The organism is Roseomonas sp. WA12 (genome assembly GCF_054165765.1).
In genome coordinates this window covers 2922376-2975918 of record NZ_CM135108.1, presented here as the reverse complement: position 1 = coordinate 2975918, position 53543 = coordinate 2922376, and the positions used below count along the sequence as shown (strand labels likewise).

The following is a 53543-nucleotide window of genomic DNA, read 5'->3' as shown; positions in this document are numbered from 1 at the left end:
TGCCGGTCTGCCTGGCCGGGGCGGGCATATTCGGGATGAGTGGCCGGGATCAGGTCGTGGATGAGGGGCACGAAGGCGCAACCGGCCTCGCGCATCGTCTGGATAGGCCGCTCCCGGTCGAGGGCGCGGTGGGAGACGAGAAGGAAGACCTTCGGTCCCGCTTCCTTCAGCCGCTTCGCGAGTTCGCGTTGGCCAATGCCAGCCATCACTCGCCAGCGGAGGGCGACGGAGAGGCGGCGGGCGCGGCGGGCGGCCTGGTTACCGGAATCCGCGCTGCCCCAGGCTTCGGTCAGGGAGGCGATGAGGCCGACGACGGCGCGCCAGGGCAGGGCGACGTAGTCGCCGGCCAGGGCTTGGCCGACGAAGGTGCAGGTTCCCTCGGGCATGGCGGCCCAGCGGCGCGCATAGGCCATTTCCACGCGGTCGATCCCCGATGGGGCGAGCTTCGCCCCGCTGGCGATGAGGCGGGAGACGTCGAGGACCACATGGGGCGGCTGCGTGGCCAGGCGGATGTCCGTAATCGGAAGCTCCTCGCCGCGCGGCACCGATGTTCTCCATGATGGAAGACGAACCCATGTCTACCGCAACTGCGAACAAGGACGCCACCTCGTTTGCTAGTGGCCTCGCAGGCAGTGCGGCGCGAGTCGGTTCCGGCTTCTATGCTGAGGTTATGGTTGCAGACCTTCTCCTTGTGGGTACTTCTGGTTGAGGCAGTCAGAGTATAAACTATTCGTGAGTTGGCTGGATGACGTTCGTCAGAGCGCCCTCGATCAAGACATCCCGCATCGTTTCCGCGCTTTTCCGCCGGATATCCTCCACCGCTTCGGGAGAGTGATAGGCGCTGTGCGGCGTGATGATCAGGCGCCCCGCCAGCCAAGGCTCCCGAGCCCTGTAGGCGGCGAGGAGAGTGGGGATGGAGGGGCCCGGCGGTTCCTCCGGCAGTACGTCCAGCCCGGCGCCGGCCAGATGCCCATCCCGCAGGCAACGCTCCAGCGCGTCGATGTCGAGCACGGGGCCGCGCGAGGTGTTCACCACTACGGCGCCCGGCGGCAGGAGGCGGAGAAGGCGCTCGTCCACCAGTCCCCGGGTGGTCCGGGTGAGGGGGGCGTGGAGGGAGAGGGTGTCGGCCTGGGCGAAGAGATCCTCGATCCGGCGGGCGCGGGAGATGCCGAGCGCGAGTTCGGTGCCGTTCGGCAGGTGCGGGTCGTGGAACACCACGCGCCAGCCGAAGGCCTTGGCCCGTAGCGCGACGGCGGTGCCGATGCGGCCCAGACCGAGGATGCCGAAGGTGCGGGTGGAGGGGCGCTGGATCAGGGGCGACTCGATGGGCACCCAGGCCGCGGGCGGGCTGGCGCGCTGGGCCTCGTGATGTAGGAGCAAGCCGCGGCGAAGGGTCAGGGCCAGAGCGATCGCGTGGTCGGCGACCTCCGTAGTGCCGTAATCCGGCAGGTTGCAGACGGTCACGCCACGCTCGGCCAGCGTCACCCGGTCCAGCCGGTCATAGCCGACGCCCATGCGGACGACGCAGCGCAGCTTCGGGAAGCGGGCGATGTCCTCGGTGCGGAGCCAATGGCGGAAGACGAAGAGGCCCTCGACCTCGGCGCAGAGGGCGTCCGGCACCTCGGCGAGGCTCTCGGCATGCGGCTGCAGGACGCGGATATCGGGGCCCAGCACCTCCCGCTCGACCGCGTCGTCGGGGTAGAGGCCCTCTGCCTGCATCACCGTGGTCGCCATGCGCCTCTCCCTTGCCGCCTGTTTGCGCGGCATCCTGGGCACCGGGGATTGGGCCGTCCATCCCGGGTGTAGCGAAGAGGGGAATGGCGATGGCGGAACGGCGGATCCTGATCACGGGGGCTTCCAGCGGGATCGGCGCGGCGGTCGCACGGGCCATGGCGGTGCCGGGGGCCGCCATCGCGGTGCATTGCCGGGGTAACCGGGCCGGGGCGGAGGCGGTGGCGGCGGAGCTCCGGGCCGCGGGTGCCGAGGCGCTGGTGCTGGTGGGCGACCTGACCGACCCCGCGGTGCCGGCGCGGCTGGTGGAGGAGACGGCCATGGCGTTCGGCGGGCTGGACGTGCTGGTGGCCAATGCGGGTTTCGCTGACCGGACCTCGGTCTCCGCCATGACGGATGAGGGGTTCGCGCGCACCGCTGACACGGTGCTTTGGGGCTTTCTGCGGCTGGCGCGGGCGGCGGGGCCGCATCTGGCACGGGCGGGGGAGGAGCGAGGGGACGCGCGGCTGGTCGCCGTCTCGTCCTTCGTGGCGCATCTGTTCCGGACGGACACCGCGCTGTTCCCGGCCAGCGCCGCGGCGAAGGCCGGGGTGGAGGCGCTAGTGCGGTCGCTCGCGGTGGAGCTGGCCCCGCATGTCACGGTGAACGCGGTCGTGCCGGGCTTCACGCAGAAGGATGCGGGGACGCATGTGGCGCTTGAGGCGCCGGCCTGGGAGGCGATCGTCTCGCGCATCCCGCTGCGGCGGCTGGGCAAGCCCGCGGATGTGGCGGCCGCGGTGGCCTTCCTTGCCTCTCCCGGCGGTGCCTACATCACCGGGCAGTCACTGCATGTGAGCGGGGGCGTGGTGATCTAGGCCGTCGCTTGTCCGCGCCCTGTCGACGCGGCAAGACGGCGGAACAAGATTGGAGGAACGCCGGATGAGCGACGAGACCCCGCTTCTGGTCACGCGGCAGGGTGGCGTGGTGCGCGCCGTGCTGAACCGGCCCGCGCGCCGCAACGCGCTGAACGGGGCGCTGTCGGAGGCGCTGGATTCGCTGCTTGCGGAGATGAAGGTTGACCGGGCGGCGCGCGTGCTCGTGCTGTCGGGTGCGGGCGGGCATTTCTGCGCGGGGCTGGATCTCGGCGAGGTCGGCGGCGAGACGGGGACGCCCGAGCAGCGCATGGCGGCCCAGCTGGAGCGCAACCGGCAGATCGGTGCGCGCTTCGCGGCGCTGGCGGCATTGCCGCAGGTGGTGATCTGCGCGGTGCAGGGTTCGGCCTTCGCGGGCGGGCTGGGTTTTGTCTGCGCGTCAGATATCGCCTTTGCCAGTGCCGATGCGCGCTTCGCGGCGCCGGAGGCAAGGCGGGGGCTGGTGGCGGCGCAGATCCTGCCCTGGATCGTCCGCCGCGCGGGTCGCAGCCAGGCGGCGCGCATGGTGCTGCAGGGGCATGTGATGGACGCGGTGGAGGCCGGGCGGATCGGGCTGGTGCATCAGGTGGCGCCGGATGCGGCAGCGCTGGAAGCGCTGGTGGAAGGCGCGGTGGCAGATGTGCTGCAGGGCGCGCCCGGTGCCCTGGCCGAGACGAAGGCAATGCTGGCAGCGCTCGGGGGCGCGGTGCCGGATGGCTATGCGGAGGCGGGAGCGGCGGCCTTCGCGCGCTGCGCCGCGAGTGGCGAGGCGGATGAAGGGATCGCGGCCTTCAAGGCGCGGCGGGCGCCGGCCTGGCTGGCGACGCAATCCAGCTAGCTCACTCCTCGTAGATCATCTTCCGCGTCATCCCGCCGTCGGAGATGAATTCGGCGCCGGTGACGAAGCCGCTCTCGGCGGAAAGAAGCCAGGCGGCGAGGGCGGCAATGTCCGCGGGCTGGCCGACGCGACCGGTGGGGTGCTGGGCGTGGTCCTTTTCCCTCAGCTTCTCGTTGCGCACGTCGATCCAGCCGGGGGAGATGACATTCGCCCGCACATCCGGGCTGAGGCTGATTGCCAGCGCATGGGTGAGGGCGAGGAGGCCGCCCTTGGAGGCGGCGTAGCTCTCCGTATCCGGCTCGGACTGGTGGGCGCGGGTGGAGGCGATGGTGACGATCGCGCCCCTGGCCGCGCGCAGCAGGAATTCGGCCGCGCGGGCGAGAAGATAGGTGCTGGTGAGATTGGTGGTGATGACGCGGGACCATTCGTTCAGCGACAGGTCGCGCAGGGGCTTCCGGATCATGATGCCGGCGTTGCAGACGAGGCCGTCGAGGCGGGCCTCGGTGGCGGTGATGCCGTCGATGAGGGTGCGGACGGCGGCTTCGTCGGAGATGTCGGCCTGCACATGGCGGGCGGCTTCTTCCGGGCCCGTCTCCTCCATATCGGCGGTGACCACGTGCCAGCCATCGGCCGCCAGACGTTGCGCGATGCCGCGGCCGATCCCCTTCGCACCGCCGGTGACCAGTGCGACCCGCTTCGCCTCAACCATCAATCCAAACCCCCCTCGGCTTGCAGGGAACGCGAGCGGATGCCCGGGGGTTTGCCCGGCTACACGGTAAGGAGGCGGCGAACCGCGTCCTCCTCCAGGGCCTGGGTCTCGCCCTCCAGCGCCACCTCGCCGCGCACCATCACCGTGATCCGGTCGGCGAGGTCGCGGGCGAATTCGAAATACTGTTCCACCAGCACCACAGCCATGCCGCGGTCGCGCGCGAGATGGCGGATGACGCGGGCGATGTCCTTGATGACGCTGGGCTGGATGCCCTCGGTGGGCTCGTCCAGGATCAGCAGCCGGGGGCGGGCGGTCAGCGCCCGCGCGATGGCGAGCTGCTGCTGCTGGCCGCCGGAAAGGTCGCCGCCGCGGCGGCGGAGGAACTGCTTGAGGATGGGGAAGAGGTCAAAGACCTCCGATGACACCTTGCTGCCACGCGGCGCGGCGGCGAGGGCGGTTTCCAGGTTCTCCTGCACGGTCAGGAAGGGAAAGATCTCGCGCCCCTGGGGGACATAGCCGATGCCGGCGCGGGCTCGGTCGGCGGGGGAGAGGCCGGCGATGTTGCGGCCCTCCCATTCGATGCGCCCTTCGGCGATGCGCTCCACCCCCATGATGGAGCGTATGAGGGACGACTTGCCGACGCCGTTGCGGCCGAGGACGCAGGTAATGCGCCCCGGATCGGCGGCGAGGTCCACGCCGCGAAGGCAGAGGCTGGCGCCGTAGGAGAGCTTGATGTCGGTGGCGCGGAGCATGATTTAGCGGCCCAGATAGACTTCGATGACGCGCGGGTCGTTCTGCACCGTATCAATCGAGCCTTCGGAGAGCAGGGTGCCTTCGTGCAGCACCGTCACCTTGCTGCCGAGGGCGCGGACGAATTCGAGGTCGTGCTCTACCACCACCACGCTGCGGGTGCCGGCGATGCGACGGAGAAGGGCGGCGGTGTGCTCGGTTTCCTGGTCGGTCATGCCGGCGACGGGTTCGTCCACCAGCAGCAGGTCGGGGTCCTGCATGAGGAGCATGCCGATCTCCAACCATTGGCGCTGGCCGTGGGAGAGGATGGCGGCGTGATCGGCACTGCGGGTGGCGAGGCCGATCTCCTCCATCACGACCTCGATGCGCTTGCGGGCGATGGCGGTGAGGTTCCAGCGGAGGCAGGACCAGGGGTCGCGCGGGGCCTTGAGGGCGAGCTCGAGATTTTCGAAGACGGTGAGGGCATCGAACACCGTCGGCTTCTGGAACTTGCGGCCGATGCCGAGATTCGCGATGCGGGCCTCGTCCAATCTCGTCAGGTCGTGGTCGCCAAACCTCACCGTGCCAGATGTTGGGCGGGACTTGCCGGTGATCACGTCCATCATCGTGGTCTTACCGGCGCCGTTGGGGCCGATGACGGCGCGCAGCTCGCCGGGATCGACGATGAGGGAGAGGCTGTTGAGGGCGCGGAAGCCGTCGAAGACGACCGAGACGCCGTCGAGATAGAGGACGGGGCCGGTCACTTCCTGCGCCCCCGGAAAAGGCCGACCAGGCCCTGCGGCAGGAGCAGCGTGACGGCGACGAAGAGGCCGCCGAGGACGAAGAGCCACAGATCGGGCGCGAAGGAGGTGAGCCAGGTCTTCAGTGCGTTCACCGAGAAGGCGCCGAGGACGGCGCCGATGAGCGTGCCGCGCCCGCCGACCGCGACCCAGATCACGGCCTCGATGGAGTTGCCCGGCGCGAATTCACCGGGGTTGATGATGCCGACGAGGGGGACGTAGAGCGCGCCTGCCAGCCCGGCGAGCACGGCGGACAGGATAAAGACCGCCAGCTTGAAGGCGGTGACGGAGTAGCCGAGGAAGCGGACGCGGCTCTCCGCATCGCGGATAGCCACCAGCACGAAGCCGAGCTTGGTGCCGACGATGTAGCGGCAGAGCAGCATGGAGCCCGCCAGCAGGACGAGGGCGGCGTAGAAGAGGGTGGCGCGGGCGCCTTGCGTGTTCAGCGGCATGCCCAGCAGCTCCTTGAAATCGGTGAAGCCGTTGTTGCCGCCGAAGCCCATGTCGTTGCGGAAGAAGGCGAGCATCAGCGCGTAGGTCATCGCCTGGGTGATGATGCTGAGATAGACGCCGGTAATGCGGCTGCGGAAGGAGAGGTATCCGACCACCAGGGCGAGGATGCCGGGGACGAGCATTGCCATGAGGATGGCGTAGGGGAAGTGGTCAAAACCCAGCCAGTACCAGGGCAGTTCGCGGTATCCGAGGAAGACCATGAAGTCCGGCAGCACGGGGTGGCCATAGACGCCGCGTGGGCCAATGAGGCGCATCAGGTGCATGCCCATGGCGTAGCCGCCAAGGGCGAAGAAGGCGCCATGGCCGAGGGAGAGGATGCCTGCATAGCCCCAGGCCAGGCCGATGCCCAAGGCCAGCACGGCGTAGCAGATCCACTTGCCCGTGACGGCGACGGTGAAGTCGGAGATGTGCAGCGCGCTGCCGGCGGGCAGCAGGTTGAGAAGGGGCAGCAGGGCGAGGATGGCGAGGGCCGTGGCGCCCGCGCCCAGCTTGATCAGGCGCGTGGGGATGCTGCGCGGGGCGGGTGTGGCGGTGGCGCTCATGCGTCGGCGGCCCGGCCCTTGAGGGCGAAGAGGCCGCGCGGGCGGCGCTGGATGAACAGCATGATGATGACGAGCACCGCGACCTTGGCGAGGACCGCACCGGCCCAGGGCTCGATCATTTTGTTCAGCACGCCCAGCCCCATGGCGCCGACGAGCGTGCCGAGGAGGGAGCCGACGCCGCCGAAGACGACGACCATGAAGCTGTCGATGATGTAGCCGGTGCCAAGATTGGGGGAGACGTTGTCGATTTGGCTCAGTGCCACCCCCGCCATGCCGGCGATGCCGGAGCCGAAGGCGAAGGTCAGCGCGTCCACCCGCCCCGTGCGAATGCCCATGGTGGCGGCGGTGCGGCGGTTCTGCACCACGGCGCGCATCTCCAGCCCGAAGCGGGTGAGGCGGATGGCCGCGACGGCCAGGCCGAGCACGAGGAGGGAGAAGGCGATCACCCAGAGCCGGTTCTGGGTGATGTTGATGCCGCCGGGCAGGGACAGCGTGCCCTGCATCCAGGGCGGCGAGATCACCTCGCGGTTCTGGGCGCCGAAGGCCAGGCGCACGGCCTGCTGCAGGATCATGCCGACGCCAAAGGTCATCAGCAGGGTTTCCAGCGGGCGTCCGTAGAGATGGCGGATGAGGCCGCGTTCCAGCAGCGCGCCCGCAAGGCCGGCGACGAGGAAGGCGGCAGGAACGGAGAGGGGGAGGGACCAGGGCTGCAGCCAGGGGACGCCGCGGAAGGCTTCCTGCACCACGAAGGTGGTGTAGGCGCCGAGCATGACGAACTCGCCATGGGCCATGTTGATCACGCCCATGACGCCGAAGGTGATGGCGAGGCCGAGCGCCGCCAGCAGCAGCACGGAACCGAGGGAGAGGCCCTGGAACAGGGTTTCGCCGGCGCGCTTGAAGGTCAGGCGGGTGTCGATGGCGGCGACGGCGGCATCGATCTCGGCCAACAGCTCGGGGTTGGCGTTGCGGGCCTCGAGAAGGAGGGCGCGGGCTTCCTCCGAGGATGCGCCACCGAGCGTGGCGATGCCCTGCCGCTTCACGGCGGCGTCGGGTGCGACGAGACGCGAGGCGGCGAGGGCCAGTTCCTGGCGCTCCCGCACGCGGGGGACGGACTCCCGGGCAATCGCTGCCTCGAGGCCGGGGATGTTCTCGACGCTGCGGCTGCGGAACACCGATTCTGCGGCAGCGTACCGCTCGTCGGGGTTGGTGGAGACGAGCTGCAGGCGGCCGAGAGCGCCGCGCAGGGCGGAGCGGACGCGGTTGTTGATGCGCACCGTCTCGGCGCCGGCAGCATCGGCGGCCTGGCCGGTGGCGGCGTCGATGCCGTTCAGGATGAGGGTGGTGTCGCGCTTCTGCAGTCGGCTGTCGGACAGGGCGCGGAGCACGGGCAGGGCGCGCGGGTCACCGGAAGCGCCGAGGCGTTCCACGGCCTCCGCCTGGGCGCCGAAGCCGCCGGCCAAGCCGGGAAGGGCATCGAGGAAGGGGTCCTGCGCCGCGGCGGGTTGCGCCGCGGCGAGGACGAGGATCAGGAAAGCGAGGATGCGTGCCATGTCAGGTGTGGGCGGCGGGCGAGGGGGCCCGCCGCCCGGTTCCCCTCGATCAGCCGCGACGGCTGGCGTTCTCGGGGATGAAGGGGGACCAGTTCTCGGCCGCGATGGCGGTCGGCGTCTTGTAAACGACGTTGAACTGGCCGTTCTCCTGGATCTCGCCGATCACCACGGGCTTGGTGAGGTGATGGTTGGGGCGCATCTCCTCCTCATAACCGCAAGGGGCCATGATCTTCTGGCCGTACATGGCGGCGCGCACGGGATCGACCGCTGTGGTGCCGGCCTTGGCCACGGCCTGCATCCACATGCGGAAGCCGGTGTAGGTTGCCTCCATCGGGTCGTTGGTCACGCGGCGGTCGTTCTTGATGTAGGCCTTCCACATGGCCTTGAAGTCGTCATTCGGCTTGCCGGGCATGGACATGAAGTAGTTCCAGGCCGCCAGATGGCCGACGAGCGGCTTGGTGTCGATGCCGGCCAGCTCTTCCTCGCCGACGGAGAAGGCGACGCAGGGAATGTCCTCGGCCTTGATGCCCTGGTTGCCCAATTCGCGGTAGAAGGGGACGTTCGCGTCGCCGTTGATGGTGGAGACGATGGCGGTGCGCTTGCCCTCGCCGGCGAAGCGCTTCACGCGGGAGACGATGCCCTGCCAGTCGGAATGACCGAAGGGCGTGTACTCCTCCATGATGTCGGCATCGGTGATGCCCTTGCTGTTCAGATAGGCGCGCAGGATGCGGTTGGTCGTGCGGGGATAGACGTAGTCGGTGCCCAGCAGGACGATGCGCTTCGCCTCGCCACCATCCTTGCCCATCAGGTATTCGGTGGCCGGGATCGCCTGCTGGTTCGGCGCGGCGCCGGTGTAGAAGACGTTCCTGCTCTGCTCCTCGCCCTCATACTGCACGGGGTAGAAGAGCAGGCCGTTCAGCTCCTCGAAGACCGGCAGGACGGATTTGCGGGAGACCGAGGTCCAGCAGCCGAAGGTGACGTCCACCTTCGAAACGGCGAGCAGCTCGCGCGCCTTCTCGGCAAACAGCGGCCAGTTGGAGGCGGGGTCCACCACCACCGCCTCGAGCTTCCGGCCGAGCACGCCGCCCTGGGCATTGGCCCATTCGATCATCATCAGCACGGTGTCGCGCAGCGCGGTCTCGCTGATCGCCATGGTGCCGGAGAGCGAGTGGAGGACGCCCACCTTGATGGGCGCGGCCTGGGCGAAGGAGGGGCGGATCGCCGGCATGGCGAGCGCGCCACCGAGGCCGGCCAGCGTGGCGCGGCGGGTGAGGAGCGTCATTTCTGTTTCGTCCCACAAAGGCCGGTGCGCCCGCGGATTCCCCCGCGTCTGGCCGGGCCGTGCAGGAGGTTGCGAGAAGCGTGCCAGCGGCATGGGATGCGTGCGGAGGGCGCGCCCTGGCCGGGCTGGCGCCAGCTTGGGCAACCCCGCCTGCCGATGCGCCTTTCCTCGGCAGGCGGAACGGATCGCCTAGAGGTCGCCCATCCAGCGCGGCAGGGCGAGGGCGATCTCGGGGACGAAGGTGACGGCGAGCATCACGGCCGTCATCGCCAGCAGGAACCACCAGACCCAGATCATCGTGCTCTCCATGCTGCATCCGGCGATGCGGCAGGTGACCATGAGGTTCACCGCGGTGGGCGGGGTGAAGGCGCCGATGGCGACGTTCATGGTGATGATCACGCCGAACCAGGTGAGGTCCCATTGGAACAGGGCGGCGATGGGCAGGAGGATGGGGAGGAAAATGAGGTAGGTGGAGATCGCGTCCAGCGCCGTGCCGGCGATCATCAGCAGCACGGTGATGGCCAGCAGCATCACCACCTCGTTGCTGGTGAAGCCGATGAGCATCTGGGCCAGGGCATCGAAGATGCCGGCGGCACTGCCGGCATGGGCGTAGATAGCGGCCAGCGCGATGATGAGGAGGACGACGGCGGAGATTTCGGCGCTGTCGCGCAACACCTCGTAGAGATCGCGCCAGGTCAGGCTGCGGTAGATCACGAAGCCGACGAACAGGCCGTAGAAGACCGCGACCACCGCGGCTTCGGTGGGCGTGAAGGCGCCGGAGCGGAGGCCGCCGAGGATGACCACGGGGGCGGCGAGGCCCCAGATCGCATCGAGGAAGGAGCGCCAGAGGCGGCCGGCGGTCAGCGGCGGGCGGGCGGCGCGGGCTTCCGGCAGGCCGAAGCCGCCGCGGCGCGCGAGCCAGACGGCGGGAACGATGAGGGCGAGGCCGGAGAGGATGCCGGGGACGACGCCGGCGAGGAACAGCGCGGGGACGGAGACACCGGGCACCAGCACGGCATAGACGATGAAGGGGATGGAGGGCGGGATGAGCACATCCGTCGAGCCGCCTGCCGCGGTGAGCGACGCGACATAGGGCGCGGGGTAACCCTGCTTCAGCATGGGCGGAACCATCACCGCCGCCACCGCGGCCGCATCGGCCGCGCCGGATCCGCTGACGCCGCCCAGGATCATGCAGAGCAGCACCGCGACGATGGCGAGCGCGCCCGTGCGGTTGCCGACGAGGAGCTGCGCGAAGCCGACGAGGCGGGCCGCGACGCCCGCGCGTTCGAACACCATGCCGGCGAGGACGAACATGGGGAGTGCGAGCAGCGGGTACTTGGCGATGCCCGTCCAGATGTTGGTGGGCAGGGCCATTACGCCCATGCCCTCCATCGCGATGACCAGGAACCCTGTCAGCCCCATGGCGACGCCGATTGGCACGCCCGCGAGCATCAGCAGGATGAAGAGGCCGACGAGGAGGAGGATGGCCAGCGTCATGCGCGGATCACCCGGATCATGCGGCCGAGGAGGCGGGCGCAGATGACGAGGGACATCAGCGGCATCCAACCCGTGTAGAGCCATTGCGGCACGCCGAGGCCGGGGGAGAGGACCTCGAACCGGTACTCGTCCCAGGTGTAGAAGGTGCCAAACCAGGCGAGCGAGCCGAAGACGGCGAGGCCGCAGAGGAGGACGAAGACCTCCACGCGCCGGGCGGCCTGCACGGACAGCTTCTCGGTGAAGTAGGTGACGCGGATGTGCCGGTCCGCGCCGAAGGCGGCGGCGCTGCCGAGGAAGGTCATCACCACCATGATCGCCACCGAGTACTCCTCGGTGAAGGCGAGGGAGACATCGGTGAAGTAGCGCGTCAGCACATTCGCCATGGTGATCACGGCCAGCACGGCCATGGTGCCGGCGGCCAGCGCGCCCTCGACGGTGACGGGGATGCGCGGCGGGGCTTCCCCGAGCTGGAGGCCGGGGGCCTGGATGTCGGCGTGTTCGGTCATGGCGCTTTCAGCGAAGGCGGGGCGGCGTTGCGGGGCCGCCCCGTGCAGGTCAGCTCACGCGGGCGATGGCGGCCTCGGCCTGGCGGACGAGATCGGTGCCGACGGTGGCCGCCCATTTGTCGAAGACGGGGCGGGTGGCACGGGCGAAGGCCTGCTTCTCGGCGGCGGAGAGCTCCACCACCTCGACGCCGCGGCGGGCGCATTCCTCGAGCGAGGAGCGGTCGCCATTGCCGCCCAGGCCCTTGCGGGCAGCGTTGTTGCCGGCCTGCCCGGCCTCCCTCGCGGATTCCACCACGATCTCGCGGTCCCGCGGCTCAAGGCTGGCGAGGACGGGCTTGGAGAGGGAGACGATCCCCGCATCGGCGCAGTAGTTCCAGAGCGTGAGGTGCTTCTGGGCCAGCGTGTCCATGCGGAAGCCGAGGAAGAGGTTCACCGGGTTCTCCTGGCCATCCACGGCCCCGGTTGAGAGCGCCGGCTGCAAGTCGGCGAAGGACATCTGCACGGGGTTGGCGCCCAGCGCCGTGTAGATCTCGGAGAAGATGGCGCCGGCGGCAAAGCGGATCTTCAGCCCGCGCAGGTCGGCGGGGGCGCGGATGGTGCGTTTGGAGTTGCTGATCTCGCGCACGCCGTTCTCGCCCCAGGCCAGCGGCTCGATGTCGCGGCTGGAAAGGGTGCGGAACAGGGCTTGGCCGACCTCGCCAGCCACCAGCGCGTCGAAGGCGGCGGTGTTCGGCATAAGGAAGGGGAGGGAGAAGAGGTTCATCTCCCGGACCTGGGGGGAGATGTTGATCGTGGAGAAGACAGCCCCGTCGATCACGCCCTGGCGGATGGCCACCAACTCCCGCGTCTGATCGCCGCCGACGAGGGAGGAGCCGGGATAGACCTTGAAGTTCAGCCGGCCCTGCGAGCGCTGGTTGACCAAATCGGCCCAGACAAAAGCGGACTCCGAGAGGGCGATCGGGCGGTTGCCGACGACGGTGATCTTGTACTCAGGCTTGTAGCGGGGCTGGGCCCGGGCGATGACCGGCATGGCAAAAGCCGGAAGGGCGGCGCCTGCGGCCAGCAGGCCGCGGCGGTTCAAGCGCAGCGTCATCGTTTCCATCCCCGGTTCGTTGCGGGCAGTTTGCGAGAGCGGGGCGGGGGCGGCAAGGGGTGGCGACCGGCCGTGCGATGGGCGATGTTCCGCCCATGAACGAGCGCGAGAAGATGCTGGCGGGCCTGCCCTATGACGGCATGGACCCCGACCTTCTGGCCGAGCGCTATCGCGCCCGCGCCCTGATCCTGCGGATGGACGCGCTGCCGCCTGAGGACGAGGCCGCCCGCCGCGCGGCGCTGGAGGGGCTGCTGGGCGGGATCGGCGCGAAGACGATGGTGATGCCGGGCTTTCGCTGCGACTACGGCAGCAACATTCGCATCGGCGCGTCGGCTTACGTGAACTTCAACTGCGTGTTCCTGGACTGCGCACCCATCACGCTGGGCGACCACTGCCAGGTGGCGCCCGCCGTGCAGATCTACACGGCGACCCATCCGCTGGAGCCCGGGCCGCGCGCGGCGGGGGTGGAGAGCGCGCATCCCGTGACCATCGGGCGGAACGTGTGGCTGGGCGGCGGCTGTATCGTGCTGCCCGGGGTGACGATCGGGGACGACACAGTGGTGGGCGCCGGGGCGGTTGTGAACCGGGATCTTCCCGCCGGCGTGCTGGCAGTGGGAAACCCGGCGCGGGTGGTGCGGAAGCTCGCCTAGGCCGTTTCCAGCGCGTGTGACAGGCGGATCAGATCCTGGGTGTGGGGGTGGACGGCACGGCCCGTGCGCAGGGCGGCCTCATCCAGCAACTCCACGATCCGGCCACCCTGCATCACCGCCAGCCGGCCGCAGAGATGCGCGACGACGGCCAGGTTGTGCGAGACGAGAATACAGGTAAGGCCGCGCGCTGCGCGGAGATCAGCAAGCAGGTTCAGCACTTCCGCCTGCACCGAGACGTCGAGCGCGCTGGTGGGCTCGTCGAGCAGCAGCACGCGCGGATCGGCGATCAGGGCACGGGCGATGGCCACGCGTTGGCGCTGGCCGCCTGAGAGCTGGTGCGGGTAGCGGAAACGGGCGGTGCGGGGCAGCGCCACCTCCTCCAGCGCGCGCAGGATACGAGCATCGGCATCCGGCACGTTGTGGACGGCGAGCGGCTCGGAAAGGATGCGGTCGATCGTCTGGCGGGGGTGGAGGGAGCCGTAGGGATCCTGGAAGACCATCTGCACGGTGCGGAAGAAGGCGCGATCGCGGCGGCGGCCCAGCTCCTTGCCGTCCACGGCGATGCGGCCGGTCCATTCGGTGATGAGGCCGGCGACGGCGCGCAGCACGGTGGACTTGCCGCTGCCGCTCTCGCCCACCAGGCCGAAAGTCTCACCCTGGGCGACGTTGAAGGATACGTTCTGCACCGCGTGGTTGGTGCCGAAGCGGACGTCGAGGCCGGCGATATCGATCATGCCCGCGGCTCCAGCCAAGCGGGGTCTCGCTTCAGGGTCGGCAGGCGGTCCCGCTTCTCGGCGAGGCCGGGGATGCATTCCAGCAGGCCGCGCGTGTAGCCGTGGGTGGCCTTGTGGAGGTCCGAGGCGGGCATCTGCTCCATCACCTGGCCGGCATACATCACGGCCACCCGGTCGCAGAAGCGGGAGACGAGCGGCAGGTCGTGGCTGATGAGCATGAGCGCCATGCCGCGGCTATCCACCTGTTCCTCGATGAGGGACAGGATCTCGGACTGCACGCTGGCATCGAGGGCGGAGGTGGGCTCGTCGGCAATCAGCAGCTCGGGGTTCGGGGCAAGCATCATGGCGATCATCACACGCTGACCCATGCCGCCGGAAAGCTCGTGCGGATAGGCCTCGGCGACGCGGCGGGGGTCGCGGATCTTCACGCTTTCCAGCAGGGCAAGGGCGGCATCGCGGGCCTCGCGCCTGCCGATCTTCGTATGGGCCCGCAGGGCTTCGGCAATCTGGGCGCCCGCGGTCATCACGGGGTTCAGGCTGTATTTCGGGTCCTGCAGGATGAGGCCGATGCGGCCGCCGCGCAGCCTGCGCATCTCGGATTCCGGGGCTTGGAGGATGTCGGTGGTGCCGAAGCGCAGCACATCGGCCCGCACCTTCGCGGAGCCGGGCAACAGGCGCATCAGGGCGCGGCCGGTGACGGACTTGCCCGAGCCGCTCTCGCCGACGATGCCGAGCTTCTCCCGCCCGATGGCGAAGGAGACGCCGCGGACGGCCTGGGTGATGCCCGTGGCCGAGGGGAAGTCGACATGGAGGTTGCGGACGGCAACCAGGGGTTCGCCGGGCAGGATCATCGCTGCTTGGGGTCCAGCACGTCGCGCAGCCCGTCGCCGAGCAGGTTGAAGGCGAGGGAGGCGGAGAAGATGGCGATGCCGGGCATCACGGCGACCCACCACTGCTCCAGGATGAAGCGGCGGGCGGTGGCGATCATCGTGCCCCATTCCGGCAGCGGCGGCTGCGCGCCGAGGCCGAGGAAGCCGAGGCCGGCGGCGGTGAGGATAATGGAGGACATATCGAGCGTGACGCGCACCACCAGCGAGGGCATGCACATCGGCAGGACATGGCGCAGCACCACGCGGGACGGCGAGGCACCGGTCATGCGGGCGGCGGCCACATAGTCCGTGCGGCGGATGGTCAGCGTTTCGGCGCGGGCCAGGCGGGCATAGGGCGGCCAGGCAGTGAGGGCGATGGCGATGACGGCGCTCTCCACCCCCGGGCGCATGGCGGCGACGAAGGCGAGCGCCAGGATGAGGCGGGGAAAGGCGAGGAACACGTCGGTCACGCGCATCAGCAGCCGGTCCCACAGCCCGCCGGCATAGCCGGCGACGCAGCCCACCAGCAGGCCGATGGGGGCGACCAGCAGCACCACGGCGACAACCATGCCCAGGGTGATGCGGCCGCCATAGAGAAGGCGGGACCAGACATCCCGGCCCAGCTCATCCGTGCCCAGCCAGTGGGCGGCGGAGGGGCGGGCGAGGCGGTTGCCGAGTTCCTGGATGCCGGGGTCATGCGTGGCCAGGACGGGAGCCAGCAGGATCAGCAGCAGCATCACCAGCAGGACCGCCAAGCCGGCGACCGCCAGCGGGTTGCGGCGAAACAGGAGCCAGGCCTGGTAGCGGCGGCCCCAGGCGGCCTGGGAACGGGAGGCGGGGGCGTCGGTCAGGAGCCAGTCGCGGCGGCTCTGGCGATGCGGGACGGCGCCGGCCTCGCGGGGCGGGGGCGCGCCGGCAGCCTCGGGCGTGGCATCGGCCGGGATGGGCTCCAGTGCGGCCGTGGCGGTGGCCGCGTCGACGATTGGGCTGCCCCTTGGCGACAGATCGGGGGTGGGGCCGGTCATCGGGTGCGCGGGTCCATCAGGCGGTAGAGGAGGTCGGCGAGGAGGTTCAGGGCCACGTAGATCAGGCCGACCACGAGGGTGGCGCCGAGCACCGCATTCATGTCGGCGTTGAGGAGCGATACGGTGAGGTACTGGCCGAGGCCTGGCCAGGCGAAAATCGTTTCCGTCAGCACCGCGCCTTCGAGCAGCCCGGCATAGGTGAGGAAGATCACTGTCACGAGCGGCACGGCGGTGTTGCGGAAGGCATGGCGCCAGACGATGCGGGCGTTGGAGAGTCCCTTGGCGCGGGCGGTGGTGACGTACTCGCTGCGCAGCTCGGCGAGCATGAAGGCGCGCGTCATGCGGGCGATATAGGCGAGCGAGAAGAAGGCAAGCACGCCGGCGGGCTGGATCAGGTGAGCGACGGCGTCCCAGAAGGCGGGCCAGTCTCCCGCCAGTGCGGCGTCGAGCGTCAGCAGGCCGGTGATCGGCTCCACCATGTCCTGGTACACGATGCCCTGGCGTCCCGGGCCGGGCAGCCAGCCCAGCCAGGCGTAGAAGACGAGCAGCGAGATCAGCCCCAGCACAAAGACCGGCAGCGAGTGTCCGGCGAGGCAGAAGACGCGCACGGCCTGATCCACCCAGGAGCCCTGGCGCGTGGCGGCGAGCACGCCGAGGCCGATGCCGAGGATGGCGGCGACAAGGATGGCGAGCGTCGCCAGCTCGAAGGTGGCCGGGAAGTAGCGGGCGATGTCCTCCCAGACCGGGTTGGAGGTCATCACCGAGCGACCAAGGTTGCCGGTGACGATGTCGGTCAGGTAGCGCCAGAACTGAGCGTAGAGCGGTTGATCAAGGCCCAGCTCGAGACGGGCCCGCGCGACCACATCCGCGGGCGCGCGGTCTCCCACCACGGCCAGCACCGGGTCGATCGGCACCACGCGGCCGATGAAGAAGGTGACGACGGCGAGGCCGAGGAGGGTGATGGGGATGCTGGCGGCGGTGGCCGCCAGCGCCCCCAATGCTCTCAAGGAGGGCCGGGCTTTGAGCAAGTTCAGGCCTTGGCGATGGTGGCGTAGCTGGTGCGGTCGCTCAGCACGCCTATCTGCATGCCGCGCACGGACTTCCGCGTGACCGCCACCTCAAGCTCCTGCAGCATCACCGCGAAGGGGCTAGTCTGCTGGTGCTCGCGCTGGATCGCCTCGTACATCGCCACGCGCTTGGCGGTGTCGGTCTCCTTCACGGCGGCCAGCGTGCGCGCGGTCAGCTCAGGGATCGCCCAGCTGGAGCGCCAGGCGAGGGTCTTGTTGCGCGCATCGTCCCCGTTATCGGGGTTCATGCTGAAGGCCTCAGCGTTGCTGTGCGGGTCGAAGTAGTCGGACCCCCAGCGGAGCAGCGCGAGGTCGTGCTGGCGCGCGCGGGTCTTGGTGATGACCGAGCGCATCTCGCCGGGCAGCATGCGCGGGCGGATACCAATGGCCGCGAGGTTGGCCTGCAGCGCCTGGGCGATGTCGCCGACCGGGGCGCCGGAGAAGAAGTCGAAAGCGCATTCGAAGCCGTCCGGATGCCCGGCCTCGGCCAGCAGCCGCTTGGCGCCGGCAACATCCAGCTTGAACGGCTTCTCCGTCACCGCGCCGGGCAGGCCCTCGGGCAAGAAGGCCTGGTGCACGGCGTAGTTGCTCGGGACGATGTTGCGCTGGATGCCCTCGTAGTCGATGGCCATCTTGATCGCCTGGCGAACCTGCGGCTTGGCCAGGATCGGGTTCTTCTGGTTCATCGCGACATAGAGCAGGCTGGCTTTGCGCGTCGAGAGGACGGTGAAGTTGCTGTCCGTGCTCAACCCCTTGATCTGGTCGGACGCCAGATTGCGCGCCATGTCGTAGTCGCCCCGCTGCAGGCCGAGGAGCTGGGCCGAGGGATCGGCGACGTGGCGCATGATGATGCGGCGGGTCGCGGGCGGATGGGCGGCGTTCGGGTTGGCCTCCAGCGTCACCGCCTCGCTCGCGCGCCAGGAGACGATGCGGTAGCTGCCGGAGCCTGCGGAGTTGCCCTTCATCCAGGCATTGCCCCAATCGTCATTGGCCGCGCGGGCGGAGACAACCGCCTTCTCGACGATGCTGCCGACGGCGGCGGAGAGGCAGTAGAGCAGGAAGGAAGTGGCGGTCGGCTCGGCAGTGGTGAGGACCACGGTGCGGGGATCGGTGGCGCGGATGCTCTGCGCCATGTTGTCCTTGTTGAAGCCGAACTGGTTGATGATGAAGGCCGGGCTCTTGTTCAGCGCCACCACGCGCTGGAGGGAGTAGACCACGTCCTCCGCCGTTACCTCCTTGCCCGAAGCGAACTTCTGGCCGGGCTTCAGGCGGAAGGTGAAGGTCCTCGCGTCATCGCTCGCGGTCCAGCTCTCGGCGAGGTCGCCCGTGAGGCGGGAGGGCTCCTCGTTCGGGGTGGTGACGAGCTTCTGGTAGACGTTCCCGCAGATCTCGCCGCCCGTGTATTCGAAGCTCTCCGCCGGATCGAGCGTGATGATGTCGTCGATCTGCTTGGCCATGACGATGACGCCGGGGGGCGTCTGGGCATGGGCGGAGCGGATCGCGGCATCCCAGGAGAGGAAGGCGGCGCCGGAGGCGGCCCCGAGGCCGGTGAGGAGGGTGCGGCGGGTTGTCATGCTCTGTCTCCGGTAAGGGGCGGCGGATGCCCGAGGCTGGGCGGTTTCGCAAGGCTGGACCAGCATTTCCTGCCATGCAAAGCGCCGGCCATGGAATTCTGGCAGAGATTCGAGCCCGCCCCCGAGGCGCCGCCCCATGCGGACAGCATGGCGGTCCCCATGCCCGACGGTACGGCCCTGCGCCTGCCGTTGCGCGACTACGGCGAGGTGGCGGTCACCGGGCTAATCGTGAACCAGGCCTCCTTTCCCGTCCTGCGGGCGCTTGCAGGCTGGATGGCCGAGGCCGCGCGGCCGTTGGGGGCGGAGGTGGTCTGCGGCCTTCCAACCCTTGGCCACGCGCTCGCGCCCCTGGTGGCCGAGGCGCTGGGTCACCCCAAATGGGTCGCCGCCGGCTATTCCCGCAAGCGCTGGTACGAGGAGGCGCTATCCGTGCCCATCTCCTCCTCCACGACCCCCGGCGAGCGGCGGATGTGGCTGGATCCGCGCATCCTGGGCCGTCTGGCAGGGCGCCGGGTGCTGCTGGTGGATGACGTGATCAGCACGGGCAGTTCGGCGCTGGCTGGGCTGGCGCTGCTTGAGCGCACCGGGGTGCGCCCGGTGGGGCTGTGCGTGGCGATGGCCCAGGGGGACCGCTGGGTGGCGTCCTGGCCGGTGGATGTGCCGGTCATTGCGGGCTTTGCCACGTCGCTGCTGCGCCGCGGGGAGGGGGGCTGGGTGCCGGATGCGGCGACCTTGCCACCGGTGCGCCTGCCGGGCTGACAAGCGCGTGCGCTGCCACAAAAGCGTTGCGCGGGGGTCATCCTGCCTGTTCTGATCCGTGGACCACTCGCGCGAGGGTTGCTCCATGCGGCGTCGGTCCCTTCTCGCGGCCACCGGCGCCGCGGCGCTTCCGGCTGCCGCCCCTCCCCACGCGGCCAGGGCCGAGGCGGTGGCCGTGGATCTGGTGCTGGTCCTCGCCGTGGATGTCTCCCGATCCATCGACGACGACGAGGCCCGGCTGCAGCGCGAGGGCTATCGCAGCGCCATGACCGATCCGCGCGTGGTGGAGGCGATACGCTCGGGGATGATGGGAGCGATTGCGGTCGCCTACGTCGAATGGGCCGGGTCCGATTACCAGCGGCTGGTGATTCCCTGGACACGCATCGGCAGTCAGGGCGATGCAGAGGCCTGGGCCGGGGTGCTCGCGCAGGCGCCACGCGTGGCGCTGTCCTGGACATCGATCTCGGGCGGGCTCGACTTCTCGATGCGCACGCTGTCGGAGACGCCCTTTGAGGGCACGCGGCGCGTGATCGACGTCTCGGGCGACGGGGTGAACAACAGCGGCATGCCGGTCGAGGCCATGCGCGACCGTGTGGTGGGGGAGGGCGTGACCATCAACGGCCTTCCCATCATGAACGACCGCCCCACCTTCGGCCGGCCGTCACCGATACCGCTCGACCAGTATTACCGGGATTCCGTGATCGGCGGCGACGGCGCCTTCCTCATCGCGGCCGAGGACTTCGAGTCCTTCGGCAATGCCGTGCGCCGCAAGCTGGTGCGCGAGATCGCGGGGCTGCCAGGGCCGGTCTTCGGCTGAGCCGCCGGCCCTGGCCGGTCCTCAGCGCTCGATTTCCTCAGCGACGATGCCGAAGGCGGCCAGCCCTTCGGCCAGCAGGTCTCCCAGCAGGTCCTGGGCCGTGAGATAGCCCGCAGGATCGCCCTCGTGCTTCTCGCGGGCGAGGGTCACGGCCTCCTCCCACTCGTCGGGCTCGTAGTCGCCGCGACCAACCCAGGCGAGGGCGATGAGGGCGGCCTGCTCCTCCTCGTTCAGCTCGCCGATCAGGGTTTCCAGGCTTTCGCCGGACAGCTCGGCCTTGCCCGCCGCGCTGTCCTCCTCCTCCTCCTCGTCGCCATCCTCGGATGTCTCGTCCGCGGCGCGGGCGGCGTCGATGATGGCGGCCACGGCGGGCAGGCTGATGCCCAGCTCCGCCTCGTCCTCCTCGTCCCGGGGGGGATTGCTGGCGCGTTCGTCACTCATGGAAGGGGCCCGATCGGTTCATTGGGGTTGCTGTCGCCCGCCCAACGCTTGACCCGCATTTCGGCTTCGCGAAACCCCGCACTCGACTCGGCGTTCATTCCGCAGAGAGCGAAGCAAGAAGCATCGCTAAGTCCCTGATAAGTCAGGGAAGAGGGGGTCGGGTTATGGTGAAGGTCAGCGCGATCGTTCTCTTCGGTGTCCTGGCGCTGGCCCCCGCGGCCCGTGCGTCCGACACCACGCCGGCCTTCGTTCACGCCACCATGTGCGATGCCGCGGCGCCCATCACCTCCGGTGCCACGATCTTCTCCCGCCAGATCCGTGCCACGGTGCGCCCCGAGGTTGCTACACGCCGCCCGGGCAAGCCGTCCGAGGCCCGCGCCCAGCGCCGTGCACCCGCGGCCCGCCCGGCCCCAGAGATCGCCGCCGCGCAGGATCAGAGCCCGGCCGAGGAGGCCGAGGCGGTTCTGCGCCCGGCCGTGCATTTCTGCGTGACACCGGGCGGCGGCGCCAACCCGGTCCGCTACACCTGATCCTGGGCGTGCCGGGGCGGTTGTACCGCCGCCAGCAAGCCGGCCGTGTCAGGCCGCCCAGTCCGGGGCGAAATCCGGCTGGACGAAGCGCTGGTCCTTCGGCAGCGCATCCATTTCCGCCACATCCTGCTCGGTAAGCTTTCCCGCGAGGTCCAGCGCGGCGAAGTTCGCCCGCTGGCTTTCCGGCCTCTGCGCCTTCGGGATTACCGCAACACCGTCCTGCCGCAGCAGCCAGGCGAGCGCGACCTGCGCGGGAGAGACGCCGTGCCTGTTGGCAATGGCCTCCATACGCGGATCGCTGGCCAGGCGACCCTGGGCGAGCGGAGCGTAGGCGGTCAGCACGATGTCGTTGGGCCGCATCACCTCAAGCAGGCGGTCCTGCGAGAGCAGCGCGTGATACTCGACCTGATTGGTGGCGATCGGCACGCCCGTCTCGATCGCGCGCTTCATCAGGCCGGGCGTGAAGTTGGCAACGCCGATGGCACGGGCGAGGCCGTCCTCGCGCAGGCGGGCCATGTCGTGCATCACGCGATGCATGTCCATCCCGGCCGCCGGCCAATGAATGAGGTAGAGGTCGAGATAATCCGTGCCGAGACGCTGCAGGGATTCCTCGCAGTGGCGGCGGATCTCGTCGAGATGCGTCACCCACACCTTGCTGGTGAGGAAGACCTCCTCGCGAGGCAGGCCTGAGCCCTTGATGCCGGCGCCGACCTCGACCTCGTTGCCGTACATCTCCGCCGTGTCCACGGCGCGGTAGCCGAGGGACAGGGCGGATTCCACCGCGGCCTGGCACTCGGGGCCGGAGAGGCGCCAGGTGCCGTAGCCCAGGCGCGGGATGGAGAGGAGGGGTGTGGTGATTCGATCGCTCATGCGCCCAAGGGTGGGGGCGGCCTAGCGCTTCGCCAAGTCAAGAAGCGCGGCAAAGCCGGTTTCCGTGCCAAAGGCGAGATGCGAGCCGGCGGCATTCCAGGCCAGGGCCGAGATGGCGCCGCGCCCCGGGGCCGCAACGGGCACGACCTTGCCGGAGGCGATTTCGGCCATCAGCACCAGCCCGTCCGCGAAGCCCGCGACCACGACCTCGTGCTGCGGATGGCAGGCGACGCGGGTGCAGATCACCTGGTCGCCGCCCGCGATCTCGGTCGGCGCCTTGCCCATCGGGCCGCCCCCGAAGAAGGGCCAGAGCACGACGGAATCGGCGCCGGAGGAGGCGAGCCAGCGGCCCTTGGCGGTGAAGGCGAGGGACTGCGTCTTCGCGGGGTAGCCGGACATGCGCATGTGTTGGCTGTCGGTGAGGCGCCAGCCATGCAGGGCGTTCTCCTGCATGGCCGTCACCACGTTCTGCCCGTCCGGCGAGATGGCGACGGCGTGATGGCTGCCCTTCCATTCGAGCACGCGCGGCTTGTCCTCCTTCGCCGCGACGAACCAGGAGGAAACGCCGTTGTAGTGGGAGGCGAAGACGCGCTTGCCCTTGGCGTCGATCGCGACGCCGCCGACGGTGGAAGGGTGCGGGCCCAGCACCTTCAGCTTGGCGCCCTTGCCGTCCAGCAGATGCACGTTCTTGCCCACCGCCACCGCGCGCAGGCCGGAAGGGTGGGAGGCGAAGTGCTCCACCCACTTCATCATGCCGAACTCGGCGACGGTCTCCGTCTCGCCATCAGGGGTGATGCGCTGCAGCCGGCCGTCGTCGCCGCCGGAAAGCAGGCCGTTCGTCGCATCGGGGTTGAGCGACTGGCCGGCGCCGTCATGCGCCTCGACCTTCTTCCACTCGCCAGCATGATCGGCGGTGGCGGCGAGATGCACCGTGCCGTCCGACAGCGCAAAGCCGACACTGCGGCCCTCGCGCCCGAAGGCGGTGCCGACGACCCAGGCGCCGAGCTCGCGCCCGGTGCCGCGCTGGTCGAGAAGGAAGTCCGCTTCAGCCACGCCCGACATGCTAGGCGGCCACCGTGGATTCGAAGCCGCGGCGCAGCTTCGGGCGGTTCAGGTCGCGGCCAATGAAAACGATGCGCGACTTGCGAGGGTCGCCCTCCTTCCACTCGCCGATGTAGTCGCCATCGGCGATCATGTGCACGGCTTGGAAGGCGAAGCGGCGGTCCTCGCCCTGGTAGTGCAGGATGCCCTTGGTGCGGAGCAGGTCCTGGCCCTTGGTCTGGAGTAGCTCGCCGATCCAGGTGTTGAACTTCTCGGCGTCCACCGGCTTCTCGAGCTCGAAGGAGACCGACTGCACGGCGCTGTCATGCGTGTGGTTGTCGTCGCCTGATAGGAACTCGGGCTCGCGCGCCAGGATGCGGTCGAGGCTGAAGGCGTCGCGGCCGATCACGGCATCCAGCGGCACGTCGGACTTGGTGGCGCGGCGGATCTCGACGGTGGGGTTGATGGCGCGGATGCGGCGCTCGACCTCGTCGGCCTCCTCGTTGGTGACGAGGTCCATCTTGTTCAGCACGATGACGTCGGCGAAGGCGACCTGCTCCTCGGCCTCCGGGCTGTCGCCCAGGCGGGTCAGCAGGTGCTTGGCGTCCACCACCGTCACGATCGCGTCGAGGCGCGTCGCGCGTTTCACGTCCTCGTCCACGAAGAAGGTCTGGGCGACGGGGGCAGGGTTCGCGAGGCCGGTGGTCTCGACGATGATGCCGTCGAACTTGTCCTTGCGCTTCATCAGCCCGCCGAGGATGCGGATGAGGTCCCCGCGCACGGTGCAGCAGATGCAGCCGTTGTTCATCTCGAACACCTCCTCGTCGGCGTCGATGACGAGGTCCTGGTCCACGCCCATCTCGCCGAACTCATTGATCACCACCGCGAACTTGCGGCCGTGATTCTCGGTGAGGATGCGATTGAGGAGGGTGGTCTTGCCGGCGCCGAGATAGCCGGTGAGGACGGTAACGGGAACGGGCAGGGCTTCGGACATGGGGCGCCTCGGGAGAGGGAAGGGGGGCAGGTTTGGGGGTGTTATATGGTATCAGGGCGCGCCCGGGCCATGGGGGAGGGCGGGGTGCCGGATCAGGCCTGACCCGCGGGACGTGCCGGGCTGAACCGGTATCTGGGTGATGCGTTTCAGCGGCATCATCACACGAGGAGCCGGCCCGATGCCCCGTGGCGACAAATCCGCCTACACCGACAAGCAGAAGCGCATGGCCGCGCATATCGAGGAGGGCTACGAGAAGCGTGGCCTGCCCGAGGACGAAGCCGAACGGCGCGCCTGGGCCACCGTCAACAAGGAGACGGGTGGCGGGAAAAAGAGCGGCTCCGGCCGCGGCAAGCCGATGAACACGGAGCCGGCCCGGACCGGGGGCAAGCGCGGCGGCGGCGCCTCGGCGGACCGCCCGGCGGCCGCGCGATCCGCCTCCGCCCGGAAGGCGGCTGCCAGTCGAACGCCGGAGGAGCGCTCGGCCTCGGCGAAGAAGGCGGCGGCCACCCGGAACCGGAACGCGGCGCAAAAGGCCACCTGACGGGCACCCCGGCCCGGATCAGCCTGGCAGGGGCTTCTTCTCCAGCACCGCTTCGACCTCCTTCGGCTTCTGCGCCCCGGAGAGAGCGGCCGTCAGGCAGGCTGTGACGGCCGCATGGAGGGACGCCGTGTAGTGGTCCGCGCCGACGGCCTTGGCCTGAGCGGCGTCGGTCAGCACCTCCGCCCCCTCCGGCCACAGCCCGACGAGAAGCGGCACGCCCGGTAGGTGCTGGCGGAGGCGGCGCAGCAGGTAGCGCAGATGCGCGGGGCTGCCGGAGATGTCGAGGTAGGAGATACAGACCATCGCCACGCCCTCCGTCTCCAGCCGCCCGACCTGCTCGCGGGAGCTGGCCTCGTGCGGGACCACGCGGGACCCCAGGCCATGTTTGATCAGCAACTGCGACAGCATGGCCGAGGCCGCCTCGTCCAGCGGGCCGCGGCCGGCCAAACAGAGGACCGGCGTCTCGGCCGCCCAGTTGCCGGCGCGCTCGGCCCGGGGCGGCAGGACGATGTCCGGGGCGGGCTGGCGGGGGACGGCCTTCTCGGCGACGGTCGTCTCGGCGGGGGCGGCGGTGTCCTTGGGCGGCGGGTCGTGGTCGGGCACCTCGGACAGGTCGTTCACCAGGCCGGAGACGGCGTTCTTGATGCGCTCTAGCCGCGCGGGCAGCAGCACGCCGCGCTCGGCGTCGTTGGCGGCCAAGCGCAGGCCCTTGAGCGCCACCTCGTCGTAATAGGAGGTGAGAGAGCGCTCCTGCAGCAGCCCTTCGGCCTGGGAGAGCGCCTCGTCCGTGTCGCCGGCCAGGATGCGCTGGTAGAAGTTCTCCACCGGCGTCAGGGCCGGGCGGTCGCCCAGCATCACGTCGAGGAACTCCAGCCGCTCGACATGCCGCCCCAGCACCACGAGGCAGAGGGTGAGTGGGGTGGCCAGGATCAGCCCGATCGGGCCCCAGAGCCAGGTCCAGAAGATCGCGGCGACGATCACCGAGACGGGGGAGAGGCCGGTGGAGTGGCCGTAGACCATCGGCTCGATCACCTGGCCGATGATGGGCTCGGTGATAAGGAACAGGGCGGCCGTCCAGATCACCATCGACCAGCCCGGTTCCGTGCCCGCCGCCAGCACGATGGGCAGGGCGGCGGCGAGGATGGAGCCGACATAGGGCACGAAGCGGAACAGCGCCGCCAGGATGCCCCAGACGATCGGGCTGGGCACGCCGATCAAGAACAGCCCGATCGCGACCATTACGCCGAAAGAGCCGTTCACCATGAGCTGGGCGAGGAAGTATTTGCTCAGCCGGCGCCCGGCATCGTCCAGCGCCTCGGTCGTGCGGTGCAGGTCGTTGGAGCCGAAAAGGCGGATCAGGCGGTCTCGCAGATCCGCCTGCTGGAGCAGCACGAAGACGGTGACGATGAAGACGATGAAGGTCGTCTCAAGCGGGCCGACGACAGGCGAGACGACCTTCCGGGCCAGCTCGATCGCCGAGGATTCGGCCGGGCGGATCTCGACGGGGATGGGGCGGGGCTCCCCCCCGGTCGTCGTGCCGGCGCCGGGCAGCACGGGCTGGGCAGGTGCGGGCGGCGGGGTGGGCGTGGCGGTCGGCGGCCCGTCCGGGCTGGCCAGGGGCGCGGCCTCGTTGTTCAGCCGGCGGGAGAACTCGTTGATCCGGCCGAAGACGGTGCCCTGCACGGACTCCACCTTCTCCCGGATGGCGCTCTGGTAACGCGGGGCGTCGCGGGCCAGGCCCGCGATCTGCACGCCGATGATGCTGCCGATCAGCGTGATGACGCCGATGGCCAGCAGGACGGAGAGCAGCACCGCCGCCACCTTGGGCAGCCGCAGGCGGCGTAGCAGGCCGACGACCGGGGCGAGCACGAAGGAGAGGAGGACGGCCAGGGTGATCGGGATCAGCACCTCGCGCGCGAGGTAGAGCGCCGCGACGGTGACGACGCAGACCACCACGGTGAGCAGATGCGCCAGCTCGGGGCTGGAGGGCGGCGGGACCTGGGCGGGGGGGCGCTGATCCGGCGCGAAGGTGGTGCTCATGGGCGGCGGATCGGGCTCCTGGTTTCAGAGCCCCAACGCGCCGCGGCGGACCCCGTTACGGGCGCCGGAATCGGGAAGGGGGGCCGGAGCCCCCCTTCGTGTCAGGCGATGGCGTGGATCGCGTCGTTAAGCGTGCCCATCATGCGGTCGATATGCGGCTTCTCCACGATCAGCGGCGGGGAGAGGGCCACGATGTCGCCGGTGACGCGGATGAGCACGCCGTCGTCGAAGCACTTGCGGAAGATGTCCATCGCGCGGGCGCCGGGCTTGCCCTCGCGCGGGGCCAGCTCGATGCCGGCGATGAGGCCGAAGTCGCGGATGTCCACCACGCCCGGGGCGCTGCGCAGCGAGTGCGCGGCTTCCTGCCAATAGGGCTCGATCGCGCTCGCCCGGCCGGGCAGGTCCTCCTCCCGATGCAGCGCCAGGGTTGCGATGGCGGCGGCGGAGGCCAGCGGGTGGCCGGAATAGGTGTAGCCGTGGAACAGCTCGATCCCCGCGGGGGAGCCGTCCACCACCGTCTCGAACACCTCGTTGGTGGTGGCGACCGCGCCCATGGGTACGGCGGCGTTGGTGAGGCCCTTGGCCATGGTCATGATGTCGGGCGCGACACCCAGGCGCTCGGCGCCGAAATCGGTGCCGAGGCGGCCGAAGCCGGTGATGACCTCATCATAGATGAGCAGGATGCCGTGCTTGTCGCAGAGCTCGCGCAGGCGCTCGAGATAGCCCTTGGGCGGCACCAGCACGCCGGTGGAGCCGGCGACGGGCTCGACCATCACGGCTGCGATCGTGTCGCCATGCAGCGCCACCAGGTCCTCGAGCTTGTTGGCCAGCTCCACGCCATGCTCCGGCTGGCCCTTGGAAAAGGCGTTCTGCGCCGGCAGATGCGTGTGCGGCAGGTGGTCCACATAGGGGAGCATGGCGCCGAACTGCTTGCGGTTGCCGCCGATGCCGCCCACCGACATGCCGCCGAAGCCCACGCCATGGTAGCCGCGCTCCCGCCCGATCAGGCGCACGCGCTGGGACTGGCCGCGGGCCTTCTGATAGGCGAGCGCGATCTTCAGCGCGGTGTCCGCGCTCTCGCTGCCGGAATTGGTGAAGAAGACGCGGTCGATGCCCGCCGGCGTCATCTCGGCGACGCGCGCCGCCGCCTCGAATGCAATGGGATGGCCGAGCTGGAAAGTAGGCGCGAAATCCATGATCGCGGCCTGCTTCTGGATGGCTTCCACGATCTCGCGGCGGCCATGGCCGGCGTTGCAGCACCACAGCCCCGCCGTGCCGTCCAGCACCTCGCGCCCTTCGGGCGTGAAATAGGACATGCCCTCGGCGCGCGCGAGCATGCGCGGGTTCTGCTTGAAGTAGCGGTTGTCGGAATAGGGCATCCAGAACGAGTCGAGGTTGTTCGGACGGGAGGGGGACATCTCGTTCATCGTCTGGGCACCTTCGGGCAGAGAGTGAGGATGGCCGATCCGGGGGGGCGCAAACAAGGCGGCTTAGCGAAAAGGCTTGATTTCCTATCGTGCGTCGGTTTATGTTCCTGTTTCGTTCTTTGGCAGGAGTTCCTTCCATGGCCTTTTCCCTTATCGCCATCGCAGCCTCCCTTGCGCCGGAGATCGTGCGCCTGATCGCGGGCGACCGGGCTGGAACAGTGGCTGGGATCGTCGCCGAGGCCGTTCGGCAGGCAACAGGCACCGAAGACCCCGCGGCAGCCTGTGCCGCGCTAGCGGCGGATACGGAGAAGGCCAATGCGCTTCGGATCCGCCTCGCCGAGATCGCGCTGGAGAGCGAGCGGCTCTCGGCCGAACGCGAGGCCGGGCAGCGCAACGCGGAGATGGAGACGCTGCGCGCCGCCCTCGCCGATACGCAATCCGCCCGGTTCAGCATGCTGGAGGTGATGCGCGGCCGCCGCGGGCTGGCCTGGGGGCCGGCGACCGTTTCCTCGCTCGTGGTGCTGGGATTCTTTGCGGTGCTGATCCTGCTGGTCACGCTGGATGCAGGTCCTGGAGGCACGGCGCGCTTTGATCCGCAGGTGGCCTCCGTCATCAACATCACCGTGGGCTCGCTCGGCGCAGCCTTTGCGGCGGTGGTAAACTTCTGGATCGGCTCGTCCCAGTCCTCGCGCGATAAGGACGCGATCGTGGGGCGGCTGCAGGAAGCCCAGAGCCAGCAGGTGCAGGCGGCCATGGCCACGCTCCGCGAGGTCTCGCCCGTGCCAGTGCGGCCGGTCTCCCTGCTGGCAGCGTCGCGAGCGGGCGAGGACAGGTTCGACGCCTGCCTGGACCTGGTGCTGAAGGCCGAGGGCGGCTTCGTGAACCATCCCTCCGATCCCGGCGGCGCCACCAACCTGGGCATCACGCTCCGCACGCTGTCGGAGTTCCGGGAAGAGGAGGCGACGGTGGAGGATGTGCGCGCGCTGACCCGCACGGAGGCTCGGGAGATCTACCGCGCCCGCTACTGGACCCCGATGCGCTGCGCCGAACTGCCCGCCGGCGTGGACCTGATGGTCTTCGACTTCGGGGTGAACGCAGGGCCGGGCCGGAGCGTGAAGCTGCTGCAGCGCAGCCTGGGCGTGGCGGCGGATGGCTCGATCGGGCCGATCACCCTGGCCGCCGCACGGGCCAGTCGGGCGCCGGAGCTGGTCGGGCGGCTAGCCGAGGGGCGCCTGGCATATTACCGCGGGCTTGCCACGTTCCCGACTTTCGGGCGGGGCTGGACGCGGCGGGTGGACCACTCCCGCCAGGCGGCACTGGCCATGGTGGCCGAGCCGGCCGCAGTGCCGCTGGCCGCTTGACGGCATACCGCCCCGGGGGGTTCCAACCGGCGGGCGGGTGCGGTAAGGAGAGCGCGACTGGACCCGTAGCTCAGCTGGATAGAGCGCTGCCCTCCGAAGGCAGAGGCCGTACGTTCGAATCGTATCGGGTCCGCCATCCTCTTCCAGTACAGCAAGCGGTCGCGGCCCACGCGGCCGTTTTCGCGCTTTTGCAGACGCTCTGAGGCGAAGAGCGCATGCGACGCTGGATGCTGGACCGGCTCCTCCCTCACGGGCGTGTGCATCCGGGAAGGCGGCTCGATCCGCATTCCTGCCCCAATCGGCCTGTGTCGTTCTGCTCTGGTTGCCCCTGCGGGCCTCGGCCTGCCGATGCTGAAAGGATGACGGATGCGACCGACCTTGCAGGCCATGGCCCTCAGCCTCGCCCTTCTGCCTGCTGCCGCGCAGGCCCAGCCTCAACCGCAGCCCCAATCCCGCCCGCAGACCCAACCCACGCCCCGCACCGTCATCGGCGCGCCCGGCCGGTGCGAGATGACGGTGAACGACCAGCCGCGCACCTGCTCCAGCGGGCTGGTCTATGTGCACCATACCAATGGAAGCGTTCTCATCTCGATCGCCTCGGGGCCGGGCGTCACCATCGGCTTCCAGGGGGACAGCGATCGGCAGCCGCGGCCGGAGGACTACACGCTGAATCTCACGCGCCTGCACACCTCGGTGTCCGGCCGGACGGCGGCGAAGGACGTCACCGGGCAGTGCGAGATCAGCATGTCCGCCGATGGGAAGACCTGGCATCGCGCGACCTGCCGCGCCACCGACCGCGGCGGCATGGTGACGGTGATGACCTTCACGGGTGACGGCCGGCCGGTGACAGCGGCGCATCCGGGCCAGGAGGGTGCGCCCGCAAACCGCCAGCCCACGCCGGCGACGCGGGATGGCGCGAAGCCCGGGGCACCCGCCACGCCACCGAAAGGGTAGCGCGGCGCAGCGGACCCTACTTCCGCAACTCCATCCCGATCGGGCCTTCCCGCTCGCCGCGCGCGAACTGGTCCACCATGGCATTCCCGGTGTCGCCGAGGGTGGAAGCGGGGCCGGTCCAGACGATGCGGCCCTTGTGGATCATGGCCGCGTCATCGCCGATGCGGCGTGCACTGGCCATATCATGGGTGATCGTCACGGCAGTGGCGCCGAGGCGGCGGACGCAGTCCACGATCAGCCCGTCGATCACCGCGCCGATGATGGGGTCGAGGCCGGTGGTGGGCTCGTCGAAGAAGATGATCTCGGGCTCAGAGGCGATGGCGCGGGCCAGGGCCACGCGCTTCTGCATGCCGCCCGATAGCTCGGAGGGGGAGAGGTCGCCGACGCTGGCATCCAGCCCGACATCGGCCAGCGCCTCGGCCGCCTTGTCGCGGGCCTGGGCGTGGGTGATGCGCTTTTGGGCCAGCAGCTTGAAGCAGACATTCTCCCAGACCGGCAGGCTGTCGAAAAGGGCACCGTTCTGGAACAGCATGCCCGTGCGGTCGAGCACCGCCTCGCGCTCGCGTGCCGACATGGCCAGCACGTCCCGCCCGTCGATCTCAATCGTGCCGGAATCCGGGGCAATCAGCCCGAGGATGCATTTCACCGTCACCGACTTGCCGGAACCCGAGCCGCCGAGGATGACCATGGAACGGCCCGGCATGACCTCGAGGTCCACGCCATCCAGCACGAGCTTCGAGCCGAAGGACTTCCGCAGATCGCGCAGGCGGATCTTGGGCTGTGCGGTCATGCCGGCTTCGGCTCGCTGAAGGTCAGGCGGTTGCCGAAGGGATCGGTGACGCGGACCAGACGCGCACCCCAGGGCGCATCCTCGATCCCCGGCCGGGCATAGCCGTAGCGCGTGGCCGTCAACTCGGCGTGGAAGGCGTCGAGTCCGGAGATCTGGACGATCGCCGCGCTGCCGGGCGTGGCGTCGCCATGATGTTCAGAAAGGTGCAGGAGGGCGCCACCGCGCGAGACCTGGGCATAGAGCGGCAGTGCCGGCTCGAAGCGATGCTCCCAGTCCCAGGCGAAGCCGAGGAAGCCCAGATAGAACTCGCGGGCCTTCGGCACGTCGAAGATGCGCAGGATCGGCGTCACGCGGCCGAGCTCGATGGAGGTCGGTGTCATCGGGCGAAGAAGGCCTCGGTCAGCACGTAGTCCAGCGCCAGGATGAGGATGGAGGAGGCGACCACCGCGGTGGTGGTGGCCCCACCCACGCCCTGCGCGCCGCCCCGCGAGGTGTAGCCACACCAGGTGCCCATCAGCGCGACGATGAAGCCGAAGACCGCTGCCTTGGCCAGCCCGCTGATCACGTCCATCCACTGCAGGAAGTCGAGCGTCGCCTTGAGATAGCCGGCGCTGGAGAAGCCAAGCTTCATCGTGCCGATAAGGTACCCGCCCATCACGCCCAGAATGTCCGCCACGATCACCAGCAGCGGCATGGCCAGGATTCCCGCCAGGAGCCGAGGGGTGACCAGGTACTTCACCGGGTCGGTGGACAGTGTCGTGAGCGCGTCGATCTGGTCGGTTACGCGCATCGTGCCGATCTCGGCGGCGAAGGCGGCGCCGATGCGGCCCGACACCATCAACCCCGCCAGCACGGGGCCGAGCTCGCGCGTGACGGAGAGGACGACGACGCTCGCGACCGCCCCTTCAGCGCCGAAGCGGGCGAAGCCGGAGAAGGATTGCAACGCTAGCACCATGCCGGTGAACACCGCCGTCAGCCCCACCACCGGAAGGGAGAAATAGGCGACCTCCAGGAAGGCACGGAGGAAGAGCCGGAACTGGAAGGGCGGGCGGAACAGATGGCTCAGCCCCACCAGCGCGAAGAGGACCACGGCACCGACCGTGCGGCATAGCTGGATCGCGGCGCGGCCGAGCGACGCGACCCAGGCGAGCGGGGCGGGGAGCGCCGGCGCGGTGGCGGCGGGCATGGTGGCCGGGAGGGGGGCTGGGGTCACGCGGACTGCGTATAGGCGCGCTGGTAGCGGGAGCCCAGGGCGGTCAGCACCTCGTAGCCGATCGTGCCGGCGCGTGCGGCCACGTCGTCCACGGCGTTGCCCGGCCCGATCAGCTCGATCATCGAGCCAGGGACGACACCGGGATGGTCGGTCACGTCGAAGGTGGTGAGGTCCATGGAGACGCGGCCGACCAGGGGAATGTCCTGCCAGTTGTGGCGACCGATCGCGCGGCCGGAAAGGGACCTCAGATAGCCATCGGCGTAGCCCGCGGCAACCGTGGCGATCCGGGAGGGGCGGGAGGACACCCAACTGCCGCCATAGCCGACCGGCGTGCCGGCAGGAATGTCACGGATCTGCAGCACGGGCGCCCCGAGCCGCACGACCGGCCGCATCGGGTTCGCGCGGCCCGGTGTGGGGTTGAGGCCATAAAGGGCGCAGCCGGGCCGGGCGAGGTCGGATGCGAAGTCGCGGCCGAGGAAGAGGCCCGCGGAGTTCGCGAAGGAGAAGGGCGCGGCAGGCAGCCTAGCGCGGGCGGCGGCGAAGCGGGTCGCCTGCCTCCCATTCAGCGGGTTCCCTGGATCGTCCGCGCAGGCGAGATGGGTCAGGATGAAGCGCAGCGCCGCACCCTTGAGGGGCGTGGGGTCCTCGGCAAGGGCCTCGGTTTCGGCCGGCGACAGGCCGAGCCGGGCCATGCCGGTGTCGATCTGCAGAATCACCTCCCTCTCCGTGCCCGCCCAGGCGGCGAGATCGCCGGGGGTGTTCAGCACGGGGGTCAGCCTCGCTTCCTCATCCGCGGCGGGTGAGAAGCCGTTGAGGACGGCGATCATCGGGCCGTCGCCGAGGGCGGGCCGCAGCGCCATCCCCTCGGCCAGCGTGGCCACGAAGAAGCGGCGGCAGCCGGCGGCGGCCAGGGCGGGGGCGACGCGGGCGGCGCCCAGCCCGTAGGCGTCGGCCTTCACCGCCGCGCCCACCTCGCCGCCGCCGGCTTCCGCGTGGCGGTCCCGGAGGGAGGCCCAGTTGGCGGCGATGGCGGCGAGATCGACCGTCAGGACGCCGGCTTGGTCAGGCATACTGCTCAGGCATGCTGGTCAGCTGTACTCGTCCTGGTCATGGGTCTGGTCGAGGTCGCCGAAGCGGGTGAACTCGCCCTCGAAGAAGAGGCGGATGGTGCCGGTGGGGCCGTGGCGCTGCTTGGAGATGATCAGCTCGGCCTTGTTGTGCGCCTGCTCCATGTCCTTCTGCCACTTGTCCAGCGCTTCCGTGTACTTCTCAGAATTGTCGAAGTTCAGCTCCTTCGGCATCTTCTGGGCGAGGTAGTACTCGTCGCGATAGACGAACATCACGACGTCGGCGTCCTGCTCGATCGAGCCGGATTCGCGGAGGTCGGCCAGCTGCGGCCGCTTGTCCTCGCGGCTCTCCACCTGGCGGGAGAGCTGGGAAAGGGCGATGACCGGCACCGAGAGCTCCTTGGCAATCGCCTTCAGGCCCTGGGTGATCTGGCTGATTTCCTGCACCCGGTTCTCCGGCCGGCTGCCGGCGGCGGGGCGCATCAGCTGCAGATAGTCCACGATGATGAGGCTCAGCCCCTTGGTCCGCATCAGGCGCCGGCAGCGGGTGCGGAGCGCGGAGATGGTGATGGCCGGGGTGTCGTCGATATAGAGCGGCATGGAGGAGAGCTCGCGGCTCACCTCCACGAACTTGTCGAAGTCGCGCTGGGCGATGTCACCGCGGCGGATGCGGTCGCCGGAGACGCGGGCCTGTTCCGAAAGGATACGGGTGGCGAGCTGGTCGGCGCTCATTTCCAGCGAGAAGATGGCGACGCCGCCGCGCACCACCGCGTTCGGGTCCTTTTCCAGGGCTTCGCGCTGCACCGCGCGGGCGGCGCCGAAGCCGATCTTCACGGCCAGCGCCGTCTTGCCCATGGCTGGGCGGCCGGCGAGGATCAGAAGGTCCGACGGGTGCAGGCCGCCGAGCTTGCTGTCCACGTCCCGCAGGCCGGTCGCGAGGCCGGAAACGCCGCCAGGGGTGGAAAAGGCGCGCTCTGCGAGGTTCACCGCCTCGGCGAGCGCCTTCTCGAAGGAGACCATGCCGCCTTCGGAGCCGCCATCTGTCGCGAGGTCGAACAGGGCCTGCTCGGCGGCCTCCAGCTGCGCCTTGCCGTCCAGTTCCGGCTCCGCCCCGAAGGCGCGGTTCACCACCACCTCGCCGAGATCGACGAGCTGGCGGCGGAGGAAGCAGTCGAAGATGACGCGGCCGTACTCGCCGGCATTGATGATGCCAACCATCGCGGTCAGCAGCTGAGTCAGGTAGGCGGGGCCGCCGACCTCGTCGAGGAAGCCGGAATGCTCGAACTCGGCGCGGAGAGTGACGACATCGGCCAGCTGACCGGCCTCGACCCGGCGCTGGATGGCCTTGTAGATGCGGCCATGGATCGGGTCGGCGAAATGCTCGTCGGCCAGGAACTCCGAGACGCGTTCATAGGCCTTGTTGTTGGCCAGGAGCGCGCCGAGTAGCGCCTGCTCCGCCTCGAGATTCGAGGGGGGGAGGCGCTGGGAGAGCCCCAGCATTCCTGACCCGGCCGGCTCCGCGAGGCTGTCGAAGGCATTCATGGGGACAGTCTAGTCCCCGGCGCGCTCCACGTCCTGCCCCACCTTTTCCCGGGTGCCTGTGGATGGCGGTGGATCATGTGGATAAGCCGCGGCCCGCTCGGCATCCAGCATGTAGTCCCGGGTGAGGGGCACGGCATCCAGGCGGCGGGTGAGCTGTGCCTGCCAGTTCATATGGCCCCAGCGGCGGAAGGCGAGCTCCGAGGAGGCGAGGTAGAACTCGAACATCCGGCAGAAGCGCTCGTCGTAGAGGGACTTGATGGCATTCCGGTTGGCGGCGAAACGGGCGCGCCAATGGGCGATGGTGCGGGCGTAGTGCAGGCGCAGGATTTCGAGGTCGGTCATCCACAGCCCGGCCTTCTCGATGGCCGGAACCACCTCGGACAGGGCAGGGGAGTAGCCGCCAGGGAAGATGTATTTCGTGATCCAGGGATTGGTGGTGGTGGGTCCCTCGGACTGGCCGATGGCGTGGATCAGGGCGACTCCATCCTCCTTCATCGCGTTCCGCACGGTGCGGAAAAAGGCGGTGTAGTGGTTGATGCCCACATGCTCGAACATGCCGACCGAGACGATGCGGTCCATCGGGCGCTGCCAGGCGCGGTAGTCCATCAGCTCGAAGGTCACGCGGCCGGACAGGCCTGCGGCCTCGGCCCGGGCGCGGGACTCCGCAAGCTGTTCCTGGGAGAGGGTGAGGCCGGTGACGCGGGCGCCGAAGTCGCGGGCCAGTGTGATGGCGAGGCCGCCCCAGCCCGAGCCGATATCCAGCACCTCGAGATCCGGGCGGTCCAGGCGTAGCTTGGAGGCGATGTGGCGCTTCTTCAACGCCTGCGCCTCCTCCAGGCTTTCCTCGCCGGTCGGGAAGTAGGCGCAGGAATACTGGCGGTCGGCATCCAGGAAGAGTGAGTAGAGGGTGCCGTTCAGGTCGTAGTGATGGGCGACGTTGCGCTGGCTGCGGGTGGCGGTGTTCAGGTCCATCAGCCTTCGGCCGACCCAGCGGGCGCCCTCATTGACCTTCATGGCCGGGTGGGTGCCGCCCTGGGCCAGGTTGAGGATGAGAACATCCAGCACGTCGTAGATGGTCGAGCCCTCGATCGGCTCGATGCTGCCGTCCATGTAGCCCTCGCCGAAGGCGAGGGACGGGTTCCAGAGAAGCCGCCGGGCGACCTGCGGGGTCTTCAGCGCCAGGGAAGCGCTCGGGCCAGGCTGGGCGCCGGCGAGGATGCGAAAGGTGCCGTCCGGCCGGCGCACCCGGAGGGTGCCGTGGCGGACCAGGCGAGAGAGGATGGAATCGATGAGCAAGATCGGCCTCCTTCTCAGAGGAGGCTGGGCCGTGGTGGAAGCGCCCCGCAATGGTGGGCGCCGCATGTCACGAAGGCGTGACAATTTTCAGGGGTTTAAATCCGTCCAGACATGCAGATGGCCGTCCCGTTGCCGGGGCGGCCATCGCAGTCGTTCCGCAGCGCGGTCCGATTACTCGGACGCGGCGCCCAGCTCGGACAGCTCGGCCGCCAGCTCGGCCTCGAGGGAGGCCTCCTCGGCCTCCTGCTCGGCGCGGAGGTCCTCGCCGCGCGCCTGCTTCTCGGCCTCTTCCGGAGAGCGGGCGATGTTCACGATCACCGGGATGGAGACCTCCGGGTGCAGCGCGACGCGGACGGTGGTGAGGCCCAGCGTCTTGATCGGCTGCTCGAGGATGACCTGCTCGCGGGTGATGGTGAGGCCGGCTTCCTTCGTCGCGTCCGCGATGTCGCGGCCGGAGACGGAGCCGTACAGCGCGCCGCTCTCGCCAGCGGAGCGGATCAGGACGACCGTGAGGCCCTCCATCCGCTCGGCCACGCGCTCGGCCTCCTCGCGCCGCTTGAGGTTCTGGGCCTCGAGCTGCGCGCGCTCGGCCTCGAACTTCTTGAGGTTGCTCTCGGTCGCGCGGATGGCGCGGCCGGAGGGGAGGAGGAAGTTGCGAGCGTAGCCGGGCTTCACCTTCACGGTGTCGCCCATCTGGCCGAGCTTCTCGACCCGCTGCATCAGGATGACGTTGATCATGATCTAGAGGTCCTCCCGATCAGTCGTTGATGACGTAGGGGAGCAGCGCCAGGAAGCGGGCGCGCTTGATGGCGTTGGCCAGCTCGCGCTGCTTCTTGGCGGAGACCGCCGTGATGCGGGACGGCACGATCTTGCCGCGCTCGCTCAGGAAGCGGGAGAGCAGGCGCACGTCCTTGTAGTCGATCTTCGGCGCGTTCGGGCCGGAGAAGGGGCAGGACTTGCGGCGGCGATAGAAGGGCCGGCGGGCGCCAACGGCCGGGCGGCGCGCGGCGGGGGTGAGGTCGGTCGTGTCGGACATCAGTTCTTACTCCTCGCCGCCCATGGGGCCCATGCGGTCGTCCATCTCGTCGCGCGGACGGGCCCGGAACTCCTCGCGGTCGTCACCGCGCTCGCGGCCACGGCCGGAGCCGAAGCGGCCGGCGGGGCGGGGACCACGGAAGCCGCGCTCACGGTCACGGTCGTCGCCGCGCTTGGCCAGAATGGCCGAGGGGGCGTCGTCGATCGTCTCGATCCGCAGCGTCATGTGGCGCAGCACGTCCTCGTGCAGGCCGAGCTGGCGCGCGACCTCCTTCTCGGCGGCAGGCGCGCAGTCCAGGCCCAGCAGCATGTAGTGGGCCTTGCGGTTCTTCTTGATCTTGTACGCGAGGCCGCGGAGGCCCCAGTACTCGCGCTTGCGGATCTCGCCGCCCTCGCCGCCGATGATCTCGCCGATCTGGTCGGCGATGGCCTCGACTTGAGCCTGCGTCAGCTCGTTCCGCGCGATCAGCACGGTTTCATACAGTGGCATCTCTATCCCTTCGGATGTCTCAGCCCGGGGCCGACGCAGGATGCGGTAGCCGGAATGGGCATAGCCGCGCGCGATGCCTCGCGCCCGGCAGGGTGGGCGGGGCGTATAGGCGAAGGGGGCGGCGGGGGCAAGTTCTCGTTTCGGGCCCCGCCGACCTGCCTACATCTCCACCCAGCGGCGGAGGAGGTTGTGGTAGCCGGCGGTCATGGCCAGCACCCCGGGATGATCGTCGGCCAGGTCCCGGCGGAGGGCGATGATGCCCATGTCCATGTCATAGAGGAACTGGCGCTGGGCGTCGTCCTTCACCATGGACTGGGTCCAGAAGAAGGAGGCCCAACGGCTGCCCCGGGTCACGGGGTTCACGCTGTGCAGGGAGGTGGAGGGATAGACCACCAGGTCCCCGGCCTCGAGCTTCACCTCATGGCTGCCGTAGGTGTCCTGCACCACCAGCTCGCCACCGTCATAGCTGTCGGCTGGTGAGAGGAAGAGGGTGGAGGAGACATCCGTTCGGATGCGCTGGCCGGTGCCGGGCACGGGGCGGATGGCATTGTCCACATGGGCGTGGAAGGTCATGCCCACGTCGTAGCGGTTGAACAAAGGTGGGAAAACGCGCAGCGGCAGGGCGGCGGTGGCGAACAGGGGGCTGCGGCCGAGGGCGCGGAGGACGAGGTCGCTCAGCTCCTTCCCCTCCGGGCTGTCGCCGGGCACCTGCAGGTTGAACTTGGCCTTGGCCGATTGCTGGCCGGCGGTCGCCTTTCCGTCCTCCCAGGCGGCAGCCTCCAGCCGCTCGCGGCAATAGGCGACTTCGGTGGCGGTCAGGACCTGGGGGATGCGGACGAGCATCGTCGTGCTCCGGTATCTGGAAAAGGAAACGGGCGGCCGAGGCGGAATGGTACCGCCCCGGCCGCCCGCCGTCAGGCCCGGGGGGAGGGGCCCCCAGCGGGATGCGACCTGGGTGCGCCGATCAGAACTCGGCAGCGAGGGAGACGAGCACGGTGCGGCCGGCGGCCACCGTCGCGCGGCCGTTGAACAGCCCCTCGTAGTTGGTGCGGTTGGTCAAGTTGTAGCCGTTCACCCGCACGGTGAGCTTGTCGTTGACACGGTGCTGAACCAGCGCGTCCAAGCTGATCGTGTCGGGTGCCACGGCGACGTTGTCGAGGGTGAGGAACACCTTGCTCCGGTACACCACGCCGGCGCCGAGGGTCACGTTGTAGGGCGTGTTCTGAGCGATGTCGTAGGTGGTCCAGGCCGAGGCGGAGTGAAGCGGCACGAACTGCACGCGCCGGCCGACATTGGCCGTGGTCTGCGAGCGCGTCGTCTCGCTGTCGAGATAGGTATAGGCCGCGTTGATGTTCCATTCCGGCGTGACCCGGCCGGTCAGCCCGGCTTCCAGGCCGCGGATGCGCTGCCGGTCGCCCGTCTGAATCACCGCCGCGGGGTCGTCCGGGTTCTGGACGAGGGCGTTGCCCTTCTCGGAGTGGAACAGCGCGACGGTGGCGCCCAGGCGATTGTCGATCAGGCCGATCTTGGCGCCGATCTCGTGCGTGGTGTTCCGCTCGGGCTCGAAGGCGCGGCTGGCGTTCGTGGCCTGCCCCGGCAGGGTGGTGAAGAAGGTGCCCGGCGGGGTCGAGGAGGTGGAGAAGGAGTAGTAGTAGGTCTGGTTCGGCGTCGGCTCGAAGATGACGCCCGCGCGCGGGTCGAAGAAGCTGTCGGAGATGTTGACGTCCGTCGTCGGCCGAGCGCCCGGCGCGCCGGCCCGGTAGTCGAGGTCGAACTTCGTCCAGCGGAAGCCGCCGAAGAGCGATATTTGGTTGGTGAGGAAGAGCCGCTCGTTGAGGAAGAGGCCGAGATTCGTCGCCGAGGTGTCGCGCTGGTTGTTGGGGGCGCCGGTGCTCAGCAGCAGGTCGTCGTTGATGGAGGGGTTGCGGACCGTCACGCCCGGGCGCGCCGGCACGTAGGAGCGGCCGGTGCGGTCCACCGTCTCGTGGGAGATATCGACGCCCGCAGTCACTTCGTGGCGCAGGGGCCCGGTGCGGAAGCGGGCGATCCCGGTGGTGAGGTTCTGGATCGCCTCGTTCACCTGGTTGTAGGGGCCGTTGCTACCGCCGCCATAGGCAATAGTACCGTCCCGCCGCGGGCCGAAGAACTGCCCGGAGCAGGAGTTGGCGTAGGTGACGGTCGCGGTCTGCCGGCCGCAGTTGACGGCGGTGAGCGCCGTGTCGCGGTCCACGCGCATCAAGCGGGTGTCGTTGGTGATGGTGAAGGCCTCGCTGAAACGGTGCGCGAAGCGGGCCGTCAGGCGATCCACGTCCACGTCGTCGCGGTCGTTCCGGATGCCGTAGAAGTTGGAACGGCGGACGCCGAACTCGGGCGCGGGCCGTCCGAGAGCGGTCGGGCTGGAGAAGAGGACGGGCGTGCCGCTGTCGATGGTGTGAACGTCGTGATAGTGCAGGTACTCCACCGAGAAGGTGGTGGGCGTGCCGAGGCCGAAGGCGATGGAGGGCGCGACGCCCCAGCGGCGCGTGTCGAGGTCGTCGCGATCGACCACCGAGCTGGACTGGCCCATGACGTTCAGACGGATGGCCGCCGTCTCGCTGATGCGCTGGTTGATTTCCGCCGTGGCGCGGGCAAAGGGCCCCATGCCGCCCGTGACGATGCCGGCGTAGCGATTCTCGAGCGTGGGCAGGCGGGAGTTGACGTTGATGCCGCCGCCGATGGCGCTGGTGCCGATGGCGAAACCGGAGGCGCCCTTCAGCACCTGCACGTCCTCATAGGTGAAGGCGTCGCGCTGGTAGGAGCCGAAGTCGCGTAGGCCATCGACCAGCACGTCGTTCTGGGCGGAGAAGCCGCGAATGCGGAACTGGTCTCCAGTGACGCCGCCATTGCCCTCCCCAATGGTGGAAGTGATGCCGGGCACGTTGCGCAGCGCCTGCTCCAGCGTGGTGACGGTCTGCTGCTGCAGGATCTCCCGCGGGACCACATTGATGGTCTGCGGCGTGTCCTGAATGGAGCCGGGCAGGCGCGGGTTGCCCGTGGGAGCGAGGAGCTGGTTGGCCGGGCGGCCGCCGGTGACGGAGACCTCGGGCACGGCGACAGGCGCATCGGCCGCGGCGCCGGGTCCCGTCACCTGGGCGAAGGCGAAGCCGGAACCGGCCATGGCGGCGCCCAGGCTCAGGCTGGCCACCAGGGCCGCATTCGGCACGCCCAGAGTTCGGTTCATCGCGCGGCTCATGCTTCAGGTCCCCCGACGCTGATATTGAGAGTCGCTCGTAACTGGGGCGATCACGATTCGTCAATGCGTGTGACTCGCAATTGCGATCGGCGAGACGCGCCCCATGGGCAACTTGTTGCCACGACATGCCTTGTTGTTGCCGTCAGGCCGCCTTTCCGGTCGGCAGGATGGAGGTCGGCCCGGTGGGGCCGGCCATCATGAAAAAGGAGGTTACGCTGATGTCTTGGGTATCGCGCATTGCCCTGGTTGCCAGCCTGGCGGCCGGGCTCGGCGGCTTCTCCTCGGCGCAGGCGGCGCCGGCTTCCGCCGCCCCGATGATCGGTGCCGCGATCGGCCCGGATGCCGGGATGCTGCAGGAGGTTCGCTGGGCGCAGCGGTGCCGCCCGGTGATCATCCATCGGCGCGACCGCTATGGCCGCCCCGTCCGCGTGCAGCGCGAGCAGTGCCGCCGCGTGTGGGTCGGCCCGGGCCGGGGGCCCCGCGGGCCCTACTGAGCCTAGCCGGGCCACGCGCCCGGACCTGATCCCAGGTGTTCTCTCAGGCCGTCGGCGTCCATCGCCGGCGGCCTTTCTGATTGCCATCGCCGCGGGCTTGCCGGGCCAGGTGCCTCCTCCTGTTGCCCGCTCCTGTTGACAGTGCGGTGACGGCGCCGCTACCCCGCCGCGCCACGGCGGGGTAGCGGTCCCCAGGGTTTTCCCGGCTTCAGGGGCGCCCAGGCCGGTCAGAACAGGCAGGAAATCGTCACAATGGCCCTCGCGCTCGTCTTTCCCGGCCAGGGCAGTCAGGCTGTCGGCATGGGCCGGGATCTTGCCGCTGCTTTCGCGCCCGCCCGGGAGGTGTTCGAGGCGGTGGACGAGACGCTGAAGCAGCATCTCTCCCGCCTGATGTTCGAGGGACCGGCGGAGGAACTGACCCTGACCGCGAACGCGCAGCCGGCGCTGATGGCCGTTTCCCTCGCGGTGCTGCGGGTGCTGGAGGCCGAGGGCGGGTTCGACATCAAGGCCAAGGTCGCGCTGGTCGCCGGGCATTCGCTCGGGGAGTACAGTGCCCTCGCGGCGGCCGGGGCCTTCGACGTGCCGCAGGCGGCGCGGCTGCTGCGGCTGCGCGGGGATGCCATGCAGGCGGCGGTGCCGGCGGGCACGGGCGCCATGGCCGCGCTGCTGGGCGCCGAGATGGATCAGGCCCGCGCCATCTGCGAGCGCGCGGCGGAGGACCCGGCGACGGGCGAGCGCCAGGTGGTCGAGGCCGCGAACGACAATGGCGGCGGGCAGGTGGTGATCTCCGGCCACAAGGCGGCCGTGGAGCGGGCAGTGGAGATCGCCAAGGCCGAAGGGGTCAGGCGCGCGATGCTGCTTCCGGTTTCGGCTCCCTTCCACTCCTCCCTGATGGCGCCGGCGGCCGATGCGATGGCCGAGGCGCTGGAAAGCGATCCGCCCCGGGCGCCGGTCGTGCCCTTGGTGGCGAATGTAACGGCCGCCAAGGCAACCGATCCGGACACGATCCGCGACCTGCTGGTGCGCCAGGTTACGGGGACGGTGCGCTGGCGCGAATGCGTGGCTGCCATGGCCGAGATGGGTTGCGACACTTTCGTCGAGCTGGGCGCGGGCAAGGTGCTGACCGGGCTGATGAAGCGGAACGCGCCCGACGCCAAGGCCATGACCTGCGGCACGCCTGCCGAGATCGAGGCGGTGCTGAAGGCACTATGAGCAGCACCCGCATCACCCTTGAGGACACCGCCGCGGCACGGGACGCGGTCTGGGACGGATTGCGGCTGTTCAACGAGGCGCAGTCCGGCCCGGGCTCCTTTGACTCCACGCCGCTCGCCGTGGTGCTGCGCTCGGAGGACGGGGCGGCGCTGGGCGGGCTGATCGGGCGCAGCTATTCCGGCTGGCTTTATGTGGAGCTGTTCCACATCCCCGAGGCGCATCGCCGCGCCGGGCTGGGAAGGGAGATGCTCATCATGGCCGAGCGGGAGGCCATGGCGCGCGGCTGCATCGGCGTGCGGCTAGAAACCTATTCCTTCCAGGCCCCCGGCTTCTACGCCCGCATGGGCTACACCGTGGTGGGAGAGCTGCGGGACTGCCCGCCCGGCCACACCCGCTTCTCCCTCGCCAAGCGCCTCGATGGCGCCCCATTGGAGGCACCCTGATGTTCGATCTGACCGGCAAGTCCGCCCTCGTCACCGGCGCCACCGGGGGAATCGGCGCGGCCATCGCCCGGGCGCTGCATGCCCAGGGGGCGCGGGTGGCCCTGACGGGTCGGCGGGAGGCGGAGCTGGCTTCCCTGGCGGAGGAACTGGGGGAGCGCGCCTTCGTGGCGCCTGCTGACCTTTCGGACCCGGTGGCCCCCGCCGCGTTGGTGGAGAAGGTGGAGGCCGAGTTCGGGGCGCTGGACATCCTAGTGAACAATGCCGGGCTGACGCGGGACGGGCTGGCGCTGCGGATGGGCGACAAGGACTGGTCCGACGTGATCGAGGTTGACCTGACCGCCCCCTTCCGCCTGGCGCGGGCCTGCCTGCGCGGGATGATGAAGCGCCGGGCGGGGCGGATCGTCTCCATCGCCTCCATCGTCGGTGTCACGGGCAACCCGGGGCAGGCGAATTATGCCGCGGCCAAGGCCGGGCTGATCGGGATGAGCAAGGCGCTGGCCCAGGAGGTGGCGCCGCGGGGCGTGACCGTGAATGTGGTGGCGCCGGGCTTCATCAAGACCGCCATGACGGACGCGCTGAACGACACGCAAAAGGCCGCGCTGATGGGGCGGATCCCCATGGGGAAGATGGGGGCGTCCGAGGATATCGCGGCCGCCGTGACCTACCTGGCCTCCGATGAGGCGGCCTGGGTCACCGGGGTGACGCTGCACGTGAATGGCGGCATGGCGATGATCTGAGCGGTGGGGTGCGGGAACAACGGTCCTTGATCCTCGCCTGCCGCGCCCCATCCTTCGGTCTAGGCCCTGCGAAACAGGCGTGCTAAGGCCCGCGCCCTGCGTCCGGCCGCTGCGTTTTACGAAGCGGCCCGGCGGCCAGAACAGGTTCCGGCGGTCAGCCGCCATCAGGAGAGAGCAAGCGCGATGAGCGAAACCGCCGAGAAGGTGAAGAAGATCGTGGTCGAGCATCTCGGCGTCGAGGACGCCAAGGTGACGCCGGAGGCTTCCTTCATCGACGACCTGGGCGCCGACAGCCTGGACACGGTCGAGCTGGTGATGGCGTTCGAGGAGGCCTTCGGCGTGGAAATCCCCGACGACGCCGCCGAGAAGATCACGACGGTCGGCGACGCGATTACCTACATCGACGCGCACAAGACGGCCTGAATGGCTGCAAGGCCGTCCCTTGGGGTAGTTCCCCTGGGCCGGCCTGCCGTCCGTAAAAATGACGCGTGGGGCGGGGGCCGGGTCTGGCCGCCGCCCGGCCCGGATGCCAGCCGGGAGAGGCGCGGGAGGGAGTAAGCGAGAGTGTTCGGTCAGCTCACGGCCCCGCGCCGCGTCGTCGTCACCGGCATGGGCATCGCCAGCCCGCTGGGTCTTGGCGTGGAACATGTCTGGAAGCGGATGCTGGCCGGGGAATCCGGCATCAGCGCCATCCAGGGCTTCGATGTGTCCAACATCCCCGCCAAGATCGCGGGCGTCGTGCCGAACGGTACGCGGGCCGATGGCGGGCTGGATCTGGCGGAGTGGATCCCGGTCAAGGACCAGAAAAAGATGGACCGCTTCATCCAGCTCGCGCTGGTGGCGGCCACCGAGGCGGTCGAGGACTCCGGTTGGGTTCCCGAAACGGAGGAGGACCGTTACGCCACGGGCGTGATGATCGGCTCCGGCATCGGCGGGCTCCAGACGATCTATGAGGCGTCGCAGCTGATCGCGACGGGCAAGCACCGCCGGCTCTCTCCGTTCTTCATTCCCTCGGCCCTGATCAACCTGGCCTCGGGCCATGTTTCGATCAAATACGGCTTCAAGGGACCGAACCACTCGGTGGTGACGGCCTGCGCGACCGGTGTGCACGCGCTGGGCGATGCCGCGCGGCTGATCGCGCTGGGCGATGCCGATGTGATGGTGGCCGGCGGCGCCGAGGCGGCGGTGGCCGAGATCGGCATGGCGGGTTTCGCTGCCTCCCGCGCCCTCTCCACCGCTTTCAACGACACGCCCGCCAAGGCCTCCCGCCCCTGGGACAAGGACCGCGACGGCTTCGTCATGGGCGAGGGCTCGGGGGTGGTGGTGCTCGAGGAATACGAGCACGCCAAGGCCCGGGGCGCGAAGATCTATGGCGAGGTGATCGGCTACGGCATGTCCGGCGACGCCTATCACATCACCGCCCCGGCCGAGGGGCATGAGGGGGCCTATCGCGCCATGAAGGCCTGCCTGCGCTCGGCCGGCATCGGCACCGAGAGCATCCAGTACATCAACGCCCATGGCACCAGCACGCCGCTCGGTGACGACCTGGAACTGCAGGCGGTGGAGAAGCTCTTCGCCGAGGACGCGAAGAATGTCGCCATGTCCTCGACCAAGTCGGCGATCGGGCATCTGCTCGGCGCGGCCGGCGCGGTGGAGGCGATCTTCTGCCTTCTGGCGATCCGCGACGGCGTCGCGCCGCCGACGCTGAATCTGGACGAGCCGTCCCGCCCATCCGAAATCGATCGGGTGGCGAACGAGGCCCAGCCGCGGAAGATCGACATCGCGCTGTCGAACTCCTTCGGGTTCGGAGGCACCAACGCCTCCATCCTGTTCAAGGCTGCTGCCTGAGGCTTTCTGCCTCGGGCTTGCCGTCCGGGATATGGGGCCCGGGCGCGTGAGACCCCGTCCGGGGGCCTGATCCCCGCCTTGAAAGGGACCGCACGGCCATGGGACGCGCGATCCGCTTCCTGCTGATCCTGGTGCTGATCCTCGGCTTGGCCGGGGGCGGCGCCTTTTTCTATGCGCGCCAGGTCTATGACCAGCCGGGGCCGCTAGCGGCCCCGGCGCAGTTCGTGGTGCCCCGCGGCGGAATGGAGGCGATCGGGGCCTCGCTGGTCGGGGCCGGGATCGTGGCCGATGGGCGCGCCTTCCTGGCAGCCGCCTGGGCGACGCGGACGCAGGGGCCGCTGCGGGCGGGGGAGTTCGCCTTCCCGGCCGGAGCTTCCCTGCGCGACGTGCTGGGCGTGCTGCGGACGGCGCGGCCCGTGCAGCGGCGGCTGACCATCCCCGAGGGGCTGCTGGCCCGGCAGATCGTGGCCGTGATCGAGCGCGCCGAGGGGCTGGTAGGCGAGATCCCGCCCATCGACGAGGGCGACATCCTGCCCGAGACCTATACCTATCAATGGGGCGACAGCCGCGCCGCCCTGGTGCGCCGGGCCAGCGCCGCGATGGACGAGGCGCTGCGCGAGGCCTGGGCGGCTCGGGCGCAGGACCTGCCCATTTCCTCGGCGCGCGAGGCGCTGGTGCTGGCCAGCATCGTGGAGCGTGAGACGGCGGTGGCGGCGGAGCGGCCGCGGGTGGCTTCCGTGTTCATCAACCGTTTGCGGCGGGGAATGCCGCTGCAGTCGGACCCGACGGTGGCCTATGCCGCGGCGGACGGGGGGGTGCTGGACCGGGGGCTGACGCGGGCGGATCTGGACCGCGAGCACCCGTTCAACACCTATCGCAACCGTGGGCTGACGCCGGGGCCGATCGCCTCGCCGGGCAAGGAGTCCCTGCGGGCGGTGACGCGGCCGGATGCGACCGACTTCCTGTACTTCGTGGCGGATGGCTCGGGCGGCCATGCCTTTGCGCGCACGCTGGATGAGCACAACCGGAACGTGGCGCGCTGGCGCGAGGTGGAGCGCGGGCGGGCCAGTGCGGCGCCGGCTGCCGCGCCGACTCCTGCGCCGACCCCTGCGCGGTGAGACGCCGCGCGGCGCCTGTCGCTTGAGCGGGACATCGCTCGCTCCGCTTTCGGGATGGCCGCTCTGGTGGCGGCTGCTGCTGGTTTCGGCGATGTGGTCCACGGCCTTCCCCGTGGTGCGGCTGGCCGCGCGCTCGATGCCGCCCTTCGCGCTCTCCGCGGGCAGGGCGGCGGTGGCGGTAACGGTGCTGGTCGTGTTCGCCTCGGTGACCGGGGCCTTCGGCAAGGAGGGGCGGTGGAGCTGGCGCGCCGGACTGGTGCTCGGCACGGCGAATGGCTGGCTGCCGAACTGCCTGACAGCCTTTGCGCTTCTCTCGCTGGCGGCAGCGACGGTGTCGCTCGTCCAGTCGGCAACGCCTCTGTTCGTGGCGCTGCTCGCGTTTCTGGTGTTGCCCGGAGAGCGGCCGGGGCCGCGCACCCTGGCGGGGTTGGCGCTCGGCTTTGCGGGGATCGCCGTCATCCTGGGGCCCAAGGCGATGCTGGGGGATGGTGCGGGGCTGCTGGCCGGCTCGGTGATGCTGGTTGTGGCGCTCTCCTATGCCGTTGGCACCGTCTATGTCCGGAGGACGCGGCCGGGCGGGGCGCTGGAGCTGGCGGCGGGGCAGCAGGGGATCAGCGCGCTGGGGGCGCTGGCGATGTGCCTCTCCTTCGAGAGTGTCGCCGGCTTCGACCAGCCCTGGGAGGTCTGGGCGGCGGTGGCCTGGGCGGGGGTGTTCGGCTCGGCGTTGCCGGTGACGCTCTTCTTGTCGCTGGCGCAGCGGGCACGGGCGACGGATGCGGCGATGACCGGGTACTTGCAGCCCGGCTTCGCGGCAGTGTTTGCGGCCCTGCTGCTGGGGGAGGTTCCCGAGACGCGGGTGCTGCTGGGCGGGGTGGTGGTGCTGGCCGGGGTTTGGCTGGCGACCGGCGGCGGGCGCCGGTCGCCCTAGGGTTCAGGCCGGGGCCAGGGCCTGGATGTGCTGGCGGCAGCGCATCAGAGGCTGGATGCGCTGGCCAAAGGCTTCGATGCCATCGAGGAAGTCGTCGAAGGTCAGGAGGACGCCGGCGAGGCCGGAGACCTCCGACATCTCGTCCAGCATGCGCGCGACATTGGCGTAGGAGCCAATGAGGGTGCCCATGTTCAGGTTGATGGCTCCCTCGGGCAGCGCATACTGCTTGGTGTTGGTATCTGCGCCCGAGCTTGTGTCGGCGGCGGCCTGGCCGGCCATCCAGGCGATCGCCTCGCGGTCCGCGCCGGCCTGGTAGTGGCTCCATTTCGCCATCGCGGCCTCGTCCGTCTCGTCGGCGATGAGCATGACGAGGGCGAGCGAGCCGACCTTGCGGCCCGTCGTTGCCGCCGCGTCCTGCACGCGGGCGGTCATGGGGGCGAGGGCCTTCGGGGTGTTGATTCCCTGGCCCAGGCAGAAATTGTAGTCCGCATGCTTGGCCATGAAGTCGAGCCCGGCCGCGCTCTGGCCAGCGCAGACGATCTCGATGCCCTTCTCCGGCATGGGAAGAAGGCGGCAGTCGTCCATCTGGAAGTAGTCGCCCTTGAAGTCAGACTGACCCTTGGACCAGAGCTCCCGGAGGATGGTGGCGTATTCCGAGAGGTGGTCGTAGCGGCGGGCGAAGTGCTCATCGCCGGGCCAGAGGCCCATCTGCGAGTATTCCGGGCGCTGCCAGCCGGTGATGAGGTTCACGCCGAAGCGGCCGGGAGCGATGGAATCGATCGTGACGGCCATGCGGGCCATGATTGCAGGCGGCAGGGTGAGCGAGGCGGCGGTCGCGAAGAGCTTGATGCGGCTGGTGACCGCGGCGAGGCCGGCCATGAGGGTGAAGGATTCCAGGTTGTAGTCCCAGAAGCCGGTCTGCCCGCCGAAGCCGCGGAGCTTGATCATGGAGAGCAGGAAGTCGAGCCCGTAATGCTCGGCGCGCTGGGAGACCTGCTTGTTGAGGTCGAAGCTCGGCTTGTACTGCGGCGCGTTGGTGGAGATGAGCCACCCGTTGTTGCCGATCGGGATGAAGACGCCGACGTCCATGCGGTAATGGCTCCCTGGATGCGAAGCGGAACCGGGTTGGCCGAGCAAGTCCCGTTCCACCGGCGGGCGGAGGTCGGTTTTTGGCCTGAAATGATCATCCCGGGCCGGCTACGCCCTTCCGCAGGCTGGCCCGCATCCCCATAGATGCGGTCAGATTACAGAAAGGACATGTTTGCCCGTGGAAGCCGAGGTACTCGTCGCGCTTGTCGCCCTGATCGGGATGGAGGTGGTCCTCGGGATCGACAACCTCGTCTTCATCGCTATCCTCTCCAACCGCCTCCCAGTGGAGCAGCGGCGCAAGGCCCGGTTGATCGGCCTCGGGCTGGCCGTGGTCATGCGGCTCGGCATGCTGGCCGGGGTGGGCTGGCTCATCACGCTGACGGCGCCGCTCTTCACGATCCTCGGAAATGAATTCTCGGGTCGCGACCTCATCCTGCTGGCGGGTGGCGTCTTCCTTATTGTGAAGGCGGTGATCGAGATCCACCACCGCGTGGACCCCCAGTCCCAGGCCGATGCCAAGGCGGCGAACCAGGTGGTCGCCAGCTTCGGCACCACCGTGTTCCAGATCATCCTCATCGATATGGTCTTCTCGGTCGACAGCATCCTCGCCGCCATCGGCATGACGAGCGTCATGTGGGTGATCGCGGTGGCCATCATCGTCGCCGTGACCGTCATGCTGGTGTCGATGGATGCCCTGTCGGACTTCATGGAGAAGAACCCGACCGTGGTGATGCTGGCGCTCGCCTTCCTCGTGATGATCGGCATGGTGCTGATCGGCGAGGGGCTGGGCTACCACCTGCCAAAGGGCTTCGTGTACGTCGCCATGGCCTTTGCGGCCGGCGTGGAGGGACTGAACATCTGGGCGCGGCGCGGCGAGGCGCGGCGCACCGTCTCCCCCGCCAGCACCACGCTGGCCGCGCCGGGGGAGGCCTCCGTCACGCAGCAGGCGGTGGCGGAGGAGGTTCTGGCCCATCAGCGCCCGACTTCGACGGCATCCGGCTGAGCAGGGCGGCCGGCAGCGCGCCGGCCAGGCGCGCCATCGCGTAGAGTGGGAAGGGGAAGGCCACGCGGGCCTTCCCCTTTCTGATTCCGGCCAGCGCCCGCCGCGCGGCCTCCTCCGGCTCCATCAGGAAGGGCATGGGAAAGGCGTTGCGGGCCGTCATCGGCGTCCGGACGAAGCCGGGGCAGACGGCGTGCAGGCGGATCCCGTCGCGCCGGGCGGTGGCGTCGGTCGCCTCCGTCCAGCGCTGCAGCGCCGCCTTCGAGGCGCAGTAGGCCGGCGCACCGGGGGAGGCGGTGAAGGCGGCGATAGAGGCGATGGCCGCCACCCGCCCGCGGATGCCGTCGGGCCCGGGCGGCTGTGCGTGCATCATCTCCAGCGCGGGCATGATGGTATTGAGCGCGCCGGTGAGGTTCACCGCGAAAATGCGGGCGACCTGATCGGTGCCTTCCCGCGTGCCGCCGGTGCCGGCGGATGTGCCGGCATTGGAGATGAGGAGGTCGAGGCCGCCGGCGGCGCGCACCCAGGCAGTGGCGGCCGGGGCATCGGTCACGTCGAAAGCGACCTCGGTGACGGTGGCGCCGGCCGCGCGGCAGGCGGCGGCCGTGATGGCAAGGCGTGCGGTGTCCCGGCCGGATAGGTGCAGCGTGCGGCCGGGGCTGGCGAGGCTGCGGGCCAGGGCAGCGCCGAGGCCGGAGGAGGCGCCGGTGATCGCCACGCGGCGCCAGGGCCAGGCATCGTCCCCTGCTTGCATCGTGCTCTCTCCCGCCGCAGAAGGCCGCGCATGGCCATCCGATCCATGACCGGCTTCTCACGCACCACCGGCACGCTGCCGGATGGCACCCCCTTCACCTGGGAGCTCCGCAGCGTCAACGGGCGGGGGCTGGACGTCCGGCTGCGCCTGACGCCTGGGCTTGACGCGCTGGAGGCGCCGCTGCGCGAGGCCGCGGCGGGCCGGTTCTCCCGCGGGAACATCTCCGCCAACCTGTCCGTGAAGCGGGAGGACCGGGCGCCGCGGCTGGTGCTGGATCAGGCGGCGCTGGAACGGGCGATGGCGCTGGTGGCTGAGTTGTCAGCACGGATGCCGGGCGCCGCCGCGCCTCGGCCGGAGGCGGTTCTGGCGCTGCCGGGCGTGCTGCGCACCGAGGTGGAGGTGCCGGACGAGGCGGCCGAGGCCGCGCGCCGGGCTGCCGTGACGGCGGGGTTCCGAGAGGCGTTGGACGGGCTGTTCGAAGCCCGGGCGGCGGAGGGAGCGCGGCTTCACGCTATTCTGGCCACGCTGATGGATGAGATCGAGGCGCTGCGCGGCCGGGCGGTGGCAGAGGCGGCGCGGCAGCCCGAGGCGCACCGGGCGCGGCTGGCCGGCGTGCTGGCGGAGCTGCTGGAGGGTGAGCGGCGGGTGCCGGAGGAGCGGCTGGCAGCCGAGGTGGCGCTGCTGGCCGCACGTTCCGACGTGCGGGAGGAGCTGGACCGGCTGGGCGCGCATGTGGAGGCGGCCCGCGCCTTGCTGGTGGATGCGGCGCCGATCGGGCGGAAGCTGGAGTTCCTGACGCAGGAGTTCGGGCGGGAGGCGAACACGCTGGGTGCGAAGGCGGGGAGCCTGGCGCTGACGCGGATCTCGCTCGATCTGAAGGCGGCCATCGAGCGGCTGCGCGAGCAGGCGGCGAACGTGGAATGAGCGCGATGCGGCGGCCCATGGGGCGACGGGGACTCTGCCTGGTTCTGGTGGCGCCTTCCGGGGCGGGGAAGACGAGCGTCTCGCGCGCGCTGCTGGCGCGGGAGGAGGAGCTGTCGCTCTCCATTTCGGCCACCACCCGCGCGGCGCGGCCGGGGGAGGTGCATGGGGTGCACTACTTCTTCCACAGCGGCGAGGAGTTCGAGGGGATGGAGGCGGAGGGCCGCTTCCTGGAAAGCGCGCATGTCTATGGCCGCCGCTACGGCACGCCGCGCGCCCCGGTGGAGGAGGCGCTGGCCGCCGGGCGGGACGTGCTGTTCGACGTGGACTGGCAGGGGCACCTGCTGCTGCAGCGCGCGATGCCCGGGGATGTGGTCGGGGTGTTCCTGATGCCGCCGTCGATCCCCGAGTTGGAGCGGCGGCTGCGCTCGCGGGGCCAGGACAGTGAGGAGGAGATCCTGCGCCGGATGGGCAAGGCGCGGGAGGATGCCTCCCACTGGCAGGAATTCGACCACGTGCTGGTCAATGCCGATTTCACCGAGACGGTGGACACGGTGGGCGCCATCCTGCGCGCGGCGCGGACGGCGCGGGCGCGCAATCCCTGGCTCGGGGATTTCGTGGCGCAGATGGGGTAGGGCGTGATCGCGGTTCTCGGCCTTGTCGCGCCGGTCTTCCTGCTGATCGCGCTGGGCTATGCGGCGGGCGTCCGGCGGGTGCTGTCGGACGAGGCGATGAAGGGGATCAACGATTTCGCCTACTGGCTCTGCGCGCCGGCGCTGCTGTTCGTCTCGGCGGCGAGTGGCGGGGCGGCGGCGCATGGCGGGCGACTGGAGCTGGCCTACTTCGCTGGCGCGCTGACCGTCTTCGGCATGGCGCTGCTGCTCTCGCGGCTCGTGGCGGGACGGAACCTGGCGGAATCGGGGTTGTTCGCCCTCAACTGCTCCTTCGGAAACACGCTGATGATGGGCGTGCCGGTGGTGCTGGCGACCTTCGGCCCCTCCGGCATCGGGCCGGCCACGGCGATCATCGGGCTGTACTCCCTGGTGATGCTGCCGCTGACGACGATCGTGGCAGAGATGGGGATGTCGGCGGGCGCCTCGCCCATGCGGGTGCTGCGGACCACGCTGCACTCGGTGGTGCGGAACCCTGTCGTAATGGCCGTGGTCGCGGGCAATCTCTGGGCGATCCTGCTGCCGGCGCCGCCGCTGTTCCTGCAGCGCTTCCTGGAGATCCTGGGCGGGGGCACGAGCCCGCTGCTGCTCTTCTGCCTCGGCGCCTCGTTGCGGGACTTCCAGATCCGGCGGGACTGGGTGGATGCGCTGGTGATCACCTTCTTCAAGCTGCTGGTGCTGCCGCTGCTGGTGTTCGGGCTGGGGCGGCTGGCCGGGCTGCCGCCGCTGGACCTGGCCGTTGCGGTGATCCTGGCTTCCATGCCGACGGGGGCGAACGCCTTCCTGATGTCGCGCCGCTACGCGATCGGCATGGAGCGGTCGGGGGCCGCCGTGCTGCTCGGCACGATGATCTCGGTGGTGACGCTGACCCTGGTGCTGGGATGGGTCACCACCTTCGGTGTGGCGAGGCCGTGACGGCCGTTGGGCCGCCACGGGAGTGCGTACTCAGTGCAGGCGCAACTCGCCTTCCGCATAGGTGAACTCGGCCGGGCGCCATAGGGCGGCGGAGGCGACGCGGACGGAGTAGAGCTTTCCCTCGATGTCGCGGCGCCAGAAGTCCAGGAAGCCGTGCAGTTCCGGGAAGCTCGGGGCACGGTCGATCTTCTGCCAGATGAAGCTTTGAAGAACGGTGGGGTGGTCCGGTAGCCGGTAGAGAATCTCGGCGGTGGTCAGATGCCATTCGGGGATGCGGACGACCTGCTCGATGCCCCTGAGATGCATGCCCTTACCTCCTCAACCCGGCGGCAACGGCGCCGCCCATGGCCGATGGTGCCATGCGATATGAGAGG

General features: G+C 69.7%; 57 protein-coding genes and 1 tRNA gene (1 of these 58 running past the window's edge). 22 read left to right on the top strand and 36 right to left on the bottom strand.

Translation table 11 applies throughout. The features are described 5' to 3' along the window. Both ACVBD7_RS14360 and ACVBD7_RS14355 read right to left on the bottom strand, forming a co-directional pair. On the bottom strand, positions 1–545 hold the 5' end (the start) of the coding sequence (locus ACVBD7_RS14360) for a glycosyltransferase family 4 protein (protein WP_458093911.1). The gene continues 799 nt to the left of window position 1, outside the view; only the first 545 of its 1344 coding nucleotides appear in the window; it begins with the start codon at positions 543–545; its stop codon lies off the left edge, out of view. 181 nt (positions 546–726) lie between these two features. Then, entirely contained in the window at positions 727–1734 is a 1008-nt protein-coding gene (locus tag ACVBD7_RS14355; RefSeq protein WP_458093910.1) for a C-terminal binding protein, read from the bottom strand. Between the two features lie 89 nt (positions 1735–1823). Between ACVBD7_RS14355 and ACVBD7_RS14350 the strand changes: the two genes are divergently transcribed. Beyond that, entirely contained in the window at positions 1824–2585 is a 762-nt protein-coding gene (locus tag ACVBD7_RS14350; protein WP_458093909.1) for an SDR family NAD(P)-dependent oxidoreductase, read from the top strand. Between the two features lie 64 nt (positions 2586–2649). Beyond that, a complete protein-coding gene (locus ACVBD7_RS14345) occupies positions 2650–3459 on the top strand; it encodes an enoyl-CoA hydratase/isomerase family protein (protein ID WP_458093908.1) in 810 nt (269 codons plus the stop codon). 1 nt (position 3460) lies between these two features. Here the strand turns inward: ACVBD7_RS14345 and ACVBD7_RS14340 are convergent, their stop codons facing one another. From ACVBD7_RS14340 to dctP, 9 genes are all read right to left on the bottom strand, one after another. Then, entirely contained in the window at positions 3461–4168 is a 708-nt protein-coding gene (locus ACVBD7_RS14340) for an SDR family oxidoreductase (protein WP_458093907.1), read from the bottom strand. A gap of 59 nt (positions 4169–4227) precedes the next feature. Then, positions 4228–4920, bottom strand: a complete 693-nt coding sequence (gene urtE, locus ACVBD7_RS14335; RefSeq protein WP_458093906.1) for an urea ABC transporter ATP-binding subunit UrtE — start codon at positions 4918–4920, stop codon at positions 4228–4230. A gap of 3 nt (positions 4921–4923) precedes the next feature. Beyond that, positions 4924–5661: an urea ABC transporter ATP-binding protein UrtD gene (gene urtD, locus ACVBD7_RS14330; RefSeq protein WP_458093905.1), complete on the bottom strand. Its 738-nt coding sequence runs from the start codon at positions 5659–5661 to the stop codon at positions 4924–4926. Beyond that, positions 5658–6752 (bottom strand): urea ABC transporter permease subunit UrtC, encoded by a 1095-nt coding sequence (gene urtC, locus ACVBD7_RS14325; RefSeq protein ID WP_458093904.1) that lies wholly within the window; start codon positions 6750–6752, stop codon positions 5658–5660. The genes urtD and urtC overlap by 4 nt, the downstream gene beginning before the upstream one ends. Continuing rightward, positions 6749–8302, bottom strand: a complete 1554-nt coding sequence (urtB, locus tag ACVBD7_RS14320; protein ID WP_458093903.1) for an urea ABC transporter permease subunit UrtB — start codon at positions 8300–8302, stop codon at positions 6749–6751. The genes urtC and urtB overlap by 4 nt, the downstream gene beginning before the upstream one ends. A gap of 49 nt (positions 8303–8351) precedes the next feature. Beyond that, complete coding sequence (gene urtA / locus ACVBD7_RS14315) at positions 8352–9584, bottom strand: urea ABC transporter substrate-binding protein (protein ID WP_458093902.1); 1233 nt, start codon at positions 9582–9584, stop codon at positions 8352–8354. A 189-nt stretch (positions 9585–9773) separates the two neighbouring features. Beyond that, positions 9774–11081, bottom strand: a complete 1308-nt coding sequence (locus ACVBD7_RS14310; RefSeq protein ID WP_458093901.1) for a TRAP transporter large permease — start codon at positions 11079–11081, stop codon at positions 9774–9776. Beyond that, on the bottom strand, positions 11078–11587 hold the full coding sequence (locus ACVBD7_RS14305; RefSeq protein WP_458093900.1) for a TRAP transporter small permease: 510 nt from the start codon (positions 11585–11587) through the stop codon (positions 11078–11080). Before ACVBD7_RS14305 ends, ACVBD7_RS14310 begins: the two co-directional genes overlap by 4 nt. A gap of 49 nt (positions 11588–11636) precedes the next feature. Then, positions 11637–12680: a TRAP transporter substrate-binding protein DctP gene (dctP, locus tag ACVBD7_RS14300; protein ID WP_458093899.1), complete on the bottom strand. Its 1044-nt coding sequence runs from the start codon at positions 12678–12680 to the stop codon at positions 11637–11639. A 59-nt stretch (positions 12681–12739) separates the two neighbouring features. Between dctP and ACVBD7_RS14295 the strand changes: the two genes are divergently transcribed. Further along, positions 12740–13330 carry a sugar O-acetyltransferase gene (locus ACVBD7_RS14295; RefSeq protein WP_458093898.1) on the top strand — a complete coding sequence of 197 codons (591 nt, stop codon included), beginning with the start codon at positions 12740–12742 and terminating at the stop codon, positions 13328–13330. On the opposite strand, the gene ACVBD7_RS14290 is transcribed toward ACVBD7_RS14295, so the two are convergent. The 5 genes from ACVBD7_RS14290 to ACVBD7_RS14270 are packed head-to-tail and all read right to left on the bottom strand — an operon-like array spanning position 13327 to position 18599. Beyond that, positions 13327–14064 (bottom strand): ABC transporter ATP-binding protein, encoded by a 738-nt coding sequence (locus tag ACVBD7_RS14290; protein ID WP_458093897.1) that lies wholly within the window; start codon positions 14062–14064, stop codon positions 13327–13329. The two genes, ACVBD7_RS14295 and ACVBD7_RS14290, sit on opposite strands and share 4 nt — an antisense overlap. Next, positions 14061–14915 (bottom strand): ABC transporter ATP-binding protein, encoded by an 855-nt coding sequence (locus tag ACVBD7_RS14285; RefSeq protein WP_458093896.1) that lies wholly within the window; start codon positions 14913–14915, stop codon positions 14061–14063. The genes ACVBD7_RS14290 and ACVBD7_RS14285 overlap by 4 nt, the downstream gene beginning before the upstream one ends. Then, positions 14912–15958 (bottom strand): ABC transporter permease, encoded by a 1047-nt coding sequence (locus tag ACVBD7_RS14280; protein WP_458093895.1) that lies wholly within the window; start codon positions 15956–15958, stop codon positions 14912–14914. The genes ACVBD7_RS14285 and ACVBD7_RS14280 overlap by 4 nt, the downstream gene beginning before the upstream one ends. Continuing rightward, entirely contained in the window at positions 15955–16965 is a 1011-nt protein-coding gene (locus ACVBD7_RS14275; protein ID WP_458093894.1) for an ABC transporter permease, read from the bottom strand. Before ACVBD7_RS14275 ends, ACVBD7_RS14280 begins: the two co-directional genes overlap by 4 nt. A gap of 23 nt (positions 16966–16988) precedes the next feature. After that, the gene (locus ACVBD7_RS14270; RefSeq protein ID WP_458093893.1) at positions 16989–18599 is read right to left on the bottom strand and encodes an ABC transporter substrate-binding protein; all 1611 of its coding nucleotides are present in this window, start codon (positions 18597–18599) and stop codon (positions 16989–16991) included. 90 nt (positions 18600–18689) lie between these two features. On the opposite strand from ACVBD7_RS14270, the gene ACVBD7_RS14265 reads away from it, so the two are divergent. Next, positions 18690–19358, top strand: coding sequence for a phosphoribosyltransferase (locus tag ACVBD7_RS14265; RefSeq protein WP_458093892.1), 669 nt, complete (start codon positions 18690–18692; stop codon positions 19356–19358). Between the two features lie 85 nt (positions 19359–19443). Beyond that, entirely contained in the window at positions 19444–20175 is a 732-nt protein-coding gene (locus ACVBD7_RS14260) for a DUF1194 domain-containing protein (protein WP_458093891.1), read from the top strand. Positions 20176–20196: 21 nt separating this feature from the next. On the opposite strand, the gene ACVBD7_RS14255 is transcribed toward ACVBD7_RS14260, so the two are convergent. Further along, positions 20197–20616: a DUF3775 domain-containing protein gene (locus tag ACVBD7_RS14255; RefSeq protein WP_458093890.1), complete on the bottom strand. Its 420-nt coding sequence runs from the start codon at positions 20614–20616 to the stop codon at positions 20197–20199. 164 nt (positions 20617–20780) lie between these two features. Between ACVBD7_RS14255 and ACVBD7_RS14250 the strand changes: the two genes are divergently transcribed. After that, a complete protein-coding gene (locus ACVBD7_RS14250; RefSeq protein ID WP_458093889.1) occupies positions 20781–21146 on the top strand; it encodes a hypothetical protein in 366 nt (121 codons plus the stop codon). A gap of 48 nt (positions 21147–21194) precedes the next feature. On the opposite strand, the gene ACVBD7_RS14245 is transcribed toward ACVBD7_RS14250, so the two are convergent. From ACVBD7_RS14245 to ACVBD7_RS14235, 3 genes are read right to left on the bottom strand one after another with little or no spacing between them, the layout of a single operon-like run. Further along, positions 21195–22016, bottom strand: coding sequence for an aldo/keto reductase (locus ACVBD7_RS14245; RefSeq protein WP_458093888.1), 822 nt, complete (start codon positions 22014–22016; stop codon positions 21195–21197). Between the two features lie 21 nt (positions 22017–22037). Continuing rightward, complete coding sequence (locus ACVBD7_RS14240) at positions 22038–23078, bottom strand: WD40 repeat domain-containing protein (RefSeq protein WP_458093887.1); 1041 nt, start codon at positions 23076–23078, stop codon at positions 22038–22040. Between the two features lies 1 nt (position 23079). Further along, positions 23080–24051, bottom strand: coding sequence for a CobW family GTP-binding protein (locus ACVBD7_RS14235; protein ID WP_458093886.1), 972 nt, complete (start codon positions 24049–24051; stop codon positions 23080–23082). Between the two features lie 178 nt (positions 24052–24229). Here ACVBD7_RS14235 and ACVBD7_RS14230 point away from each other — a divergent pair, with 178 nt between their 5' ends. After that, positions 24230–24592: a plasmid stabilization protein gene (locus ACVBD7_RS14230; protein WP_458093885.1), complete on the top strand. Its 363-nt coding sequence runs from the start codon at positions 24230–24232 to the stop codon at positions 24590–24592. An 18-nt stretch (positions 24593–24610) separates the two neighbouring features. On the opposite strand, the gene ACVBD7_RS14225 is transcribed toward ACVBD7_RS14230, so the two are convergent. After that, positions 24611–26632 carry an AI-2E family transporter gene (locus ACVBD7_RS14225; protein WP_458093884.1) on the bottom strand — a complete coding sequence of 674 codons (2022 nt, stop codon included), beginning with the start codon at positions 26630–26632 and terminating at the stop codon, positions 24611–24613. Between the two features lie 101 nt (positions 26633–26733). Beyond that, on the bottom strand, positions 26734–28059 hold the full coding sequence (locus tag ACVBD7_RS14220) for an aminotransferase class III-fold pyridoxal phosphate-dependent enzyme (protein ID WP_458093883.1): 1326 nt from the start codon (positions 28057–28059) through the stop codon (positions 26734–26736). A 137-nt stretch (positions 28060–28196) separates the two neighbouring features. Here ACVBD7_RS14220 and ACVBD7_RS14215 point away from each other — a divergent pair, with 137 nt between their 5' ends. From ACVBD7_RS14215 to ACVBD7_RS14205, 3 genes are all read left to right on the top strand, one after another. After that, the gene (locus ACVBD7_RS14215; protein WP_458093882.1) at positions 28197–29420 is read left to right on the top strand and encodes a glycoside hydrolase family 108 protein; all 1224 of its coding nucleotides are present in this window, start codon (positions 28197–28199) and stop codon (positions 29418–29420) included. 59 nt (positions 29421–29479) lie between these two features. Further along, positions 29480–29556 (top strand) — tRNA-Arg (locus ACVBD7_RS14210). Between the two features lie 230 nt (positions 29557–29786). Continuing rightward, complete coding sequence (locus ACVBD7_RS14205; protein WP_458093881.1) at positions 29787–30374, top strand: hypothetical protein; 588 nt, start codon at positions 29787–29789, stop codon at positions 30372–30374. 16 nt (positions 30375–30390) lie between these two features. Here the strand turns inward: ACVBD7_RS14205 and ACVBD7_RS14200 are convergent, their stop codons facing one another. The 11 genes from ACVBD7_RS14200 to ACVBD7_RS14150 form a co-directional block, all read right to left on the bottom strand. Next, the gene (locus tag ACVBD7_RS14200; protein ID WP_458093880.1) at positions 30391–31164 is read right to left on the bottom strand and encodes an ABC transporter ATP-binding protein; all 774 of its coding nucleotides are present in this window, start codon (positions 31162–31164) and stop codon (positions 30391–30393) included. Then, positions 31161–31544 (bottom strand): glyoxalase superfamily protein, encoded by a 384-nt coding sequence (locus ACVBD7_RS14195; RefSeq protein WP_458093879.1) that lies wholly within the window; start codon positions 31542–31544, stop codon positions 31161–31163. The genes ACVBD7_RS14200 and ACVBD7_RS14195 overlap by 4 nt, the downstream gene beginning before the upstream one ends. After that, a complete protein-coding gene (locus tag ACVBD7_RS14190; RefSeq protein ID WP_458097707.1) occupies positions 31541–32350 on the bottom strand; it encodes an MlaE family ABC transporter permease in 810 nt (269 codons plus the stop codon). The genes ACVBD7_RS14195 and ACVBD7_RS14190 overlap by 4 nt, the downstream gene beginning before the upstream one ends. A 23-nt stretch (positions 32351–32373) precedes the next feature. Further along, positions 32374–33447: an alanine racemase gene (gene alr / locus ACVBD7_RS14185; protein WP_458093878.1), complete on the bottom strand. Its 1074-nt coding sequence runs from the start codon at positions 33445–33447 to the stop codon at positions 32374–32376. A gap of 18 nt (positions 33448–33465) precedes the next feature. Then, on the bottom strand, positions 33466–34986 hold the full coding sequence (locus ACVBD7_RS14180) for a replicative DNA helicase (protein ID WP_458093877.1): 1521 nt from the start codon (positions 34984–34986) through the stop codon (positions 33466–33468). Positions 34987–34995: 9 nt separating this feature from the next. Then, positions 34996–36282: a class I SAM-dependent methyltransferase gene (locus ACVBD7_RS14175; protein WP_458093876.1), complete on the bottom strand. Its 1287-nt coding sequence runs from the start codon at positions 36280–36282 to the stop codon at positions 34996–34998. A gap of 171 nt (positions 36283–36453) precedes the next feature. Then, positions 36454–37020, bottom strand: coding sequence for a 50S ribosomal protein L9 (gene rplI, locus ACVBD7_RS14170; RefSeq protein WP_458093875.1), 567 nt, complete (start codon positions 37018–37020; stop codon positions 36454–36456). Positions 37021–37039: 19 nt separating this feature from the next. Further along, positions 37040–37318 carry a 30S ribosomal protein S18 gene (gene rpsR, locus ACVBD7_RS14165; RefSeq protein ID WP_043830720.1) on the bottom strand — a complete coding sequence of 93 codons (279 nt, stop codon included), beginning with the start codon at positions 37316–37318 and terminating at the stop codon, positions 37040–37042. A 6-nt stretch (positions 37319–37324) separates the two neighbouring features. Further along, entirely contained in the window at positions 37325–37807 is a 483-nt protein-coding gene (gene rpsF / locus ACVBD7_RS14160) for a 30S ribosomal protein S6 (protein ID WP_458093874.1), read from the bottom strand. Between the two features lie 159 nt (positions 37808–37966). Continuing rightward, positions 37967–38650 (bottom strand): Fe2+-dependent dioxygenase, encoded by a 684-nt coding sequence (locus ACVBD7_RS14155; protein WP_458093873.1) that lies wholly within the window; start codon positions 38648–38650, stop codon positions 37967–37969. A gap of 121 nt (positions 38651–38771) precedes the next feature. After that, positions 38772–41027 carry a TonB-dependent receptor gene (locus ACVBD7_RS14150; RefSeq protein ID WP_458093872.1) on the bottom strand — a complete coding sequence of 752 codons (2256 nt, stop codon included), beginning with the start codon at positions 41025–41027 and terminating at the stop codon, positions 38772–38774. A gap of 230 nt (positions 41028–41257) precedes the next feature. On the opposite strand from ACVBD7_RS14150, the gene ACVBD7_RS14145 reads away from it, so the two are divergent. From ACVBD7_RS14145 to ACVBD7_RS14110, 8 genes are all read left to right on the top strand, one after another. Further along, positions 41258–41533 (top strand): hypothetical protein, encoded by a 276-nt coding sequence (locus ACVBD7_RS14145; protein ID WP_458093871.1) that lies wholly within the window; start codon positions 41258–41260, stop codon positions 41531–41533. A gap of 252 nt (positions 41534–41785) precedes the next feature. Next, a complete protein-coding gene (gene fabD / locus ACVBD7_RS14140; RefSeq protein WP_458093870.1) occupies positions 41786–42745 on the top strand; it encodes an ACP S-malonyltransferase in 960 nt (319 codons plus the stop codon). Further along, the gene (locus tag ACVBD7_RS14135; RefSeq protein ID WP_458093869.1) at positions 42742–43188 is read left to right on the top strand and encodes a GNAT family N-acetyltransferase; all 447 of its coding nucleotides are present in this window, start codon (positions 42742–42744) and stop codon (positions 43186–43188) included. The genes fabD and ACVBD7_RS14135 overlap by 4 nt, the downstream gene beginning before the upstream one ends. Then, positions 43188–43925 carry a 3-oxoacyl-[acyl-carrier-protein] reductase gene (fabG, locus tag ACVBD7_RS14130; RefSeq protein ID WP_458093868.1) on the top strand — a complete coding sequence of 246 codons (738 nt, stop codon included), beginning with the start codon at positions 43188–43190 and terminating at the stop codon, positions 43923–43925. The genes ACVBD7_RS14135 and fabG overlap by 1 nt, the downstream gene beginning before the upstream one ends. Positions 43926–44108: 183 nt before the next feature. Beyond that, complete coding sequence (locus ACVBD7_RS14125; RefSeq protein ID WP_458093867.1) at positions 44109–44348, top strand: acyl carrier protein; 240 nt, start codon at positions 44109–44111, stop codon at positions 44346–44348. A 186-nt stretch (positions 44349–44534) separates the two neighbouring features. Continuing rightward, entirely contained in the window at positions 44535–45773 is a 1239-nt protein-coding gene (gene fabF / locus ACVBD7_RS14120; protein ID WP_458097706.1) for a beta-ketoacyl-ACP synthase II, read from the top strand. A 98-nt stretch (positions 45774–45871) separates the two neighbouring features. Continuing rightward, a complete protein-coding gene (gene mltG / locus ACVBD7_RS14115) occupies positions 45872–46891 on the top strand; it encodes an endolytic transglycosylase MltG (RefSeq protein WP_458093866.1) in 1020 nt (339 codons plus the stop codon). Between the two features lie 22 nt (positions 46892–46913). Continuing rightward, positions 46914–47819: a DMT family transporter gene (locus tag ACVBD7_RS14110; RefSeq protein ID WP_458093865.1), complete on the top strand. Its 906-nt coding sequence runs from the start codon at positions 46914–46916 to the stop codon at positions 47817–47819. 3 nt (positions 47820–47822) lie between these two features. On the opposite strand, the gene rutA is transcribed toward ACVBD7_RS14110, so the two are convergent. After that, entirely contained in the window at positions 47823–48908 is a 1086-nt protein-coding gene (rutA, locus tag ACVBD7_RS14105; protein ID WP_458093864.1) for a pyrimidine utilization protein A, read from the bottom strand. 178 nt (positions 48909–49086) lie between these two features. Here rutA and ACVBD7_RS14100 point away from each other — a divergent pair, with 178 nt between their 5' ends. Further along, a complete protein-coding gene (locus ACVBD7_RS14100; protein WP_458093863.1) occupies positions 49087–49911 on the top strand; it encodes a TerC family protein in 825 nt (274 codons plus the stop codon). Here ACVBD7_RS14100 and ACVBD7_RS14095 read toward each other — a convergent pair. Further along, positions 49844–50662: an SDR family NAD(P)-dependent oxidoreductase gene (locus tag ACVBD7_RS14095; protein ID WP_458093862.1), complete on the bottom strand. Its 819-nt coding sequence runs from the start codon at positions 50660–50662 to the stop codon at positions 49844–49846. The two genes, ACVBD7_RS14100 and ACVBD7_RS14095, sit on opposite strands and share 68 nt — an antisense overlap. A 30-nt stretch (positions 50663–50692) precedes the next feature. On the opposite strand from ACVBD7_RS14095, the gene ACVBD7_RS14090 reads away from it, so the two are divergent. The 3 genes from ACVBD7_RS14090 to ACVBD7_RS14080 are packed head-to-tail and all read left to right on the top strand — an operon-like array spanning position 50693 to position 53169. Next, the gene (locus tag ACVBD7_RS14090) at positions 50693–51586 is read left to right on the top strand and encodes a YicC/YloC family endoribonuclease (protein WP_458093861.1); all 894 of its coding nucleotides are present in this window, start codon (positions 50693–50695) and stop codon (positions 51584–51586) included. A gap of 5 nt (positions 51587–51591) precedes the next feature. Then, the gene (gmk, locus tag ACVBD7_RS14085; protein ID WP_458097705.1) at positions 51592–52218 is read left to right on the top strand and encodes a guanylate kinase; all 627 of its coding nucleotides are present in this window, start codon (positions 51592–51594) and stop codon (positions 52216–52218) included. A gap of 3 nt (positions 52219–52221) precedes the next feature. Continuing rightward, a complete protein-coding gene (locus ACVBD7_RS14080) occupies positions 52222–53169 on the top strand; it encodes an AEC family transporter (RefSeq protein ID WP_458093860.1) in 948 nt (315 codons plus the stop codon). Between the two features lie 30 nt (positions 53170–53199). Here ACVBD7_RS14080 and ACVBD7_RS14075 read toward each other — a convergent pair whose 3' ends face one another. After that, positions 53200–53475 carry an usg protein gene (locus ACVBD7_RS14075; RefSeq protein WP_458093859.1) on the bottom strand — a complete coding sequence of 92 codons (276 nt, stop codon included), beginning with the start codon at positions 53473–53475 and terminating at the stop codon, positions 53200–53202. Positions 53476–53543 lie beyond the last annotated feature (68 nt).

Coding starts and splice junctions, on each gene's coding strand:
- ACVBD7_RS14355 (WP_458093910.1), bottom strand. CDS start 1,734: ATGGCGACCACGGTGATGCAGGCAGAGGGCCTCTACCCCGACGACGCG.
- ACVBD7_RS14350 (WP_458093909.1), top strand. CDS start 1,824: ATGGCGGAACGGCGGATCCTGATCACGGGGGCTTCCAGCGGGATCGGC.
- ACVBD7_RS14345 (WP_458093908.1), top strand. CDS start 2,650: ATGAGCGACGAGACCCCGCTTCTGGTCACGCGGCAGGGTGGCGTGGTG.
- ACVBD7_RS14340 (WP_458093907.1), bottom strand. CDS start 4,168: ATGGTTGAGGCGAAGCGGGTCGCACTGGTCACCGGCGGTGCGAAGGGG.
- urtE (WP_458093906.1), bottom strand. CDS start 4,920: ATGCTCCGCGCCACCGACATCAAGCTCTCCTACGGCGCCAGCCTCTGC.
- urtC (WP_458093904.1), bottom strand. CDS start 6,752: ATGAGCGCCACCGCCACACCCGCCCCGCGCAGCATCCCCACGCGCCTG.
- urtB (WP_458093903.1), bottom strand. CDS start 8,302: ATGGCACGCATCCTCGCTTTCCTGATCCTCGTCCTCGCCGCGGCGCAA.
- urtA (WP_458093902.1), bottom strand. CDS start 9,584: ATGACGCTCCTCACCCGCCGCGCCACGCTGGCCGGCCTCGGTGGCGCG.
- ACVBD7_RS14310 (WP_458093901.1), bottom strand. CDS start 11,081: ATGACGCTGGCCATCCTCCTCCTCGTCGGCCTCTTCATCCTGCTGATG.
- ACVBD7_RS14305 (WP_458093900.1), bottom strand. CDS start 11,587: ATGACCGAACACGCCGACATCCAGGCCCCCGGCCTCCAGCTCGGGGAA.
- dctP (WP_458093899.1), bottom strand. CDS start 12,680: ATGACGCTGCGCTTGAACCGCCGCGGCCTGCTGGCCGCAGGCGCCGCC.
- ACVBD7_RS14290 (WP_458093897.1), bottom strand. CDS start 14,064: ATGATCGATATCGCCGGCCTCGACGTCCGCTTCGGCACCAACCACGCG.
- ACVBD7_RS14285 (WP_458093896.1), bottom strand. CDS start 14,915: ATGATCCTGCCCGGCGAACCCCTGGTTGCCGTCCGCAACCTCCATGTC.
- ACVBD7_RS14280 (WP_458093895.1), bottom strand. CDS start 15,958: ATGACCGGCCCCACCCCCGATCTGTCGCCAAGGGGCAGCCCAATCGTC.
- ACVBD7_RS14270 (WP_458093893.1), bottom strand. CDS start 18,599: ATGACAACCCGCCGCACCCTCCTCACCGGCCTCGGGGCCGCCTCCGGC.
- ACVBD7_RS14265 (WP_458093892.1), top strand. CDS start 18,690: ATGGAATTCTGGCAGAGATTCGAGCCCGCCCCCGAGGCGCCGCCCCAT.
- ACVBD7_RS14260 (WP_458093891.1), top strand. CDS start 19,444: ATGCGGCGTCGGTCCCTTCTCGCGGCCACCGGCGCCGCGGCGCTTCCG.
- ACVBD7_RS14255 (WP_458093890.1), bottom strand. CDS start 20,616: ATGAGTGACGAACGCGCCAGCAATCCCCCCCGGGACGAGGAGGACGAG.
- ACVBD7_RS14250 (WP_458093889.1), top strand. CDS start 20,781: ATGGTGAAGGTCAGCGCGATCGTTCTCTTCGGTGTCCTGGCGCTGGCC.
- ACVBD7_RS14245 (WP_458093888.1), bottom strand. CDS start 22,016: ATGAGCGATCGAATCACCACACCCCTCCTCTCCATCCCGCGCCTGGGC.
- ACVBD7_RS14240 (WP_458093887.1), bottom strand. CDS start 23,078: ATGTCGGGCGTGGCTGAAGCGGACTTCCTTCTCGACCAGCGCGGCACC.
- ACVBD7_RS14235 (WP_458093886.1), bottom strand. CDS start 24,051: ATGTCCGAAGCCCTGCCCGTTCCCGTTACCGTCCTCACCGGCTATCTC.
- ACVBD7_RS14230 (WP_458093885.1), top strand. CDS start 24,230: ATGCCCCGTGGCGACAAATCCGCCTACACCGACAAGCAGAAGCGCATG.
- ACVBD7_RS14225 (WP_458093884.1), bottom strand. CDS start 26,632: ATGAGCACCACCTTCGCGCCGGATCAGCGCCCCCCCGCCCAGGTCCCG.
- ACVBD7_RS14220 (WP_458093883.1), bottom strand. CDS start 28,059: ATGAACGAGATGTCCCCCTCCCGTCCGAACAACCTCGACTCGTTCTGG.
- ACVBD7_RS14215 (WP_458093882.1), top strand. CDS start 28,197: ATGGCCTTTTCCCTTATCGCCATCGCAGCCTCCCTTGCGCCGGAGATC.
- ACVBD7_RS14205 (WP_458093881.1), top strand. CDS start 29,787: ATGCGACCGACCTTGCAGGCCATGGCCCTCAGCCTCGCCCTTCTGCCT.
- ACVBD7_RS14200 (WP_458093880.1), bottom strand. CDS start 31,164: ATGACCGCACAGCCCAAGATCCGCCTGCGCGATCTGCGGAAGTCCTTC.
- ACVBD7_RS14195 (WP_458093879.1), bottom strand. CDS start 31,544: ATGACACCGACCTCCATCGAGCTCGGCCGCGTGACGCCGATCCTGCGC.
- ACVBD7_RS14190 (WP_458097707.1), bottom strand. CDS start 32,350: ATGCCCGCCGCCACCGCGCCGGCGCTCCCCGCCCCGCTCGCCTGGGTC.
- alr (WP_458093878.1), bottom strand. CDS start 33,447: ATGCCTGACCAAGCCGGCGTCCTGACGGTCGATCTCGCCGCCATCGCC.
- ACVBD7_RS14180 (WP_458093877.1), bottom strand. CDS start 34,986: ATGAATGCCTTCGACAGCCTCGCGGAGCCGGCCGGGTCAGGAATGCTG.
- rplI (WP_458093875.1), bottom strand. CDS start 37,020: ATGATCAACGTCATCCTGATGCAGCGGGTCGAGAAGCTCGGCCAGATG.
- rpsR (WP_043830720.1), bottom strand. CDS start 37,318: ATGTCCGACACGACCGACCTCACCCCCGCCGCGCGCCGCCCGGCCGTT.
- rpsF (WP_458093874.1), bottom strand. CDS start 37,807: ATGCCACTGTATGAAACCGTGCTGATCGCGCGGAACGAGCTGACGCAG.
- ACVBD7_RS14155 (WP_458093873.1), bottom strand. CDS start 38,650: ATGCTCGTCCGCATCCCCCAGGTCCTGACCGCCACCGAAGTCGCCTAT.
- ACVBD7_RS14150 (WP_458093872.1), bottom strand. CDS start 41,027: ATGAACCGAACTCTGGGCGTGCCGAATGCGGCCCTGGTGGCCAGCCTG.
- ACVBD7_RS14145 (WP_458093871.1), top strand. CDS start 41,258: ATGTCTTGGGTATCGCGCATTGCCCTGGTTGCCAGCCTGGCGGCCGGG.
- fabD (WP_458093870.1), top strand. CDS start 41,786: ATGGCCCTCGCGCTCGTCTTTCCCGGCCAGGGCAGTCAGGCTGTCGGC.
- ACVBD7_RS14135 (WP_458093869.1), top strand. CDS start 42,742: ATGAGCAGCACCCGCATCACCCTTGAGGACACCGCCGCGGCACGGGAC.
- fabG (WP_458093868.1), top strand. CDS start 43,188: ATGTTCGATCTGACCGGCAAGTCCGCCCTCGTCACCGGCGCCACCGGG.
- ACVBD7_RS14125 (WP_458093867.1), top strand. CDS start 44,109: ATGAGCGAAACCGCCGAGAAGGTGAAGAAGATCGTGGTCGAGCATCTC.
- fabF (WP_458097706.1), top strand. CDS start 44,535: ATGGGCATCGCCAGCCCGCTGGGTCTTGGCGTGGAACATGTCTGGAAG.
- mltG (WP_458093866.1), top strand. CDS start 45,872: ATGGGACGCGCGATCCGCTTCCTGCTGATCCTGGTGCTGATCCTCGGC.
- rutA (WP_458093864.1), bottom strand. CDS start 48,908: ATGGACGTCGGCGTCTTCATCCCGATCGGCAACAACGGGTGGCTCATC.
- ACVBD7_RS14095 (WP_458093862.1), bottom strand. CDS start 50,662: ATGCAAGCAGGGGACGATGCCTGGCCCTGGCGCCGCGTGGCGATCACC.
- ACVBD7_RS14090 (WP_458093861.1), top strand. CDS start 50,693: ATGGCCATCCGATCCATGACCGGCTTCTCACGCACCACCGGCACGCTG.
- gmk (WP_458097705.1), top strand. CDS start 51,592: ATGCGGCGGCCCATGGGGCGACGGGGACTCTGCCTGGTTCTGGTGGCG.
- ACVBD7_RS14075 (WP_458093859.1), bottom strand. CDS start 53,475: ATGCATCTCAGGGGCATCGAGCAGGTCGTCCGCATCCCCGAATGGCAT.